Source organism: Gemmatimonas sp. (assembly GCF_046594945.1).
Taxonomy (GTDB): domain Bacteria; phylum Gemmatimonadota; class Gemmatimonadetes; order Gemmatimonadales; family Gemmatimonadaceae; genus Gemmatimonas.
Window position 1 is genome coordinate 1 of record NZ_JBKJRB010000055.1, and the last position, 57,671, is coordinate 57,671.

Sequence of the window (57,671 nt, forward strand, 5' to 3'; positions counted from 1 at the left end):
GGTCGCCGCACCCGATGGTCAGAGGGTAGGCCTGCTCTGCGAGGTGTAGCGCTCTCCTCAAAACGCCCGAGTCCACATGCCGAGTCGCCATCCTGTGCCAACGCTCGTGTTCGGCCCGATCGAAGACGTGCCGCTCTCTGCGCTCGTGCCGAGGGACTTTATTGGCAAGCGTCCGGGGGCCACCTTCGAGTGGTTTACCGACGAACGTGCGCTTCGCCAGCGCGTGTTCGACCGCGCTCGCCACGAGAAGCTGCGGATGGGGACGACATGCGTATTCACCTCCAAAAAAACTAGCCGAGACGCCCCATCGGCCAGAGCGCACACCGGTTGGAATGAGTAGTAACCAAACGCGTGGATCTATCCATCACGGGTAAGCAATGCGAAATCCGAAACCAAAACGTCGCCCGCGGTCCGACCAGCACGTCATCAAAAGGCAATAAAAAGGCCCGTCTGCAGTTCCATCAATCCGTGACCATCCGTGTCAATCCGCGGTAAAGGCTGTTCCCAATCCATCCGCTTACGCAAAAGGAGGACACCAAGCGCAACACCGCTCTGTGTCCTCCTTTTCTCCTCACCGCTGTGTGATCAGTTCAGCTGACCTCGATCAGCACCCACCCTACGGGTTCCGATCGATACACACACCCGCGCCCGCGTTCGGGTTGTTCGTCTCCGCCAACGGCAGCGGTAACGTCACATCGGTGCCATAGTTGCCACCCTTGGGCCACGCGCCCGTGGGGAACACCGTGGCCGCCGTGCGCGCATACTGACGAATCAGACGACGCATGTCACCCGTGCGCGTACCACGGCCGAACAGCGTGAACGCCCGCTCGCGGAACAGCTGGTCCACGCGCGTGGCCTCTGTACCCGCGTCCGCCAGCGGCGTCATCCCCGCAAACGTCGCGCGGAGCGTGTTCAGCGTGGTCAGCGAGCCCGCCGTGTTCCCAGCCCGCAACTGCGCTTCCGCTTCGATCAAGCGCGCTTCCTGGCCCGACACGATCGCCACCGACGTTTCACGCGCCGGCCACAACCGCTGCACGTAGTACGGCGTGCCCAGATCGTCGCGGCTCGTCTTCGTCACGCCGATCGCGCGGCAGTTCACATCGCCGCCCACGCACACCGGCACGCGCGGATCGTTGGCCAACGCGTAGTTGATCCCGTTCCCACCTTCGCTCGTGCTCACGCTATAGCGCCCAGCCAAGTTGTTGAAATTCCAGAACTGGTTGCTGGTGGTCGTGAGCGCGTGATACGTGAGATACTGGAAGGTCGTCGCCACGCCCGTCACTGCCGTGGCGGCATCCGCCGGACGATTGAGACCCAGCAGAATGCGTCCCTTGATCACCTGTAGCGCACTGCGCACGCGTACGTCGTCAACCGTGGTGCCCGTGACCAGCGCCAGTCCGGAGTCGGCGTGGGCCAATGCGCGCGTGAACGTCGCAGTGGTCGTCAACGGTGTGCCATACGACTCCGTGCCGTCAACGACCGTACTGAACACCACGCCGCTGCAGTAATGCTCCGCCGCCAAGTCCTCCACGTACGCCTGAACGAAGTACATCTCGCCCAACTGCCATCCCGGCGCCGTCGGGCTGAACTGCTTCAACAGTTCAATCGATTGCTCGGCCGACAGACGCGCGCGATGCAGCGCCCGGTTGGCATCGGTTAGGAAATTGTTCTGGGGCGTGATCACTCGCTGGTCGATTTCCTGACGGGCGATGAACGAGTCGCCGTTGTTCCATTCGTCGGAGAACAGGCCGCCAAGCAGCAGCAGACTCTCGCCGCCGGCGGTGGCCACGTTCAGGCGGGCAAGCGCACCAACGCGAGCGGCGTTTGCGCCCGCCGCACTGGATACGTTGGCCGGGTTGATAATGTCCGGATCCTCGATGGTGAGGAAGTCGGTAGGATTACAGCCGGTCGAAGCCAACGCACCAGCCGCCAGGATCGTCATGGCGAGTGCGCGGGCTCGTGAGTGCAAAGTGCTATGCATGCGGTGAGTGCTCCTCAAAAGCCGAAAGTGAAGCGGAACGCGAAGTAGGTCGGCGGGCCGAACGCCTGGAACTCCGACGGCGCATCAGTGGCGGTGCCGAACGCTTCAGGATCAACGCCCGTGTACTTGGTCCAGAGGATACCGAGGTTACGCACCGACGCCGTGGCGGAAAGGCTCCGTCCGCGAAGCAGACGGGTGGCGAAGCGCGTCGGTACCTGATAAGTCGCCGACAGCTCACGGAAGCGAATGTAGTCGCCCTTCTCGAAGTATCCGGCCACCGAGCGACTCGGGTGTTCACGCACCATCACCACTCTCGCCTGCTCTTCCAGCGACGCTGCCGTGTTCAGCAGCCCCGAGCAATTCAGACGGCTCGCGCAGCGGATACGCTCCGTGTTGTTGTAGATCGTGTGACCGCCCTTGTAGTCCAGCAACGCGGTCACGCGCAGCGCCTTGTTGAACAGGTCGATGCCGGTCGTGAAGCCCATTTCCGTTTTTGGCGTCGAGTAGCCGATGAACACCGATGTATCCGTCACGGTGATCTCGCTCAGCGCCTGACTGGCGTTGTACGTGATGATGCCGTCACCGTTCTTGTCCTCGAAGCCGGTCAGTTGACGCGACCACCAGCCGTACAGCGGATAGCCCGCACGCTGCTGCTGCGTAACGCCAATCGTGGGCTGACCGCCGAGGCTGATCAGCTCGTTGTCGTTGTACGCACCGTTCAGCGTCACATCGAGGCCAAACGCTTGTCTTTGAATCAGCTGCGCCGAGATCAACGCTTCGATGCCGCGGTTCCGCACGGACCCGAGGTTCTCCAGGCGCGCCGTGGCGCCGGTGCCCAGCGACGGCGGGAGCACTTTGCTCACCAGCGCGTCTTTCGAGAGCTTGTTGTAGTACGTGATCTCGGTGTTGATCCGCGCGTTCCAGTAGGTACCATCCAGACCGATTTCCGTTTCGGTCGAGCGCTCGGGCCGCAGATCTTTGTTGCCGAGCGTGGAGTACACCAGGGCGGGCACGTCGCCGCTCTCCTGACGACCGGCCGTGGCCGAGTAATACTGCACGGCGTCGATCGTCCCGGGCTGCACACCCGAGGCGCCGTACGCGCTACGCAGGCGCAGCTGATCGAGCCACTGCGGTTTCGGGAAGAACGACTCCTGCGACAGCACCCACGACGCCGCGATCTTCGGATAGAACACCGTTTTGAAGTTCGCGCCGAACGCGCTGTTGCGATCCGAGCGCAGCGCGGCCGTGAGGAACAGGCGGTCATTGAAGCCGACGTTCTGTTCCACGAACGCACCCAACGTGCGGCTCTCGCTGCTCGACTCGTCCGCCTGCGCGGTCGCGCCCGCCGTGACCGTGGTCGCACCCGGCGGAAGCACCAGGCCCGTCGCGCCGTTGCGGTCGAAGATGTTCTGGAACATCTGCACGCCAGCCGTCGTCTTCGACTCGATCGATTTCGACAATGCCTTGGTCGCGGTGGCGCCGACATCCACCGTATACGTGTAGAAGCTGGTACGGTTGTCGCGCTTGTAGCCCTGCCGGTCCGTGCCGATGTCCGGGCAGTTCTGGAAACGGCACAGCTGGGTGTCCACGCGATTCAGGTAGTCGAGACCAAAATTGCCGCGCACCGCGAGCCAATCCATCGGACGATAATTCGCCCCGATCGACGAGATCATGCGGTTGATGCTCTGGTTGTACTCCGACTGGAAAATGTCGCGCGGTGTGAACTGACGCCAGCCGTACAGTGTGTCGCCCGCCGCTGTCAGGTTGTACTTGAAACCGGGCCCGCCGTACACGTTGGCGGCAACACCAGCCGTGCCCGAATCGTCGCTTTGCGGCAGCCGCAGATCCTGATTGGTATAACCCGCGCTCACCGTGATGTCGGCCTTGGGCGACAACGCGATGTTGAGATTCGCGCGCGTCGTGATCTTGTTCAGATGGTTCGGGCTCAGCTGGATCGCGCTCAACGGCGTACCGGCGGCTGCCAGCTTGCGTGCGTCGAACTCGGGCAGCTTCGTCACGCCGTCTTCGTCTTCCCATTCACCGTGCAGGAAGTAGCGCACCGTCTCCGATCCGCCCTTCACCTGCAACCCGTGCTGCTGACGGTAACCCACGCCGTACGGCGTCGTTTCCGGATCGTCGTGCAAGTTGAAGCTGCTCACACTGTCGATGGCGCACGAACCAGCCGCCTTCTGCGTCAGGAAGCACTGCACGGCATTCGAGCGCGTCGAGGTCGTCGCCGCGGTCGCGCCGCTGCGCCAGGCACGGTACGCCGTCGGATACGCGTTGCGGTCAGTAAGCGCCGTCTGTTCGGTGTAATAGTTCCACTGCGGCTTGCCCGCCACGCCGCGCTTGGTCTTGATCACGATCACGCCGTTCGCTGCGTCGGTGCCGTACAACGTTGACGCTGACGGGCCACGCACCACTTCGATCGACTCGATCTCTTCTGGATTCAGATCGCCCACCCGACTCGGCGTCGTGCCGCCCACACTGAGTGTCGATGAGCCCGTTGAGCCGTCAATGCGAATGCCGTCGATCACGTAGATCGGGTTGTTGGACAACGCCACCGAACTGGTCCCTCGGATACGCACCTTCACGCCGGCACCGGTCTGCGTACCCGGAGTGACCAACACACCGGGCGCACGCGCCGTGAGCAAGTCGGCCATGTTCGACACACCGCGGGTCGCCACCACTTCGGCCGCGTTCACTTGGGCAATCGAGTTGCCCACTTCGATTCGGCGCTGATCGCCGGTCGCGGTCGTGACCACCGGGTTCAGCGTGGCCGGCACCGACTTGAGTTGCAGGTTCACCGTCGTCACCTGCGACGCCGTGACAGTGGTCGCCTGGCGGCCTTCCGAGTAGCCGAGACGCAGAACGCGCAGCGTGATCGCTCCCGCTGGCGCGAGGCGGATCGAATAGATGCCGTCCTGGTTGGTCTGTGCGCCGAGTGTGGTGCCGACCACTTGTATTTGGGCGGCGCCGATCGGCTGACCGGTCGACGCGTCCGTCACTCGGCCGGTCACGGTTCCCGTCGACGCTTGCTGCGCGAGCGCGACGGGGCCCACGAGGGCCGCGGCGACGAAGGCCAGCGCGCCGAGCAAACTTCGCTGACTCATGAAGTACTCCTTTGGAAAATCGCGGAAAGGCGTGGCGCCGCTTCGGTTGATCAAGCGCGCTGCGCGAAGGTATGTCCTCCGTCGGTCCTCGCAAGAGCCAGCGTGGCAGGTGATTCCTGCCGGATTCCCTGATTTCAAACGTTGCGCCGACATCGGTGACGCCGCACCATTGCCTGATGTTCTCACACGTTTTGCGCCGCGTGCGCCTCCTGCTTCCCGTGCTCATCGTTGCCACGGTGCTTGGGGCGTCTCGCCCGCCCGCTCCGACCAACAGCGAGCCAACCATCCGTCGTACCGCGTACGGTGTGCCCCACATCAGCGCCGACAACTTCAAGGGCATCGGCGTCGGGCTGGGCTATGCGCAAGCCGAAGACTATGGCATGCGCGTCATACTGAGTCTCATCCGTTCGAAAGGGTGGATGGGCCGTACGTTTGGACGGGATAGCCTGTCGTCCGATTTCTCCGCGGCCCTTGAACACACCCGCGTTGAACAGACGTATCACCTGCTCGATGCTGACACGCGCGACATGTACGATGGGTTCGCCGAGGGCGTGAATCGCTACATCCGCGCCAACGCGAACACGCTGCCGTCGTGGGCCAAGCCCGTGTTTCACGGACACGATGTGGCCGCTGGTGATATCGGGACCGCCAACATCGCCATCGCCGAGCGCTTGGTCACACGGTGGTTGCAGCGCAATGCCGGTGGCGCCGCGGGTACCGCCCCTCGCGATACCGGGAACCTCGACCCCGCCTCGGTGCTCGGCGCCGATGCCGATGTCGGCTCGAATGCGTGGGCGCTCGCTCCAAGCCGCACCAAGTCGGGCCGCACCATTCTGCTACGCAATCCGCACCTCGCCTGGACGGCCGGGTACTGGGAAGCGCACGTCACACTGCCGGGGAAGCTCGATTTCTACGGCGATTTCCGCATCGGTAGCGCCTTCTCGGTGATCGGTGGCTTCAACAAGGATCTTGGCTGGGCCACCACCAACAACGCCCCTGATCTCGACGAAGTCTACGAACTCGATCTCGACCCCACGAATTCTGAACGCTATCGGTTCGATGGTACAACCATCCCGATTCGCTACGAGTCCCTCACGCTGCCGTACCGCATCGGGACTACCGACGACTCGCTGGTGAGTGAAACACGGCGCGTCGCGTTTACGCCGCTCGGCCCCGTGGTACATCGTTCGGCCAGCAAACTGTACGTCGTGCGCGCCGGACCCGACGGCGAGTATCGCGCCGGGTCGCAGTTCCTCGCCATGATGCGCGCGCGCAGTCTCGCGGAGTGGAAGCGGGCTTTGGCTATCCGTGCGCGCGCCACCTCAAACCTCACCTACGCCGATCGCGCTGGAAACATCCTGACCATCTGGATGGGTACCGTGCCGCGCCTGCCCACGCGCTCCGGCGGCGACTCCATGCCGATTCCCGCGCGCGTATCAGCCGATGTGTGGACACGATTGATCGCCCTCGATTCGCTGCCGCAAACGCTCAACCCGCGCGGCGGATACGTCCACAACGAGAACGACGCGCCACACTTCGCCAATCTCAATGCGCTCCTCGATACCGCGCGCTATCCGGATAACGTAGAGCGCGGCGAGCTGCGGCTGCGCAGCCAGCATGCATTGCAGCTTATCGGCGGCAAGGACAAGCTGTCTCTCGAAGACGTGTTGGTCCGCAAGCACAGCATGCGCATGCTGCTCGCCGACCGCGTCAAGCCCGACCTGATATCTGCCCTGAAAACGTCCTCGCCGACGCCTGCTGTCGCGCGGGCGCTCGCCGTGCTCGAGGCCTGGGACAACACCGTGGCCCCCACCAGCCGCGGTGGTTTGCTGTTCGAGACGTGGTGGCGCCGTTACCAATCGCAGGCGCGCGACTCCGCCTACGCCGAGAGATGGTCATGGGCCAAGCTCACGACCACGCCGCGCGGCGTCGGGCAGCGCGAGAAGGCCATCGATGCGTTCACCTGGGCGGTCGACGACATGCAGCGGCGCTACAAAGCCGTCAACGTCGCGTGGGGCGATGTACACCGCGTACGTCGCGGACCAGTCAACGAACCAGTCGGCGGCTGCAGCGGAGCCCTCGGCTGCTTCCGTGTGCTCTCGTACGAGCAGCTCCCCGACGGGACACGCAGTGCCAACTCCGGCGATGGTTGGATTCTCGCGGTGGAGTTCGGGGCGCGGGCGCCCCGTGCCTATTCAGTGCTCGCGTACGGACAGAGCGCCGACTCCACGTCGCCGCACTACAGCGACCAAGCCGCCATGTTCGCCCGCGGTCAGCTCAAGTCCGTGTACTTCCTCGATGCGGACATCGCCGCGCACGCTATTCGCTCGTACCGCCCCGAACCTTGATGCGCCTTCGGCCGCCCACCCTTTCGTCCGTTCTCCCGCGCCGCCTTGGCCTTCGACGCCGAGCGCACACGCCCACCCGCAGCGCCTGCCGCCTGCATGAGCACGCGCGCCCCCACCACGACTCGCGTGAGCCCCGACACCCTCAGGTCGACATCGCGCCGTCTCCCGTGTACTCCGAGGCCGGCCGGCCCGACATGCACCTGCGCCAACTCAGCGTCCGTCGATCGTAGCGTGCCGTCGCGATCTTCGCGGACTTCGCGTGAACCGCGGTGCTAGCCGCTGCCACGGCACCATCGACGCGCCCGCCGGTTCTCCCGAAGCACCTCTTATCCTCCTTTGCTCCTATCCTCTGTGTGATCAGTTCTGCCTGATCCGTTCCGCCCGCGGCCAACTGAGCGGCGTATACTTCCGACATGCGGATATCGCCGCGCACTCTTTTCGCTCCTACCGGCCCGAACCCTGATGCCCTCAACACGATCCGTGCGGTTCGCGGCCCTCGCCGCCACGTTCATCCCCGGGCTCGCGCTCTCCGCGCAAGCCAAAGCGAAGACCCCTGCAACGACGCCTGTGCCCGCCGCGATGGCGGCGATCAAGCGCGCCGATCTCGAACGGGATCTCTACGCCATGGCCGGCGACGGCATGCGTGGTCGTGAAGCCGGCACGCCCGATGAAATGCGGGCGTCGATCTGGGTCGCCGAGCAGTTGCGCCGCATCGGGGCGAAGCCGATGGGGCTCGATGGTACCTACTTCCAGTGGTTCAACATGGTCCGCACACGCGTATCGACCGTGTCCACCACCGGCGCACTCGGCGACAAGTCGCTCGCGGTCTGGAAGGATTTCGTGCCCCTAGGCTCCGCCAACGCCGACGTGAATGCGCCAATTGTGTGGGTCGGTAACGGTGCCGACACCACCATCAACGTGACGGGCAGGATCGCCGCCATACAGATCACCACACCACCGGCCGCGTCGATCCGCACCACGACCAACTCGGTCGAAGTGCGCTACGCCAACGCGGCGATCGCGGCCGCCACGCAACGCGTGCAGCGTCGCGGTGCGGTGGCGATTATCGTCGTGGCCGATTCCATCACCGACGTCGCGTTCGACGGGCTCGGTGTGCTGCGCGAGCGTGGCTCCTACGACGTCGACGGCGGTGCGCCGCGTTTCGCCGGTCAGGCCACGCAGGCGGCACGACCGCAATCCGCCCGCAACGCGCCCACGCCCGCCTTCCTCGTGCGCGGCGCGATGGCCGCTGCACTCAAGACCGGCGGCTCGGCCGAGATGCACGTGCGCGTCGAACACTTCACGACGCCGTCCAGCAACATCATCGGCGTGGTGCGCGGCACCGATCCCAAGCTGCGCGACGAGTACGTACTGTATAGCTCGCACCAGGACCACGACGGCGTGCGCTATGTCATCGACGGTGACTCCGTGTGGGCTGGCGCCGACGACAATGGCACGGTCAGCGTCGCGTTGCTCGCGATCGCCCGCGCCTTCGTGAAGCAGCCAGGCAAGCGCTCCGTACTATTCGTGTATCACGGCGCCGAGGAACGGGGACTGCTCGGCTCCCGTTATCATGCCGCGCACCCGGTGGTACCGCTGCAAAACATTGTGGCCGTGCTCAACGGTGACATGATCGGTCGCAACAACCCCGATTCGGCCAGCTTGCTCGGCATCCAACCACCGCACCGCAATTCGGCCGAGTTGGTCGACATGGCCCTGCGCGCCAACACGCTCACTGGTGCCTTCAAGCTCGACTCGATCTGGGATCGGCCCACGCATCCGGAAGGCTGGTACTTCCGGAGTGACCACGTGCCGTACGCGCGCCTCAATGTGCCGGCCGTGATGTACTCCACGAACCTGCATCCCGATTACCACACACCGCGCGACAAGCCGTCGGCCATCGACTACCCCAAGCTCACCCGCATGACGCAATGGATGTACCTCACCGGATGGTACGTGGCCACCACCCCCAAGCGCCCCGCGATCGATCCCGGTTTCAAGCTCGAGCGGTAATGGCGACGTAATCGCGCCGTGATCGCGCCGTAATCGCGCGGTGATCGAGCGCACGTACGCGATGCGTCGGTTGGCGCGGGCGGGGTATCAGTTTGCGTTCTTACCCCGCGCGTTCCATTTTCATATTCACGTCACGGCATATGCCCGGCGACGTCACCTAACTAGGAGGATGTACCATGCAGGCATTCGTGCGCCGCATGCTGGGACCGGCGTTGGCCATTACCGCGCTGTCGTTGACGGCAACGGCAGCCAGCGCGATTACCGGACAGGCGAAACCGCAGCTTTCCATTGAAGCCGAACGGTCGCCGCAGGGTGCCCGCATCATTTTCAAGGGGAAGAACTGGCCGGCCGCTTCCCGCGTGAAGCTCACCGCCACGCGCGCGCCCGGCTCCAGCAAGGCGCAAGACTTCGGCCTGATCGATGCCGACAGCACCGGTGTCTTCGCCGTGCGGAGGGTCGTACAGTGCACCACCAGCAGCCAGGAAGATGGCTCGCTCGAGACGGTAACCTTTACCGCTGCCGATTCGGCGACTGGTGTGAAGGCCACTGCGACCACTCGCGGCGGCCCTTGGGTCTGTCAGTAAGTCGGATCGCTGTTCACGCTTCGGTCGCGGTGTTGCCCCACGGGCGGCACCGCGATCGTGTATTCGTACCCGATCCTACTTAATTGAGCCGCGCCATGTTCGTGATCTTCGTCTGTCCAATTTTCTCACCGGCCGCTACGCAGATGATCGAGGCCGCCCTCAACGTGCCGCATGTGCGTTTGGGGGTCATCGCCCAGCAGCCACTGGATGCACTGGCGCCGAACGTCGCCGCGCGAATCGCCGCGCACTGGCAGGTGGACGATGTCACGAACGCGACGTCGCTCGAACACGCTGTGCGCGCGCTCGGCGCCACCCACGGGGCGATCGCGCGTTGCTTCGGGGCCTACGAGCAACTCCAGCAGCCGCTGGCAATCGTGCGCGAACGCCTCGGTATTCCCGGCCTCAGTAGTGCCGCCGCCCACAACTTCCGCGACAAGGCACGCATGAAGGATGCGCTGCGGGCGGCGGGGGTTCCGGTGGCGCGGCATCGGCTGATCGCCTCGCGCGACGATGCGTTGACGTTCATCGCCGACGTCGGGTTTCCCATTGTGCTCAAGCCGCCCGCCGGTGCCGGCGCGATCGCGACCCAGCGCATTCGCGATGTGACGTCGCTCGACGCGATGCTTGCGAACTATCGGGCGACGCCAGCCAATCCGATGCTCGCCGAAGAGTTTCTGCGCGGCACCGAGTACTCGCTGGAAACGGTGTCGATCAACGGTGAGGCCATCTGGCATTCGCTCACGCGCTACGGTCCCACGCCGCTCGACGTCGTCGAAAACTCGTGGATTCAGTGGACTGTGCTGCTGCCGCGCGAGATCGACGCGCCGGAGTTCGACGACATCCGCCAAGTCGGCGCTCAGGCGTTGCGAGCTCTGGGGATGGGCACGGGCGTGTCGCACTGCGAGTGGTTCCGGCGTCACGATGGGAGCATCGCGATCAGTGAAATCGCAGCGCGACCACCTGGCGCCAACATCACTACGATGATTTCCCGCGCGCACGACATCGACTTCGTGTCGGCGTGGGTGCGCCTCATGATCAACGGCACGTTTCACCCGCCCGCACGGCGCTACGCCGTGGGCACCGCGTATCTTCGAGGCCAGGGCACGGGTCAGGTGCGTACCGTTGAAGGGCTCGAAGCCGTGCAGGAACAGTTCGGCACCCTGATTTGCGACTCCCGACTGCCGTACCCCGGTCAGCACCCCACGGGCAGCTACGAGGGCGAAGGCTATATCATCGTTCGTCACCCCGACACCACCGTGGTGCAGAACGCGTTGCAGCGTATCGTTTCCAGCGTTCGCGTCCGACTGGGCTGAGCCCCTCCACCTTCAGCTGAATCGACCTGTGTCCAAGACCGTGTTGATGTTGACCCCCGGATTCCCAGGTGAAATGCCGCTCTTTACACGTGGCCTGTCCGAGCAGGGTGCCACTGTGTTGGGTGTCTCGAATACACCGGTCCTGGACCTGCCCGAGATCGCCCGGCGCCATCTCGGCGACTACCTGCAGGCTACCGACCTGTTCACGAACCCCGGCGTCGCGATCGAGCAGATTCGCCGTTGGCTGGGTACCCGTACTGTCGATCGCGTCTGCTGCCTCTGGGAACCTGGAGTCGAGATCGCCGCCCAGATCCGAGAAGCCCTCGGGGTGCCGGGCCAGTCGTACCAGCAGGCCCTGCGATTCCGCAACAAGGACCTCATGAAGCAGGCGCTGGCCGAAGGTGGCGTGCGGGTTCCGCACCACGCGGTGGCGAGTACGCCCGCTGACGTGTGGGCGGCGGCGGAGCAGGTGGGCTATCCGCTCATCATCAAGCCCATCGCCGGAGCCGGCTCGATGGACACCTATCGCTGCGACGACGCCAATGACGTTGCTAAAGCGATCGCGCAGCTCGGCCACATTGCCGTGGTCGATGTCGAGGAGTTTATCGACGGCGAGGAGTACACCTACGACACCGTCTGCGCCGGCGGCGACATCAAGTACTTCCACATCGCGTACTATCGACCACGGCCGCTGATCGCCCGGACCAACGAGTGGATCTCGCCGCAGACGCTCACGTACAAAAACGTCGACGACCCGAAACTGTCGGGCGGGTGCGCCATGGGAGAGCAGGTGCTCAAGGTGCTCGGCTACGACACCGGTTTCACGCACATGGAGTGGTATCTCAAGTCCGACGGCGAAGCGGTGTTCGGAGAGGTCGCGGCCCGTCCGCCCGGCGCCCGCACGGTCGACCTGATGAACTACGGCGGCGACATGGATCTCTTCAACGGGTGGGCGGAAGCCGAATTGCACGGCACGTTCTCGCAGAAGATAGAGCGGAAGTACAACACCGCCTGCATCACGAAGCGGGCGCACGGCCAGGGCCGCATTCAGCGCGTCGAGGGGCTCGAACAGCTCCGGCAGCGCTTTGGTGATGCGATCTGTGTGGTGGACCTCCTTCCCATCGGAGCCCCGCGCCGTGATTGGAAGAGCACCCTGCTGTCCGATGGATACGTCACGCTTCGGCATCCCGACTGGGAGACCACCATGGCGATGGCCGACGCGGTCGGGACCGACCTCAACCTCTATGCCGGGTAGGGAATAAGTAGGTCGTGGTTGGGTCGATTGGCTTGGCCGCTGTAGCGCGCTCGCATCACTTATGGTGGGAGGCACGCAACGTCTAGCGGACCCATCTGTGACACTTCAGAGGGAAATCAGAGAGAAACAGCACCGATTTTTGATAGGAACGGTTCGGCACGTCACTTGCCCCCTTACCCGTATGCGAAGTCGCTGAATGGCGGCCGTCGCGACGACCCGAGCCGGAAGAGCCATGTCCCGTATTCTCGAAGAGCCGCCGATTGATCCGATCCGTGGCTACTTCTCGCAGCTGTGCGTGATGCTAACGGGAATCGCATCGGGCGTCGTCGAGCCGCCGGCCGGGGAGGCGCTGCAGTCGCCGACGTATCACATGGGACGCCGCGACGGCTTCCACGTGGTCGTCGCCCATTTGGCGTCCAGCCGCCACCTCCGTGATGCCGCCGACAAGTGCGTCGCCTTCGGCATGGGTGTCGAGGAGCGCGCCGACTCGCATCCGTATGGCCCCGACTGGTCGCACGGATTCGCCCAGGCCACCATGGAAGCCGCCGCCGACATCGCGATGTATGCCGCGACCTCCACCATACCGGCCGTCGACAAGTCGCGGCTGCGCGCCGCTCGTACCGCTGCCCGTCACTTGTCGCCCCTTTCGGGGCTCTGGACGCAGCGACCGGCCGCCGGTGCTCAGCCCCCGAGCAGTCACCACGAGTGGTAAGCGAAGACGGCGACGGAGTCTCGAACTCCGTCGCCGTGTTCGCCATTTCCGACCGATCGTCACGGCTGAGCCGCGCTATATTGCGGGCATGTCTCGAAAGCCTTCCATCGTCCTCGATGCCCGCGCGCTCGATCGCACGCTGCGTCGCATGGCCGACCAGATCGTCGAATTCAATGCCGGCACCGACAATCTCGTGCTCGTCGGAATCCAGCGCCGCGGGGTGCAGCTCGCGGAGCGTATCGTGCGCATCATCAAAGCGCAGGAAGGCGTGGATATCGCAAGCGGAGCGCTCGACATCACGCTCTATCGCGACGATTTGCAAACCGTGGGGCCGCGTCCCGTGGTCGGCACCACCCGGCTGCCGTGGACGCTCGACGACCAGAACGTCGTCATCGTCGATGACGTGCTGTACACCGGACGCACGGTCCGCGCCGCCCTCGACGAACTCGCCGATTTCGGACGCCCGGCGCGCATCGCCCTCGCCGTACTGATCGATCGCGGCGGTCGGGAACTGCCGATTCATGCCGATGTGATCGGACGAAAAGTCGAGGTGAATCCCGGGCAGCGCGTCGACGTGTTCATCGAAGAACTCGATGGTCGCGACGAAGTGCTTGTCGCCGACCGCGACAGCGAGACCTGACGCGATGGCCGGCCCCCTCGGTAAGGATCTTCTCGGACTGGCGCCGCTCTCGGCCGATCAGATCCGCCTTGTGCTCGACACCGCCGTTCCGTTCCGCGAAATCTCTGAGCGGGCGATCAAGAAGGTGCCGACACTGCGCGGCGCTACGATCGTCAACCTGTTCTTCGAAGCGTCCACCCGTACGCGCATTTCCTTCGAGTTCGCCGAGAAGCGACTCAGCGCCGATACGGTGAATGTCGCGTCCGCGGGATCAAGCGTCTCGAAGGGCGAAACCCTCGTCGACACGGCGCGCAATCTCGAAGCGATGAAGATTGACATGGTGGTCATTCGTCATGGCGCATCGGGAGCGGCGCAGTTCCTCGCCGAACGCATCGAGTCGAACGTGATCAACGCCGGCGACGGCACCAACGAGCATCCCACGCAGGGCCTGCTCGATATCCTGACGCTGCGCAATCATCTCGGTGATCTCACCGGACGTCGCATCTGCATTGTCGGTGACGTGCTCCACTCGCGCGTCGCCCGCTCCAACATCTGGGGCCTCACCAAGCTCGGCGCGGAAGTGGCCGTGTGCGGACCGCGCTCACTGCTCCCCAACGCCATCGGCGAGATGGGCGTGACGGTTTTCGATCGTATCGAAGAAGCGGTCGAATGGGCCGATGCCTTCAACGTCCTGCGACTGCAGCTCGAGCGCATGCAGGCTGGTTATATCCCGTCGTTGCGCGAATATAACCGCGTGTACGGCGTTACCCGCGCGCGGCTCGAGAAGGCACCGCGCGATATCCTCATCCTGCACCCTGGGCCGATGAATCGCGGCGTGGAAATCGACAGTGACGTGGCCGACGGGCCGCACTCAGTGATCCTCGATCAGGTCACCAATGGCGTGGCGGTCCGCATGGCCGTTCTGTATCTGCTCGCCGGCGGCAAGCCGGAACTCGCCGAAGCGGCGAAGAGGGGAGGCGCATGAGTCGGGACCTGCTGCTGCGCGGCGGACGCATTGTCGATCCGTCGCAGGGAATGGATGCCGTCGGTGACGTACTGCTTCGCGATGGTCGTGTGGAAGCGTGCGGAAGTGCCATCGGCACGCCCGATGGTGCCGACGTCATCGACGTGAGCGGGCTGGTCGTCACGCCCGGCATGATCGATGTGCACATCCATCTGCGTGAACCAGGTCGTGAAGACGTCGAGACCATCGCCACCGGCGCGCACAGCGCCGCGGCCGGTGGATTCACGGGCGTCTGCGCCATGCCGAATACCAAGCCCGTTACCGACAACCAGGCCGTCGTCGGATTCGTGAAACGCCAGGGAGAAGCCGCCGGCTTCGCGCGCGTGTACCCGTATGGCGCCATTTCGGTGGGGCAGAAGGGCGAGACGCTCGCTGAATTCGCCGAGATGGTCGGCGCCGGTGCCGTGGCGTTCAGTGATGACGGGAGGCCCGTGGAGAGCGCGCAGCTCATGCGCACCGCGCTCGAGTATGCGCGCGCGTTCAACGTGCCGATCGCCGAACACTGCGAGGATATGACACTCGCCCGCGGCGGCAGCATGAACGAAGGCATCATGAGCGCGAAGTTGGGTCTCAAGGGTATCCCGCCAGAAGCCGAAGAGATCTACGTCATTCGCGACATTCTCCTCGCCAAACGCACCGGTGGTCATATCCACCTCTGCCATCTCAGCACGAAGGGCTCGGTGGAGCTCGTACGCTGGGGCAAGGAACGCGGAATCAACGTCACGTCGGAAGTGTGCTCACACCACATCTCGCTCACTGAAGATGCGGTGGAAGGCTACAACACCAACGCGAAGATGAATCCGCCGCTGCGCACAGCGGCCGATGTCGAGGCACTGCAGCAAGGGCTCGCCGACGGGACCATCGATCTGCTGGTCACCGATCATGCGCCGCACCACTACGACGAAAAGGAACGCGAGTTCGCCGATGCGCCCAACGGCATCGTCGGACTGGAGACCGCCCTCGGCATCAACTGCACCTACCTGCTGCATCGCGGCATCATGACCATGTCGCAGATGGTCGACGCCATGAGCTGCAAGCCCGCCAAGGTTTTCCATCTGCCAGGCGGAACACTCGCGCGGGGCAGCCTCGGCGACGTCACCGTCTTCGATCCGAATCGCCTCTGGACCGTCGATCCGAAAACGTTCAAGTCGAAAGGACGGAACACGCCGTACGGCGGCCACCAGCTCACCGGACAGGCCCGACTCACGGTCGTCGACGGTCGCGTTGTCTATCGCGCCGACTGATCACACGGTGACCGACGCACTGCTCGACGCGCGTTTGCGGTTGGCCGCCGCTTGCCGACGATTGCATGCGCGCGGCCTGCTGGCCGGGGCGGAGGGAAACCTCTCGTGCCGGCTTCCCAACGGCGATCTGCTGGTAACCGCCAGCGGCGTCGACAAGGGCACCATCGACCACACGCATGTACTTCGGGTGCACGCCGACGGTTCGCTCTGTCACGAGGAACGAGGCGACGCGTTGCCGGGTGACCCCGAAGCACGTGACACGTCGCGCCGCCCGTCGTCGGAATTGGGGATGCATCTCGCCTGCTATGCGGCTCGCGCCGATGTGCAAGCGATTGTGCACGCCCATCCCCCGGCCGCGACCGGATTCGCCGTGGCGGGCATTCCCATCCCTGCCGACGTCTTACCAGAGTTGCCAGTGGTCGTGGGCCCGATTGCGCTGGTGCCCTACGGGCGCCCGGGCACATCGGCCCTGGCCGACGCCATGCGTCCGTTCCTCGCCGCACACGATGTATTCCTGCTGGCGAATCACGGGGTCACAACGGTCGGAAAATCGATCAAAGATGCGTTGCTGCGAATGGAAAGCGTGGAGCAGTCCGCGCGGATTCTTGCGGTAGCGCGCCTGTTGGGAGGCGCCCACTCACTCCCCCCATCGGAAGCGGTCGTGCTTGCGTCACTCCATCCCCGATACGAGGATGCAATACGGGCGAAGATGACCTGACGGAGAAGTGCGATCTGCGTCACACTTGGTCGTGATGCACCTCCGCCATATTCGTCTGCTTCGTACCTCAGGCCAATTCGTTAATTCAGCGCCCTCACATGACGGAGTTTCGCGCAGTGTCCATCGACGAAGTCCGGTCGCTCGTTGCCGAGCGGCAACGCTATGATGACTGGTTGACCGCGCTCGACGCGCGCCGCGCGGAAACGCCGAGTCGCGTGTTCGACCGCGTGCACGGTGATTACGTCGCACGACGCGATGCCGTGATGGCGCAGCTTCGAGAGCACGTCGGCGCGCTGTCGACGCACGGGACGGACCTCGACGGCCGGCTGAGCACACTCGAGGCCGAACTGGCCGCGCTCGAAGACGAACGCATCGAAGCGATGCTACGTACCGCCGTCGGCGAATACGACGACAATCGCTGGGAAGTCGTGCGACAGGATGTCGAAGCGAAGCTTGCCGCGCTCGGCGAGCAACGTGGCGGCCTGCTGGCCGAGGTCGACGAGATCCGCTCGCTCCTCGCCCGCGCGAGCAGCGAACCGCCGATGGAACTGGTCGACGTCACAACGGGCGACGAGGCCCAGGTGGACATCGCCGTCGGTGCCACTCCCCATAGCATGTCCGACGTGCGCCTGGTGACCGAAATGCCGGAACTGGTGCCGGAAACGAAGCCGGAGCCGGAAACGAAGCCGGAGCCGGAAACGAAGCCGGAGCCGGACAAGTCGGAGGAGTCGGCATCGTCCGACTTCGATGATGCGCTGGCAATGTTTAGCGAGAGCACGGGCGCGCCGGATCCAACCTTTACCCGGTCGCTCGAAGGCATCGACGTCGAACTCGAGGTGCACGGCGCGTCGTCGATATCTGCGCCGTCGGCACCGCAGGCCAACACCGCGACGGCCACGCCGGCGTCGTCGACGCCGTTGGCGGTGCCGGTTGAGGCCGCTGATACTTTCGACGATCTCGCCTTCCTGCGATCGGTAATCGATCCCACGCCGGTCAGTTCGTCGCCGGCGGTACCGTCGGTCCCGAATGCTGCCCCGAGCAATGAACCGTTCAAAACATTGCGCTGCACCGAATGCAGCACGATGAACTTGCCTACCGAGTGGTACTGCGAACGATGCGGCGGAGAACTCGCTGCGTTCTGATCTGTACGGAGGCGGGTGAAGGTGGGTGACAACGACGAAGGGCCGGACTCAGCGAGTCCGGCCCTTCGTCGTCCAGCGAAACTTATGCAGCCTTGTTGGCGGCTTTCGCCAGCTTGCTCTTTTGACGAGCAGCGGCGTTGCGATGGATGAGTCCCTTGCGCGCCGCACGATCAAGCAGCGAAACGGCAGACAGGCGATCATCGGCACCAGCGGCGACGAGCTTCGCCCGCTTGACGGCGGTACGCAGCGCCGAACGCTGCGCACGATTGCGCACCGCAGCCGCACGCGACTTCCGCAGGTCTTTCTTCGCGGACTTGATATTCGGCACGGAAAACTCCCCAGCAGGTAGAAATTCGGTAAGTACGAAAACAACAGTCACATGAGGCGGCGCCCCAGACCACTGCGGACAGACCGGAAAACATATCCAGGAACCTCCCGCCGGTCAAGAACCTCGCCGATCTCCGGCCACACGCCTCGCTTTGACACCCGAGCGGCGCTCGGCTACCTTCCGGTTCGTACTTGCTTGCATTCGCGTCCTCGACACGTCTCCTGCCCCCCCGCGGGACGTTTTCCTGACGCCTCTCCCCAATCGCCGCTGCGGTGGATACTACACAGCAACTTGTCCTCATCGCACCCGTGCTGCTGTTCTCGATGGTCGCCCACGAGTACGCGCACGGCTATGCGGCGTTCAAGCAAGGGGACATGACGGCGTATCAGCTCGGGCGCCTCACGTGGAACCCTCTCAAGCATATCGATCCGTTCATGACCATCATTCTCCCGGTCATGCTCGCGCTCATCGGTGCGCCCATTTTCGGCGGAGCCAAGCCCGTCCCCGTCAATCCGAGCAACTATCGGCAGTATCGCCGAGGCGACATCATCGTCTCGCTGGCCGGGGTCGTAACCAATGTGCTGATCGCCCTCTTGATTGTGCCGCTCATCATCGGCGTAGGGCTGCTCGGGCAGTATGTTCCGGGACTTGTTCGTCCCCTCGGCGTGCTGCAACAGATGCTCGCCGCCGGTATTTTCATCAATCTGATTCTCGCGGCGTTCAATCTGATCCCGATTCCGCCGCTCGACGGATCGCACGTCTTCAAGTACCTGTTGCCCCCGAAATGGTCGCTGCAGTATCAGCGCCTCGGAGGCGTCGGTTTGTTGTTGCTCTTCGCCGTGCTCTCGTTTGCTCGGCCGCTGGTGAATATCTGGTTGGCGCCCGCGTACATGCTGCGGGCGCTGGCCGAGCAGTTCTACTTCCCGTACATGCTGCCCAACCCCTTCGCGTGAAGGCCGCGTGATCGCTCCGAATTTCCGCCGCGCCGAGAATCTGGCGCCGTCCTTTGTCGTCGAGCTGAGCCACTTCACTGGCCCGCTCGATCTGCTGCTGTCGCTCATCCGCGACGAGCAACTCGACATTTACGACATCCCGATCGCCCGCATTGCCGAGCAATTCCTGGCGCGCATCAGCACGCTCGGACTCGACGAAGCGGCCGACTATCTCGAAATGGCGGCGCGACTCCTGCGCATCAAAGCGCAAATGCTGCTGCCGCGGGCGGATGGTGAGGAAGCGTGGGAAGATCCCCGCGCCGAACTCGTGCGCCGACTGCTCGAGTATCAGCAGATGCGCGAAGTCGTCGATCTGCTCGAACGTCGCGGCGAAGAGCGTCGGCATCAGTTTCCGCGACGTTGGGTGCCGCCGGTGGCCGATATCACACCGATCAACGCCCCCCTGTCACTCGCGCTCGGGGAGTTGCTGGCGGCTGTCGACCGGGTGCTTCGCACCACCAAGGAGCCGGTGCTGCACGAGATCATCCCGCGTGCCCTCGATGTTGCCGGTGCCATGATGACCGTGCGCGCCGTGCTCGCCATGCGTCGTTCCGCCCGCTGGTTCGATATGGTTGGTCGTGACGCCGAGCCATGGCAGATTCTGTCCGTGCTGCTCGCGTTGCTTGAAATGGCGAAGATCGGTGAACTGCGGATCGCGCAGCATCACGCCTTCGCCTCTGTGGAGATCCGTCGTGACGCCGTTAGCGAAGCTGCTTGAAGCCGCCCTGTTCGCCGCCCCGCGCCCCATTGCCATGGAAGCGCTCGCGGCGTTGGACGTTGAGTCGAGTCCGGCCGCCGTCGCGGCGGCGCTCGACGAACTGCGCGAACACTATGACATCGATGGACATGGCGTCGAGCTGGTCGAGCAGGGAGGCGGCTGGCAGATTCTAACGCGCGCCGAGTTCGCCGAAGCCATCGAGCGCGCGCAGGTCGTCGTGCGGCCGCAGCGACTGTCGGCGGCCGCCCTCGAAACGTTGGCCATCATTGCCTATCGCCAGCCGATCGGCCGTGCCGAAATTGAAGAAATCCGTGGCGTCGCCGTGGGTTCCGTGCTGAAGTCGCTCCACGAGCGCGGGCTCATCGACATTGTCGGACGCAGCGAGGGCATCGGCCGTCCGCTGCTGTACGGAACCACCTCTCAGTTCCTCGAGCAGTTTGCGTTGCGACACCTGGAAGAACTCCCGCGCGCCGATGAATTGGCGATCGCTTTGCGTGGCGCCGGCAACACAGCCGTCGTGCCGGAGTGACTAAGCCCCCGAAAAAGACCGCGGCCGAGAAGAAGGGCGAATACCGGCGCGGCACGCAGAAGAAGACGCCCAAGGGGCCGTCGGCTCGCGGTGCCGCTGCCCGCGCCGCCAACGAGCAGCGTGGCGTCCCGTCGGTCGCCAAACCCAAGCCGCCGCGCGAGCGCAGCGCGCGTGATGCGGTCTCGCGTGAAAAGCCCGTAGCCGCGACACCAGACGCACGGGCGGCGCGCGCGGACACGTCGGACCGTACTGAGCGCCCCAAGCGGAACCGAACCGAGACGGGCTCCTCCAAGCGGCGCCTCAAGCCACAGCGGTCCGCCGACGCTCTGCCGTCCAAGGCGGGCGGCACCGTCAAGGCCGAACGCGAAGGCCCTATGCGCGTGCAGCGAGCCCTCGCCCGCGCCGGGGTGGTGTCGCGTCGCGGCGCCGATCAGGCCGTCGCCGATGGCCGCGTACAGGTCAATGGCGCCGTCGCGACCATCGGGCAAGTCGTCGACCCGTTTCGTGATCAGATCATGCTCGACGGCACGCCGGTGATCACGCGCGTCACGTCGCACACGTGGATCGTGGTTCACAAGCCGGCCGCCGTTATGACCACCCGCAAAGATCCCGAGGGACGGACCACGGTGTTCGATCTCGTGGACGATGTCCCGGGACTCGTGTACGTCGGACGCCTTGACTTCATGACCGAAGGGGTGCTCTTGCTCACCACCGACGGTCGCGCCGCCCATGCGCTCACCCACCCCAGCAACGAGGTGGAGCGCACGTATGTCGCCACTGTGCGCGGTGATGCCGTCACCGCAGCCAAGGTCGCCCGCCGTGGTGTCCAGCTCGAGGACGGTCTGGTCATTCCCCGGGAAGTGGTCGCCAGTCCGCTCGGCGGACGTCGCTGGGCCCTCGAAATCACCATCGCCGAAGGCAAGACACACGAAGTGCGTCGCCTCTGCGATGCGCTCGAACTTGAAGTGGAGCGTCTCGTGCGGACGCGGTTTGGCCCGGTACGCCTCGGCGATCTCCCGCCGGGCGGGGCCCGAGCCCTCAACAGCACCGAGCGCGAAGTACTCGAAGCCCTCATGGTCGGCGGCCGCTAAGGCGGTCGTGACGCGCTACTTGGACCCATGAGTCCGATGTGGGAACCCGATAGGGAGCAGACCGGACGCTGTCGGGTATGCTCGACGGAACGAGCCACCAAAAAGAGGAGCAGCAGATCGTGACCACGAGCGTTGCCGCGTCGCAGGACGCGGCCTTGGTGCAGGGTGTCCTTCACGAAGTCGCCAAGCGAATCGTCGGACAGGAGTACATGGTGGAGCGCCTGCTTATCGCGCTCCTCACCGGCGGTCACGTGCTCCTCGAGGGCGTTCCGGGGCTCGCGAAAACGCTCACTGTCCGTACGCTCGCCGAAACGGTGCGCACCAGCTTCCAGCGTATTCAGTTTACGCCCGATCTGCTGCCCGCCGACGTCGTTGGCACGCAGATTTTCGACCAGCCCACCGGCGAATTCCGCGTCAAGCACGGGCCCATCTTCGCCAACATCATCCTCGCCGACGAAATCAATCGTGCGCCAGCCAAGGTGCAGGCCGCCCTGCTGGAGGCGATGCAGGAAAAGCAGGTCACGATCGGTGGAACCACCTATCGCCTGGCCGAGCCGTTCCTCGTCCTCGCCACGCAAAATCCGATCGAACAGGAAGGCACCTACCCGCTGCCGGAAGCGCAGGTCGACCGCTTCATGATGAAGCTGCGCGTCGGCTATCCCACGCGCGCCGAAGAGAAGGAGATCCTTCGTCGGATGGCGGGCGGTGAAAGCATCGTGGTCAATGCGATTGCGTCGCCGGAAGAGTTGCTCGATGCCCGTCGTCGTATTTCCGAACTGTACATGGACGAGCGCATCGTGGATTATATCGTCGATCTGGTACACGCCACGCGCTCGCCGGCCGATGTCGGCGCGGCCGATCTTCGCCCGCTCATCGAGTTCGGTGCGTCACCGCGCGCCACGATCTCGCTCGCGCAGGCGTCCCGCGCTCACGCCTTCCTTCGGGGCCGCGCGTTCGTCACGCCAGACGACGTCAAAAGCATCGCGCCTGACGTGCTCCGTCATCGCGTCCTGACGTCGTTTGAAGCCGATGCCGAAGGCGTCACCAGCGACACCATCGTTTCGCGTCTGCTCGCCGTCGTCGAAGCGCCCTGATCGCCGTGGCGAAGTCCGACGCGTCTCCGCACTCCGGCACCTCGACCACCGTGTCACCGCTTTCGGTGGCACCGGCCGAAGTGCTCCGGCAGGTTCGTCGCATCGAAGTGCGCACGCGGCGGTTGGTCGACTCGCGTTTCGCCGGGGAGTACCGCTCGCTGTTCAAAGGGCAGGGCATGGAGTTCTCCGAGGTCCGCGAGTACCAGCCTGGCGACGAGGTCCGCTCCATCGACTGGAACGTGTCGGCCCGCATGGGACGCCCCTTCGTCAAGCGCTACGTCGAAGAGCGCGAGCTCACCATCATGCTCGTGGTCGACCTGTCGGGATCGTCGCGCTTCGGCACGCGCGCGCACTTCAAGCACGAACTCGCCATCGAGATGGCCGGTGTGCTCGCACTCGCGGCCACGCGCAACAACGATCGGGTTGGATTACTGATGTTCTCCGATCGCGTCGAGCACGCGCTACCGGCTCGCAAAGGACGCAAGCACGCCTTGCGATTGATTCGCGATCTCCTGACCACCAACCCGGTGGGTCGCGGGACCTCGGTGGCGGTCGCGGTGGATCGCCTGATGCGTCTCCTGCCGCATCGCTCGGTGGTTTTTTTCGCGTCTGACTTTCTCGCCGACGATCTTGAAAAACCGCTGGCGCGACTCGCGCAACGTCACGACGTGATCGCCGTCACGCTCGAAGATCCGTCGGAGCGCGTGCTCCCCGACATCGGCCCCGCGCGCTTGGCCGATCCCGAATCGGGTCAGGTCATCGAAATCGACACGTCGCATCCGTCGGTGCGCGCGGCCTTCGCCAAGCAGGTCACCGCCGATGATGCGCTGCGTCGCAAGCTGTTTGGCCGGTTGGGTCTCGACGAGATCGTGGTGCACACGGAGCACGGCTACGTGGATGCGCTGCTGTCCTTCTTTCGCGCACGGACCCGACGTCCGCACGGTGCGGTGCGTACCGGACCGCGCGGCGCGATGGGCGATGCCGCCGGAACCGCGGCACCGGTGCGCGCACCGAGTGCGCCGGTGTCCGTGGCCGATCAGCGGAGCCGTTGATGTCACACCGCTTTGCAGGGCGCGGGGAGGAATGGTGTCACCTGGTGCGGATCGGCACGCTCAGCGCGTTGCTCCTCGCGTCGCGTCCGGTGAGCGCGATGGCGCAGGCCGCGTCGCCGACGACGCCGCCGGTGTCCCCCGGTGTGCTGACGCCGCCCACGGGCTCGCGCGTCAAGGCCGGCTTTCTGGTGCGCCCCGATACCGTCGAAGTGGGCGATCCGTTCACCTTGATCGTGACGGTCGTCGTCCCCGACGGCGCGCGCGTTGAATGGCCGACGATCGACGATACGACGGCGATGGTCGTGAGTCGCCAGCCCACCAAAGTCACCCAGGAATCGATGCGGGCGGGTGGTCGCACCGAACGCGCCGAATATGCGTTGGCCGCCTGGAACGTCGGCCCGCTCCCGATCGGCCTCAACGAAGCGATTGTCCGTTACGGATCGATCACGCTCAAGGTGCCGCTCAATGCCAGCGTGTTCGTGAAGTCGGTACTGCCCGGCGACTCCTCCATGCACAAACCCAAACCGCCGCGCGATCTTTTCCCGCGCCTGGTGCCCTGGTGGCAGCGCTGGTGGCCCGTGCTATTGGTGCTGGCCGCGCTTGCGCTGCTCTGGTGGCTCCTCAAGCGCCGCCGGAAGCGCGGGAACGCGACCGCGTACGTTGCACTCGATCCCTACGCGCGCGCCGTGCACGACTTCGACCGGTTAGACCGACTCGCGCTAGCCGATGCTGGTGAGCGCGGACGCTACGTCGCGCTGGCCATCGATGTGGTTCGCACGTATCTCGCCCTGCGTAATCCGTTGGCCGCGCTGTCGCTCACCAGCTCCGAGCTGATCGGCGCCATCGCCGATGACGAACGCGTGCCGCGCGATCGACTCATCTCGTTGATGGCCGACGGCGACGGCATCAAGTTCGCCCGTCGCCTCGTGTCCGGCACCCGCGCCCGCGAGCTGGCCGCCGATGCCCGCGCCGTCGTCGATCACATTGAAGCCGCCGAACGCGCCCGCCGTACGGCGGAGGAGGCAGCGCGCGCCGCCGCCGCGAAAGCCGATCGTGACGCCACGCAGAAAGACGAGGACGACGCACGTCGCAAGTCGCGTCGCCCCAAGGCCGGGGCCACATGAACCGTGCACTCGAGTGGTTCCGCGAGGTCATCAGCGAGTTCAGCGGCGCGCTGAGCCTCGACGCGTGGTCGTTCTTCGGGATCAATTTCGCCCACCCTTCGCTCCTGCTGCTGCTGGTACTGCTGCCGCTCTGGTCGTGGTGGCGCCGCCGCGCCGCGCCGCAGCGGGCGATCCCGTTCTCTCGCGCCTCCGTGCTCGTACTCGGCCCCCAACCGGCCCTCTCCTGGGTGCGCTGGTTGCCGTGGCTGCGGGCGCTTGCATTGGCTGGCTTCATCGTGGCCGCCGCCCAGCCGCGCTCGGGCGCGCGCGCCGAGCGCGTCTCCAGTGAAGGCATCGATATCGCCCTCGTGGTCGATATCTCGAGCTCCATGCTCGCCGAAGACTTTCAGCCGCAGAACCGCATTGAAGTGGCGAAAGAGAAAGTGAAGCGGTTCGTCGTTGGTCGGAAATCGGATCGCGTCGGACTCGTGGCGTTCTCCGGCGAGGCGCTCACGCAGGTGCCGCTTACCACCGACTACCCGGTCGTGCTCACCGCCATTGATAATCTGCAGGTGGGGCAACTCGAAGACGGTACCGCCATCGGCACCGCCATCGCCACGGCGGCCAATCGCCTGCGCACCGCGCCCGGTCGTTCACGAGTGATGGTGTTGCTCACCGACGGCGAGAACAACCGCGGCGCGATCGATCCGCGCACCGCGGCGCAGGCCGCCGGCGCCTTCGGCATTCGCATCTACTCGATCGGCGTCGGGAGCGATGGGATGGCCGCCGTGCCCGTTGGACGCGGCCTCTTCGGCCTGCGTTACGAGAATCGACCCGTGAAGATCGACGAAGCGCTGTTGGCCGAGATCGCGAACAACACGGGTGGTCGCTATTTCCGAGCCAAGGACGCGCAGGCGCTGCAAAGCATCTACGAACAGATCGACGCGCTCGAGCGCTCGATTGTCGAGTCTCGCGCGTATATCCGGTACACCGAACGATTCCGCTGGCCGCTGCTGTTCGGCGTTGCGGCCCTGCTCGGTGAACTCGCCTTACGCGCGCGGCGCGGCGTGCTGCCATGAACCTCGGCGCGCTCCCGCCGCTCGTCTTCGACGTGCCCTGGCTGCTACTCGCCGCGGTGCTGTTGCCGCTGGCCGTGTGGTGGATGCGGTCGGCGCGGAGGCGTCAGCGCCGCCTCCGGCTCGCCCGCTACGCTGAGTCGTCGGCACTACGTCGTCTGGTCATGATCTCCGACCCCGACGAACGGGGACGCACCGTCCGCCTCATGCTGGTCGCCGTCCTCGCGGGCCTTGCGCTATCGGGGCCGCGGTGGGGACTCGCGCGCGGGCCGGTCAGCGCGCGCGGCATCGACATGGCGATCGCCATCGACGCGTCGCTGTCCATGATGGCGCCCGATGAGCGTCCGTCCCGATTGGAGCGGGTAAAGCAGGAAGTCCGTCGGTTGCGTGCGATGTCGCAGGCCGATCGCGTGGCGTTGATCGCCTTCGCCGGACGGAGCTACATCCTGACGCCGCTCACCAGTGACGATGGCGCCATTGAGCTCTTCCTCGACAATCTCGACCCGTCGGTGGTGGGGCAGGCGGGCAGCTCGATCGCCCGCGCGATCCGTCAAGGCACCGAACTGCTGTTGGCCAGCGACGGCAGTGCCGATCGCGCGCTCGTGCTCATGACTGATGGTGAAGCGTTCGAGCCGGCCGAAGATGTGCAAGCCGCTGCCACCGAGGCGGGCGTGAAAGGCGTCAGTCTCGTGACCGTTGGCTTCGGGACCACACAAGGCAGCACGATTCCGGTACAGGATGGCTCCGTCACACGCGAGAAGCGCGATGACGAAGGCAAGGTGGTTATCACCCGCTACTCGCCTGAGCTGTTAGCGGCCGCGGCCAAAGCCGCCGGTGGCACGTTCATTCCCGCCGAAGCCTCCGACAAGGCCACACGCGTGCGAGGCGCCTTGCGCTCCTTGCGCACGGCCAAGCGCCAGTTGGATTCGCGCGAGGATCATGTGCCGCGCTTTTTGTGGCTGTTGCTTCCCGCGCTGGCCCTGCTCGCCTACGACACGTGGTTGCTCACTCGCCGACGTTCGGCGAATGAACCGTCGGACGCGACCTTGATCCCGGCGATGCCGCCGGCTTCGCTCGTGCTGCTTCTCGTTGCGCTCCCGGTCGCGCTGGTCTCGTGTCAGCAGCCACCCGACCCGGCCGCCCTATTCGCGGACGGCAACGTGGCGGCGGCCATCGCCGGATACCGAGCCCAGATGGCCAACGGCGATACCACGGTGCGTACGCGCTACAACCTCGGCACGGCGTTGATCGGCGCGGATTCGCTCACGGCCGCCGCCGAACTGCTCGAGATGGTACGACGTGAAAGCGATGGCGAAACACGCCTGCGAGCCCGTTTTAACGCCGGCTACGCGTCGCTCGTGATTGGTCGAACGCCGCAGAATCCAGACGCCGAAGCGGCGTTCGCCGCCGCGCGCGCGGCGTATCGTGCGTTCCTCACCGATCGCCCCATCGACGCCGATGCGAAGTGGAACTACGAGCTCGCGCTCCGCCAGCCGCCGCCTCCGCAGGGCGGCGGCGGTGGGGGCGGCGGCGGCGGCGGCTCACAGAACGACCAGCAGGATGAGCAGCCGCAGAATCAGGGCGGTCTCGATCAGAAGCAGGCCGAGGCACTGCTGAACAGTGCCGCGCGCGAAGAGCGCGATGTGCAGGGTCGTAAGCAGCGCCAGGGTCGCACACCGCCGGGAGGAAAGGACTGGTGAGTCGACGTCTGTTCTTGCGCGGGTTGGCCACGCTCGCACTCGTGAGCGGCGTCGCCGCTCACACGACGGCGGCTGCCCTGCGTTCGCAGCCGTCACCGACGGCCATTCTCGATCGACTGCGGGCCAACGGCAATCGGCCGATCGACTTCCACGCCGCCACGTTTCCCGACACGGTGTACGTCGGACAGCAGGTCACCTATCAGGTGGCGGTGCTGCTCAGCGAGTCGGCGCGTTCGCGACTTCGTCGCAACCCGGAGTTCCTGCCTCCCGAGTTGCGCGGCTTGCTGGCCTACGAGCTTGGGACACCGCGTCGCGTGGCACCGCAGAGCTACGGCGGCGGTGTGTTCGAAGCGCACGTCTTCCAGCGCGCCCTCTTCGCCGTGGCAGCGGGCACGCAGATGGTGCCGGCACCACAACTCAGCTACACCCTCCCGCAATCGTCCGGCTACTTCAGCCGTGAAGAACGGTTCGTCGTTCGGGCCGAAAGTGCGCAGCTGGTCGTGAAGGCACTGCCCGACGAAGGACGGCCGCAAGACTATACGGGTGCCGTCGGCGTATTTCGTGCGTCGGTGCGACTCGATTCCTCGATGGCCCGCGTCGGCGATCCGTTGGTCCTTACCATGCGCGTGGACGGTACGGGCAATGTGAAGCTGTTGCCGCGTCCCGTGCTGGAGATCGCGTGGGCGTCCACGGTGCCGGGGACCGAGCGCGTGAGCGTGGATACCAGCGGCGCCTTCGTTCGCGGCTACAAGGAATTCGATTGGATTCTTACGCCCACACAGGCGGGGACAGTCGAACTACCGTCGCTGCGCTACAGCTACTTCGATCCGTACCGCGGTGAGTATGCGTACGCCGAATCGGCACTGCGCGCATTGTCGGTAAACGACGGGTCCCTCGCCATTGCGGCCGAGGGCGACAACGTGTCAGTGGGGCCGCTCCGTGCGTGGCGCGGTGCGTCGACGTCCTCGCTGGCCGAACGGCTCGTGGCGTGGCGACTGTCACTGCTCGTGGTGCTCCTGCTGGCCCCGTTGCCGTGGCTCGTGATGACCATCGCATCGCGGGTTGAAAATGCTCGCCGATCCCGGGTCGACGCGAGCGAGCGTGTCACGCGAGCGGCTGTGCCGAGGACGGCGACCGATGACGCTGGAGATCATGCCCGCTACACGCGACGCACGCTGCTCGACGCGCTCGCGCAGCGGTTGAAAGTGTCGCCGCAAGAACTCGTTTCGCGACGTGACGTCGGACGTACCGTGCGCCGCCGCGGCGTCACACGCGACACGACCACGACGCTGCTGGCGTTGCTCGACGAACTCGCGGTGCAGGGATTCAGCGACGTGCCATCGCCGGCGGCCCGCCGCGACGAGCTGTCCACCCGCACCGAACGCGTGCTCGCGCGCATCGACGCCGAAGCGGTAACCCACGCGCGCACGATCCGGGCGGCGCGGCATGCGCAGGCGCGCTTCGCGCTGTTCGTGGCGCTTGGGGCGGCAGCGTTCACCGCGCGACCGCTCCGCGCCGCCGCCTTGCCGCCCACCTCGGTGCAAGCCGTGCCGGCACCGACGGTGCCGTCGGCCGTCAAGACATCGGCTCCCCCATCATCGGCAACCGATCGCGGTTCGCTCGAAGCGACCGTATCGCGCGCCACGGCACTCTACGCGCAGCGTCAGTATTCGCGCGCGGCTGAACAGTTCGCCCTCGCGGTCGATAGGCGCCCGGCCGACGCCGATCTGCTGGCCAACTGGGGCGCTGCCGCTTGGGCCGCCGGCGATACCGTGTCCGCGGTCATCGCCTGGCAGCGCGCGGCGCGACTCGAACCCGTCGCCGTCGATCTACAGGAACGGCTCACGTCGCTCCCGGCCGGTGCGCGCGGCGGCGTCGCCGAAGTACCGATGATTCCCGTGCCGGCCCTCGCCGTGGTGGCGGTCTCCGCGTGGCTCTTGGGCTGGCTGCTGCTGGCGCTGCTCCGCGTGCCGCGTCGCCGGGGCCGCGACTCCGCCTGGATGGCATTCGCCTCCACGGCCGCTGTCTTCGCGCTGCTGCTCGCCCTGGGAACCGGGGCGGCAGCGTGGTGGGGCTTCCGCGAGCTCGACGCCAACGGTGTGCTGGTGGTGCGACGACCGGAAACCATGCGCACGGCGCCGGGCACAGAGGCGAATGCGATGGGGGGCGTCGCCACGGGAGACGTCATCCGGGTCGACGAGGCCCGCGAGGGATGGCTCCGCGTGTTGCATGCCGACGGACGCCGCGGATGGCTGCCGGCCGGACGTACCGTTCCGCTCGTATCGCCGGCCGTCGCTCGGTAGGTTGTCGTATGTCGCGAATCGCCATTCTCTCCAGTGCTGTCGCCGACCAAATCGCGGCCGGGGAAGTCGTCGAACGACCGGCGTCGGTCGTCAAGGAACTGGTCGAGAATTCGCTCGATGCCGGCGCGACCACCGTCGACGTCACCATCGAAGAGGGTGGCCGAACGCTCATCCGCATCGCCGATGATGGGAGTGGGATGGATCGCGATGACGCAGTGCTCTGTCTCTCGAGACATGCGACATCGAAGATCACCACTGCCGAACAGCTGGTGGGCGTGCGCAGCTACGGTTTCCGCGGTGAGGCGCTGCCCGCCATCGCGTCGGTCTCCGAGGTGATGATCGAGACCGCGACGGAAGACGGAGCCGGCACGCAGGTGCGCGCGGCCGCCGGGGCCGTGCTCGACGCCCGAGAAGCGACCCGTCGCCGCGGCACCACGGTGTCGGTACAGCGACTGTTTTACAACACTCCGGCGCGTCAGAAATTTCTGCGCAGTGCGCGGTCGGAGTGGCGCGGCATCATGGAAACGATGCACGCGATCGGCGCCTTGCGTCGCGACGTGCATTTCACGGTGCGCCACGACGGGAAGGTCGCACTCGATCTGCCGGCGGCGCTCACGCTCCGCGCCCGACTCGCCGAGCTGTGGGGACAGCACGACGTGCAGCGGTTCGTCGACATCGACGACGTGCAGGGGCCAATCCACATCACCGGCATGATCGAACGTCCGGCGGATGTTGGTACGGCCACCCGCCGCGTGCTGCTCATCATCAACGGACGCGTCGTGCGCGATCACGGCATCGTGCGCGCCGCCGAAGCGGCCTATCGGTCCACGTTGCCCTCCGGTGTGCGCCCGTCACTCGTGCTGTCGCTGCACGTGCCTGGCGGTGATGTCGACGTGAATGTGCACCCGGCAAAATCCGAAGTGCGTCTGCGCGATCGATGGCCGACCGAGCGGGCCGTCGAGAACGCGGTTCGCCGCGCGCTTGGTCTGTTTGACGCCAGTGCTGGCATCGGGTGGCGCACGTGGACCCCTGCGGCGACGCCGTCCTGGCGCGACGACGTCCACGCAATGGACCCATCGGCGCTGCGCGCGACGCCAGTCGCCGAAGGTCTCTTCGCGACGTCGACCGTCGACACGGTCGTGCTCGCGACCGAACACGACGTCGTCGGTACCACGGCGCCGAGTGCTCGCATCGACGCAGCGCGGCACGTGGAGGATGCGCCCATATCCGTGCCGCCACTGCTGCAGCTGCGGCGCATGTATCTCATGTTCGAGCACGACGACGGCGTGATCCTGATCGATCAGCACTCCGCGCACGAACGCGTACTCTACGAAGACTTTCTCGGGGTGCTCGAGCGCGGCGAGGCTCCGTCGCAGCGCCTGCTCTTTCCGATGACGCTGCACCTCGGTCCCGACGAAGCCGAGGCGTTCGAGGCCAATCGCGCGTCGTTCGAGAAGCTTGGATTCGAGATGGACGGATTCGGAGGGCACTCGCTGCTCGTGAACGCCGTGCCCATGCCGCATCCGCGCTTCGACGCGGAACGGTGCCTGCGCGAAACACTCGCCGCGCTCACCGGTGATCGGGCCGCAGGTGACGCCAAACGTCACGAGCGGCTCGCCGCCACCTTCGCCTGCAAAGCCGCCATCAAGGCCGGTGACGTCATGTCGCCCGGGGAGATGCGCGCGCTCTACATCGCCCTGGCCAGCACCAAGTTGCCGGCTCACGACGTGCACGGTCGCTCCACGATTGTTCGCTTGTCGTGGGACGAGCTCGACCGGCGCTTCGGGCGAAAGTGACCGCCGCGCAAATCGACGACGCCCCCTCACGGTTGTCAACATCGCATCGCATCATCGTTGGCCCGACGGCCGCCGGAAAGTCGGCGCTGGCGATGCACCTCGCGCGCGCTCGCGGCCTCGCCATCGTCAGTGCCGATTCACGACAGGTTTATCAAGGGTTCGACATCGGTACCGCGAAGCCCTCGCGCACCGATCGTCTGGCGGTGCCACACTACGGCCTCGACGTCGTGCCACCCACCACGCGCTACTCGGCGCACACCTGGGCCGCCGATGCCGCACGATGGTCGCGCTACGCCGCGAACGCGGGAACGCCGCCCGTGATCGTCGGCGGGACCGGACTGTACGTGAAGGCGCTGGTGTCGCCGCTGGATGCCGTACCGACCCTCGATCCCGACCGTCGCGACGCGCTGGCGGCGTGGCTGGCCGCGTGTTCGCTCGATCACCTGACGCGCTGGTGCCGTCGGCTCGATCCGACTCGCGCGCACCTGGGTCGCACACAGCTGCTGCGGGCGGTCGAAACCGCGCTGCTGTCCGGCACCCGCCTCAGCGACGCGCTCCGGCCCGTCAGCCGACCCGAGACCGCAGCCGAGGCCGCATCCGATACCTCGCCCTCGGCTTCGGCGCGGTACCTTGTGGTTGATCCCGGGCCGGTCCTGGCCGCGCGGATCGCCCACCGCGTCCACCAGATGATTGCCGATGGATTCGTCCAGGAAGTTGAACGATTGAGGCAGACGATCGCTCCCGACGCGCCGGCGTGGACCGCCAGCGGCTATCGCGTTGTGCGCGATGCGCTCGATGCCGGCAGCAGCGCCCGCGCGCTCGATGCCGCGATCGAGCGGGTGATCATCGAAACGCGACAGTATGCGAAGCGACAGCGGACCTGGTTCCGGCATCAGCTGCCGGCCGAACAGGTCACGCACGTCGACCCAGAGGCGCCCGATGCGCTCGATCAGGCGCTTGCCTGGTGGGATCACGAGAAATCCGTCGCGAGCCACGCGATGCAGACGAGGACCGCATGAAGATCGGCATCACCTGCTACCCGACGTACGGTGGCTCCGGCGCGGTCGCGACGGAACTGGGCATCGCACTCGCCGCGCGCGGCCACGAAGTGCATTTCATCACCTATGCGCAACCGTTTCGCCTGCCGAGCTTCCTGCCGCGGGTCTGGTTCCATGAGGTGGATGTCGGACGCTATCCACTCTTCGAGTATCCGCCGTACGATTTGGCGCTCGCCGTGCGCATGCACGAAGTGGTTCGCGATCACCAGCTCGACATCCTGCATTGCCACTACGCCATCCCGCATGCAACCAGCGCCTGGATTGCGCGCGAGATGCTGCGAGAGGGCAACGCTGATGTGCGCGTCGTGACCACGCTTCATGGCACCGACATCACCATCGTCGGTCAGGAGCGCTCGTTTTACACGATCACGCGATTCTCCATCGAGAAGTCCGACAGCGTGACCGCGGTGTCCGACTACCTGCGCGATGAAACTTATCGCGCCTTCGGATGCGTGGGTTGCGATGTGCAGGTCATTCCGAATTTCATCAATCCGGCGCTGTACGACCGCAGTCGTCACCATTTCCCAATCCCCGCTGAAGTCACGACCGGGAGAAAGGTCCTGATGCACATTTCGAACTTCCGACCGGTCAAGCGCGTGCGCGATGTCGTGCGCGTGTTCGCGGGCGTCAACCAGGAAGTGCCGGCCGTGTTGGTGATGGTCGGCGACGGACCGGAGCGCGTCGAGGCGGAAGCCGAAGCACGTGAGCTCGGCGTCGCCGAACACGTGATGTTCCTCGGCAAAATCGACGCCATCGCGCCGCTCTTGGCGGGAGCCGATCTCTTCTTGCTGACCAGCGACAAGGAGTCGTTCGGCCTCAGTGCCCTCGAAGCGTTGGCCTCGGGTGTGCCGGTCATCGGTGCGCGCGCCGGCGGGCTCCCCGAAGTGGTAATCGACGGCGAAACCGGGTATCTGTGCGAGGTAGGGGATGTGGACGCCATGGCGGCGGCCGGTGTCCAGCTGCTCAAGGATCCCGCAAAGTGGCAGCAGATGAGTACCGCCGCCGCTACCGACGCGCGGAAGCGCTTCTCGGAAGCGGCCGTGGTCGCGCAGTACGAAGCGCTCTACGAGCGTACCATCGCATCGCCGGTCGTCGGACGATGAGTGCATTTCCCCGCGGATGGATGACAGCGTGACGATTTTTCAGGCGGTAGTGCTCGGCCTCGTGCAGGGACTCGCTGAGCTATTGCCGATTTCGAGTTCGGCGCATTTGGCGCTCACGCCGTACTTCTTCGGTTGGACGGACCCGGGTCTCGCCTTTGACGTTGCGCTGCACCTCGGCACGCTCATCGCGCTGATCTGGTACTTCCGCGCCGAGTGGATTGATATGACGAAGAGCGCATGGCGCATTGCGTCCACTCGGCGCATCGAAACGGTGCACGATAAGCGACTCGTGTATCTCGTCGTCGCCACCATCCCCGCCGGCGTTGGTGGACTGCTGCTCAATGATCTTGCCGAAACCACCTTTCGCTCACCGATGATCATCGCCTCGGCGCTCGTCGTCATGGGCGTGCTGCTCTGGGCCGTCGACCGCTGGAGTGCGCGCGCACGTATGATCGAGGAGGTTACGATGCGCGACGCCATCATCGTGGGCTGCGCCCAGGTACTGGCGCTGATCCCCGGCGTCTCGCGCTCGGGCTCGACGATCACGGCCGGGCGTTTTCTCAAGCTCGATCGCCCCAGCGCCGCGCGCTTCAGCTTTCTCATGAGCATGCCGATCACCCTGGCGGCCGTCATCCTGAAAGTGCCGGAAGCGGTGCGCTCCGAAGGCATCTCGGCGCCGCTCGTCGCGGGAGTCATCGCCGCCGCCATCAGCAGTTGGTTGGCAATCACGGTGCTGCTGCGCTACGTCAGCAAGCATAGCTTCGGGGTGTTCGCCGTATATCGCGTGATTCTGGCCGCGGTTGTCTTCGCCACCATCGCCACCCGCCGCTGATGACCGTCCCGCCGCCAACGCTCGCCGACGAATGTGGGCTCGCGCGGCTCGAACACCATGCGCTCGTTGAATCCACCATGGACGAGGCGCATCGTCTCGCGCAGGCGGGTGCCGTGGCGGGCACCCTTGTTCTCGCTGACGCGCAGGTTGGGGGTCGCGGGCGCGGCGGTCGGAGCTGGGCGTCGGAAATGGGCGCGGGTATCTGGATGTCGCTCATCGAGCGCCCTCGTGATCAGCGCGCGCTCGATGTGCTCGCGCTGCGAATCGGCCTCGGGCTGTCCGACGCACTCCAGCCGTTTTGCGACAGTCGGATCACCCTCAAGTGGCCGAACGATCTATTTGTCGGATCGGGGAAGTTGGCCGGCATCCTGATCGAAGCCCGTTGGCGCGAATCGCTCCCAGAATGGGTGGCCATCGGCGTCGGCGTGAATCGTCGCGTGCCGACGTCGGTCCCCAACGCCGCGGCGGTTCGTGCTGACGTCCCACGCGACGATCTCCTGCGCGCCATGCTGCCGGCCATGCGTCGGGCGGCGTCACAGGCTGGTAGTCTTACGCCTGGTGAATGCGCGGCGTGGGCCGAGCGCGATCTGGCCTACGGTCGCGAGATCACCGAACCACGCCGCGGCCGCGCCATGGGGATCGATGCCACCGGCGCCTTGTTGATCGCCGAGCCGCGCGGCGCGCTGTACGCGGCCCGTAGCGGATCGCTCGTGTTCGTCGGAGACGAGCCGTGAGAGGCCCATGGAGAGGTCCGCTATGTTGATCGTATTCGATGTCGGCAACACCGAGACCACGATCGGGTTATTCGACGGCGACACGCTGCGCGCCGACTGGCGGATCATGACCGCGGTGCCGCGCACTTCCGATGAATTCGGTGTCGTGCTGCGCAGTCTCCTCAGCGCGTCCAAGGTGGAACTTGCCGCCGTTACCGCGGCGGCGATCGGTTCCGTCGTTCCGCCCATCACGGATCCGCTCACGAGGGCGTGCGAGCGATACTTCGGCGTCACGCCGATTCTCGTCGACGCGAAGGCCGCGCTACCGATCACCGTCCAAGTCGATGAGCCGCTCAGCGTCGGCGCCGATCGGCTCATCAACACGCTCGCCGCTAGTCAGTTGTATCAACGCGACACGATCTGCGTCGATCTCGGTACCGCGACCACCTTCGATTGCATCACGGCCGACGGCGTCTTTCTCGGCGGTGTCATCATGCCCGGCGTGCGAACATCGGCCGAAACACTCACGCGTCGGACGTCGATGTTGCCCGCCACCGAGCTGATTCCTCCCAAGCGAGTGATTGGCACGCGCACCGAGGAGTGCATTCGCGCCGGGGTGCTCTTCGGCGCCGCTGACGCGATCGACGGCATTGTCCGCCGGATCAAGGCGGAATGGCCCGGACGTGAGGTGCCACTCGTGGTGGCCACGGGCGGGCTGGCCGAGACCCTACAGCCCTGGTGCACGGAATTCGATCTCATCGAACCCACGCTGACGCTGCAGGGATTGCGCCTCGCCCACGCGCTGCTGGTGCAGCGGTAAGCATCATTCTGCTTGCTTCGGGTGCTGCCTACACGGCAGACCCCGTCATTCCGGTGCTGCCATTTTGTTCGATTCAATGTCGTTACGGCAGTCGTGGGTGCCACGTAAATGCTTTTATTGCTTACGTTTACGGATCTCCTGTCGCCGTCAGGCCCGCTTGACGCACGTCCTCGGGGCGCTTACGTTTGTGTCGTTAGCACTCGACTCGGTTGAGTGCTAACGTCGAGCATTTTCATAGTTCGATCCCTGACACATACGCAGGAGACACAGTTATGGCCACTCAGAGTGCCGCCAAAGTAGCGCCGCTCGCTGATCGCGTCGTCGTGAAGCCGAGCGAAGAAGCGGAACAGATGCGCGGTGGGCTGTACATCCCGGATACCGCCAAGGAAAAGCCGCAGCAAGGTTCTGTCGTGGCTGTTGGCCCGGGCCGTTACGAGAAGGAGACCCGCGTTCCGATGGACGTGAAGGTCGGCGACAAGATCCTGTACGGTAAGTACAGCGGTACGGAAGTGACGATCGACGGTGAGCAGCTGCTCATCCTCCGCGAGTCGGATGTGCTCGCGGTGATCAGCTAATCGTCTTCGAACCACTCAACGGTAAATAGCAACCATGGCTCCCAAGGAACTGCATTTCAACGTGGACGCGCGCGCTGCTCTCAAGCGTGGCGTCGATCAGCTCGCCGAGGCCGTGAAGGTCACGCTCGGACCCAAGGGTCGCAACGTCGTCATCGACAAGAAGTTCGGCGCCCCCACCGTGACCAAGGACGGTGTCACGGTCGCGAAGGAAATCGAACTGTCTGATCCGATCGAAAACATGGGCGCGCAGATGGTGAAGGAAGTCGCGACCAAGACGTCGGATCTCGCTGGTGACGGCACGACGACCGCTACGGTGCTCGCCCAGGCGATCTTCCGTGAAGGCCTCAAGAACGTGACCGCCGGCTCCAATCCGATGGCGCTCAAGCGCGGCATCGAGAAGGCCGTTGCGGCCATCGTCGAAGAGCTCAAGCGCATCTCCGTGCCCACCACGGGCCGGAAGGAAATCGCGCAGGTCGGTACCATCTCGGCGAACAACGACCCCGAGATCGGGAACCTCATCGCGGAAGCGATGGAAAAGGTCGGCAAGGACGGCGTGATCACCGTCGAAGAGGCCAAGGGCCTCGAGACGACGCTCGAGACGGTTGACGGTATGCAGTTCGACCGTGGCTATCTCTCGCCGTACTTCGTCACGGATCCGGAAAAGATGGAGGCGGTCCTCGAGAACGCCATGATCCTGATTCATGACAAGAAGATCTCCGCCATGAAGGATCTCCTCCCGGTGCTCGAGAAGGTTGCCCAGCTCGGCAAGCCTCTCCTCATCATCGCGGAAGACATCGAAGGCGAAGCCCTCGCCACGCTCGTGGTGAACAAGCTCCGCGGCACGCTGCGCGTCGTTGCCGTCAAGGCACCGGGCTTCGGCGATCGTCGCAAGGCGATGTTGCAGGACATCGCGACGCTGACCAAGGGTCAGGTCGTGTCCGATGAAGTTGGCTTCAAGCTCGAAAACGCGGTGATAACGGACCTCGGCTCGGCCAAGCGTATCGTGATCGACAAGGACAACACGACGATCATCGACGGCGCCGGTGAAGCGAAGGACATCGAAGGCCGCGTGAAGGAAATCCGTGGTGCCATCGAGAAGAGCACGTCGGATTACGATCGGGAGAAGCTCCAGGAGCGTCTCGCGAAGCTCGCCGGTGGCGTGGCCATCATCAATGTCGGCGCTGCGACCGAAGCGGAAATGAAGGAGAAGAAGGCCCGTGTCGAAGACGCGCTGCACGCCACGCGTGCCGCGGTCGAAGAGGGCATCGTCCCGGGCGGCGGCGTCGCGCTGATCCGCGCGCAGCACGTGCTCAAGGACGTGAAGGTCGCCGAGCGCGACGAGCAGGTCGGCGTTGACATCGTGCGTCGCGCGATTGAAGAGCCGCTCCGCATAATCGTGCAGAACGCGGGTGGTGAAGGCTCGATCGTCGTCGAGAAGATCCGGACGGCGAAGGAAACCAGCTTCGGCTACAATGCGCTGACCGATGTGTACGAAGACCTCGTGCAGGCCGGCGTCATCGACCCGACGAAGGTGACCCGCACCGCGTTGCAGAACGCGGCGTCGATCGCCGGTTTGTTGCTCACGACGGAAGCCCTCATCGTCGAGAAGAAGGACAACTCGGCGCCTGCCGGCGGCGGCCATGGTGGCGGCGGCGGCGGCATGGGCGGCATGTACTAAGCCGTCGGACCGAACGCAGGAAACAGAACGGGCGCCCATTCGGGCGCCCGTTCTGCATCGCCATCATCGGGTGGCGGCTAAAAACCCAGCGATAGCTGCGACGCGCGCACCAGCCACGACGCTTCGCCGGTGGAAGTCATCGGCGGCATCGGGACCTGCTGCCCGGCGGCGGAGAGTGCGGCGCGTGACCACCCGGCCTGGCGCAAGGCCACACGCGTTCGCTCCACGGCCAGTGCGGGCAGGTTGTTCGTCTCGCTGAGATGGGTGAGCAACACGCCACGCAGCCCACGGTGCGCACAGCCACTCACGAATGCGGCCGCCGCTCCGTTCGACAGGTGACCGAGGCCGCCGCTGATCCGCTGTTTCAGTGACCACGGATACGGGCCACGAGCCAGCATCTGTTCGTCGTGATTCGACTCGACCACGACGAGATCGAGCCGCTCGAATGCCACCGGCAGCGCGTCGGGCACCCGACCCACGTCCATTGCGATTCCCACGCGCGCGCCACTCCGCACATCGGTCAACACCAGCGCACGGCAATCGCGCGCATCGTGCGGCACCTTGGTGGTCTCCACAAGAAAACCATCCACGGTCGTGACGCCGTCGTCGACGAACGCCCGCGCATCTCTCGGCCGCGCGTCCTTTCCCGTTGCGGTTCCGCTACCGAGCGCGTCGAGTGTGCCCGCCGAGCCGTACAGGCGCCATCCCCAACGCGCACGCGCGGCCGCCGCTCCGCTCGCATGATCCGTATGCTCGTGCGTGAGCAGGAGCGCCCCGATCTCTTCGGGGCGACGTCCGGCCGCGTGCAGTCGCCGCACGAGCGACCGCGGGCCGAAGCCCGCGTCCACCAGCACGGCGCCATCCGTGCCGTCGATCAGAATGGCGTTGCCGCGGCTCCCGCTGCCGAGAACCGTTACGCGTAGCATGCCTGGGCGCCGCCTGCGCCTGCACCGAATGTGCCCACGGCCGCGATCGTCAGAGTCGCGGCCACCGGCGGTCGGCAGTGGTCATCGCGTGCACTATCGCCCACCATGCGCGGCCACCTTCCGTGAACGCCACCTGGCGACGCGCCATCATGCGCTCGGCGGTCTGCACAAACTTTATGGCATCGAACGGCTCGTACGGCGCGCCGGCTCCCCACGAGAATGGTGCGACGCACTTGGGCGGCATCGTATCGAACACGTTGGCACCGGCGCCTAGCACGCAACCCGTCGTCAGGCGCAGTCCGATTCCGGTCTTCACGTGGTCACCGAACATCGTACCGAGAAACTGCAGGCCGCTATCCCGAATGCCGTCGAGGGTCCACAGCGCGACGGTGCCATAGCTGTTCTTGAGATTGCTCGTGATCGTCCCGGCACCGAGGTTCACCCATCGGCCCAGCACCGAGTGCCCCACGAACCCGTCATGTCCCTTGTTGGCGTGGCCAATAAAAATCGTGGACGACAGTTCACCGTGCACGCGACAGGCATCACCGATCGACGAACCGGCGATCCGATCGGCTGTGACGATAGTGTCGCGGCCGATGTAGCACGGGCCCACGACCCGCGTCAACGCCTGCACGTGGCACCCACGTCGCAGCAGCACCGGCCCTCCGCTCGTGTCGAACACGGTCATCGGTTCGATGGCCGCACCGGCTTCCACGTACACCGGATGGCCGCCGAGCACAGTGGCCAACGTCGACACCGCCGTGCTCCCACCGGCGTGCAGCGTCGTAGTCTGCAGCGTCGCGGCGAGTGCGGGAATGTCGCGTTGCAGCAGCGGCTGCAGCGTCCCGATGAGATCCCAGAGCTCATCGAGCCACACGCCATCGAGTGCGAGCGCGTCCGCTTCGTCACCGGTACCGTCGGGCAACGCGCGGTCGTGCACCAAGACATACGAGCCGTCGTCCAACGCCGAGAGTGTGTGCTCGTCGCGCATGTCGACGTCGACGCGACGCGCGGCAACGCGGCCACCAATCGTGATCACCAGCGCGGATTGCAACACCGCCGAGGCGGGACCATCGAGAAACGGGAGGGCCCGCGCATTCACGATCCACGTGCCTGCCGCCAGCGTCTGCCCGTTCGCGAACGGTGGTGCATCGAACTCCGCGAACCCCTGCAGATGCGCTGCGGAAATGAATCCCGCGCTCCCGACGCCGAGCGCCGACTCCCACCGCTCGCGCACGAGCAGCGCACCCGCCCTCAGCTCGCCGAGCGGTCGGCTGGTGGCGAATGGTTCGAAGCGCCGTGCGATGGCGTCGTCGTACAAGGCGATCACGTCCCGCGCACCGCGGGCGGAAGCGCGTCGAGCAATGTCTTGAGGTCGGCGGCCTTCTCGCGCGTCGTCACCATCACCAGCCCCTCGCGGGCGACCACCACGAGGTCGTCTACGCCATAGAGCACCACTTGGGTGCCCTCGGCATGCACCACGTTCCCCGATGCCTGGAGCGCGAACGTGGGGCCCATCATCGCGTTGTCCTGCGCATCGCGTGTGCGCACCCGGTGCAGGGCGGCCCAGGTCCCCACGTCATCCCAGCCGAACTGTCCGGCCAGCACCAGCACTCGCGCGCTGCGCTCTAGCACCCCCACATCGATCGCAACCGACTTCACCTGAGCAAAAAAAGCCTCGAGACTATCGCCCGCCGCTGTGAGCGCTGGCTGCACTTCCGGCGTGTGCGTGCGGATCTCGTCGAGCAGATCACCCACGCACCATGCGAAAATCCCCGAGTTCCAGAGAAACCCGTCTGCCACCATCTGCGCCGCCCGCTCGCGGTCGGGCTTTTCCACAAAGCGCGCCACGCGCTGTACGCCCTCGCGCATCGTCGCACCCGGCTGGATATAGCCGAAGCCCGGGTCCGGGCGTGATGGGACAATCCCCACCGTCACCAGCGCCCGTTCCTCGACCGCAATCTTCGCTGCCTCGGCCAGCGTAGCTCGGTACGCGTCGACATCGCCGATTGCCCAGTCAGCGTGCACGCAAATCATCACGGCGTCGCCGCCCGCGCGTTCGGCGATGACCTTCGCCGCCCAGGCCAGCGCGGCACACGTACCGGCCGGCCGCGGCTCGGCAATCACATTCTCTGGTGGCAGATCAGGCTCGAGCGCCCGCACGGCCTCGCGAAGCGAGGCATTCGTGAGCACCAACGTCTGCGTTAACGGCGCGAGCGGCCCCATGCGGTCGAGCGTATCACGAAGCATGGGTGCCTCGCTGATCAGCGGAAGCAACTGCTTCGGACGGTCGGGGGTCGACAGCGGCCAGAAGCGGGAGCCCACGCCGCCGGCGAGGATGACATTCCAGACGTTCATAGCACCTCCGGCGCCGGGGAAGACTCCGCCGGCGCTGGTTCGGTCAACGTCGTTCCGGTATAGGCGCGGACCCGCTCCAGCAGGCGACGCGGACTGAACGGCTTTGTCATGATTTCGGAAACGCCAAGGGATTCGACCTCGCGCAATTGCGCATCTTGTCCTGCTGCCGTGAGGACGATACAGGGCAGGTGACGCCACCGGGTGTCGCCGCGAAGGATCCGCAGAATCTCGGTGCCCGTGATGCCGGGCAGCATCAGATCGAGCACCACCAGTGCAACCGCCGGCGTGGACTCGAGGTGCGAGAGCGCTTCGGCGCCATGTTCCGCCAGCAGCACGGTGAAGCCGGCTTGCTCGAGTCGGGTCCGGATAATGCGCCCGATGTGCGGCTCGTCATCCACTACCAGCACCGCCACCCCGGCGGCTGGGTCGACAGGCATCGGAACCGTCGGCCGCGCGCTCAGACGAGCGAGGCGATCTGCGCCCGAAAGCGGCGGAGATCGTACAGCAGCGCCGAGAGATTGGCGTCAGGGCGAAGCAGCACGAGGAGGAAAGCCTCGGGGGACACCGACGTCACGACCACGGTGCCGATGCTGTACTCGAGCACCATCAACCCGAAGTCGCCACGTCCGGCCGCAACGCCCATCTCAGCGGCCGCGAGGGCCATCGGAGGCACGTAGGCGGCCAACCCGTCGGGGTCGAGCGCCGCATCGGTGGCCCCGTCGATCAGGAGACCGTCGCGTCCGAGGACGATGGCGGCATCGACACCGTCGCGGCGGCGCAATGCACTGACGAGATCGCGAATGGTCGGCATGGCGGAACGCTGGTCGCGGAGCGGGGTGAAGTCAAGCGAGGATGCTCACGTGATTCCACTGGTGATTGCGGCACCAAGCGCTTGCCCGGACACGAGTTGAGCGGTAACCTCCACATCCGTACTGCTATCGCTTCCGACCATGGGAGTCACCCTGCTCGCTCGTTTCCTCGGCGCGCCTCGAGTCGCTCGGCGCGCCATGTCGTTTCCGGCCCTGATCGTCACGGCCGTTGCCCTCGCCGCCTGCGGCGACTCGAACAGTCTGCTCACGGCAGCATCGTCCGAGAACACGGCGCGTAATTACAGCGTGTACGCGCTCTCGGGCACGTCGTCGGCGCTTCCCGCGGCGTATCAGTTCACGTCGGAGCGCCTCGCCCGTCCGCAACTGCTGACCAATGGCGGCGTCAACTTTGACGTGGCGTTCGACCTCACCAGCGACAACAAGGTCAAGCTGCTGCCGGTCCGCTCGGTCGTGCCGCTCCCGCCGGCCGGAGTCTCCAGCGTAGGTATGCTCAAGTCCACAAGCAGCTACAGTGCCCTCGAGCGTGCTCCCGATCGCGGTTATACGATTGATTCCACGCTTGTCGTTGGGATCGGGGAAACGGTCGTGCTGCAACTGCCCGGTTCCGGCTGCATTTACGGCGAGCCGTACTACGCCAAGCTCGTCGTCGATAGCATCATCGCCGCCGAGCGGCGCATCGTGGTCGGCTCGCTCGTGAACCGCAATTGCGGGTTCCGCGCGCTGACGGTTGGTATCCCGAAGAACTGATTTTCGTATGCATGACATTCGGTTGTTGCGCGACCAGCTCGAACACCTGCGCGACGGCATGCGCCGTCGCGGCAAGCTCGCCGAACTCGGCCCCATGCTCGACCGCGCCGAGTTGCTCGAACGCGAGCGTCGAGCGGCAATCACGGAGCTCGAGGCCCGACAGGCGCGGCGAAACAAGGTGACGGCGGAGGTCGGTCAGCGTCGCAAGGCCGGTGAAGACGCGACTGAACTCATGGCCGAGGGACGGGCCCTTGGCGAACAGATCGCCACGCTCGAGCAGCGTCGCGCGGAAACCGAGGCGGCAGTGCAGGTCATGCTTTATGAGCTGCCCAACATCACGCTCCCCGACGTGCCCGAGGGTGACGAAAGCGCGAACACCGTCGTGCGCTCGTGGGGAACGCCGCGCACGCCCACCGCGTCCATCGTGCCGCACTGGGAGAAAGGCGAAGCGTTCGGCATGATCGACCTCGCCCGAGGGGCGAAGATCAGCGGTTCGGGCTTCATCGTGTATCGCGGGCGTGGTGCGCGTCTGGTTCGCGCGTTGATGAACATGATGCTCGATATTCACACCGAGGAACACGGCTATGAAGAGACGTGGGTACCCCTCGTGGTGAATCGTGCATCGATGACCGGCACCGGCAACTTTCCGAAGTTCGAAGAAGACGCGTATGCGGTTACCGAGGACGAACTGTTTCTCATTCCCACGGCGGAAGTCCCGGTCACCAATCTGTATCGCGACGAAATTCTCGACGCGAGCGAATTGCCAAAACGCTTCTGTGCCTTCAGCGCCTGCTTCCGTCGGGAAGCGGGAGCCGCCGGGAAGGACACGCGTGGCCTCCTGCGTGTGCACGAGTTCGATAAAGTCGAGCTGGTGCGCTACGCGAACCCCGAGACGTCGCTCGATGAGCTCGAGCTGCTGACCAGTCAGGCCGAGACGATCCTCAAGCGACTCGAACTTCCGTATCGCGTTGTGCTGTTGGCCGCCGGCGACACGGGCTTCTCGAGTGCGAAGACATACGACCTCGAAGTGTTCGCGCCGGGCGTCGGTAAGTGGCTCGAAGTCTCGAGCTGCAGCCTCTTCACCGACTTCCAGGCGCGTCGCGCGAACATCCGCTATCGTCCTGGGCCAGGCGAGAAGCCAAAGCTGGTGCACACGCTCAACGGATCGGCGCTCGCGTTCTCGCGCGTCATTGCGAGCATTCTCGAACATCACCAGCAGCCCGACGGCTCGGTCCGGATTCCCGAGGCGCTCCAGCCGTACCTCGGTCGCGCTGAACTGCGTTAGGCGTCGCTCACGATGCGCCGTCGCCGTTGGCCCGTAGTCGTCATGGTGCTCGGCGTACTTGGGCTGCTCACATGGTACGTGGTGTATACGCAGCATGTGGTGCGCCAGCTGCGAATGGCGGCGGCGGGGCAGGGTCAGATGTACTCGCGGATCTTTCGGGCGCTGCAGGATACCAGCGCCACGCAAGATCCCACCGTGACGTTGCTGGAGCTCTCCCAACAGATCCGTGAGTCGGGGCTGCCCCTCGTGCTTACCGATCCCGACGGCCGGGTTTCGGCCGTCGCCAATCTGCCGTTCGATGAACCGCTCGACGGGGAGCGCACGAAGTCGTTCGTGAACGATCTCGATGAGCAGAACGCGCCGATCCTGCAGCCCGGTGTCGGCGGCGTGCACTACGGCGACAGCCCGATCGTACGCGGCCTGCAGGTCATCCCCGTCCTGCAGGCCATCGGCATCAGCCTGCTGGTCGCATTCGGCATCTATGCGCTGATCGAGCGCGGGCGGGCCGATCGGGAGAAGGTGTGGGCCGGTATGGCGCGCGAGGCCGCACATCAACTCGGAACCCCGCTGTCGGCCATGGCCGGATGGCTCGAGCTGCTGCGTGACATGGTCAGTACCCCCACTGCGACGCGCGCCGTCGAATCCATGGAGCAGGATCTGCAGCGGCTGGAGCGGGTGTCCCATCGATTTGAACGGATCGGCCGTCCGCCGCGTGACGAACAGGTGGACTGCGCGGCGCTCGTCGATCGGCTCGCCTCGTACTTTGCGGCGCGCGCGCCGACGCTCGCTCGCACGGTGCGCATTCGCAGCGAGCACCCCGACGGTCCGCTCATGACCCGCGGCGACAAGGTGTTGCTCGAGTGGGTCATGGAAGTGCTGATCAAGAACGCCATCGATGCGCTCGCCGGGCGCGACGGAGAGGTCATGGTGTCGGCGGTTCCGTTGCCGGAGGGCGGCGTGCGCATTCGCGTGCAGGACGACGGCCCCGGCATTCCCCGCACGTTGCGCAAGCGCATTTTCGACGCCGGCTTCACCACGAAGGATCGTGGGTGGGGTATCGGACTCTCGCTCGCGCGGCGCATCGTACAGGAAAATCACGAGGGCAAGCTGATACTCGCCGACACCGACCGCGGAGCGGCGTTCGACGTTATCTTGAACGGATGACGACGACGGGTTGGTCCGGTTCCCTTTTTGACGCGGTGCCTGCGGCACCGGCGCTCGATCTCGAAGCGCTGACGCAAAGCCTCAATCCCGGCCAGCGCGAGGCCGTATTTCATGACGATGGTCCGGCGCTGGTGCTCGCGGGCGCGGGGTCGGGCAAGACCCGTGTGCTCACCACTCGCATCGCTCGACTCATCGGCGATCGTGGCGTCGCCCCGCACGAGATCCTGGCGGTCACGTTCACGAACAAGGCAGCCGGCGAGATGCGGGCCCGAATTGCCAAGTTCCTCGGACACGAACCGAAGGGCATGTGGTGCGGCACCTTCCACGCCCTCGGCGCACGCATGCTGCGCGGTGTCGCTCCAATCGTGGGGCGAGAGCAGAACTTCACGATCTACGACGAAGACGACACCATCGGCGCCGTGAAGCGGGTCATGGAGCGTCGAAAGCTCAGCCCCGCGCAGTTCGCGCCGAAGGCGATCCTGAGTGCGATCTCGAGTGCCAAGAACGCGCTCGTCTCGCCCAGCGAGTATGCGCGCACGGCGCGCGATACCTTCACCACGGCCGTCGCCGGCGTGTACACCGATCTCGAGCACGCGCTGCACCAGGCCAACGCCGTCACGTTCGACGACTTGCTGGTGCTGCCCGTCCGCGCGCTCGAGCAGGACGACGCGCTGCGGGCGCACTATCAGCGTCGCTTCAAATATGTGCTCGTCGACGAGTATCAGGACACCAACGCCGCGCAGTTCCGCTTCGTGCAGCTCATGGGCGGCGGCTGTCGCAACGTGATGGTCGTCGGCGACGACGACCAATCCATCTACGGGTGGCGCGGCGCCGATATCCGCAATATCCTCGACTTCGAGCGTGCCTTTCCCGGCGCCCGCGTCGTGCGCCTCGAAGAGAACTATCGCTCCACGCCGAACATTCTCGCGCTCGCCAATGCCGTAATCGCCGAGAACACCGAGCGGCGCGGCAAGACGCTGCGCGCCACGCGACCGGCCGGGGAAACCGTCACGCTCGTCGAAACGCTCGATGAGCGCGACGAAGCCGACTTCATCGCCGATACGATCACCGCGCGCATGGCGCGCTCCGACCTGTCCCGGCGCGACTGCGCAGTGCTCTATCGCACCAACGCCCAGAGCCGCGCCATCGAAGACTCGTTCCGTCGACGCAATATTCCGTATCGTCTCGTCGGCGCGGTGCGCTTCTACGATCGTCGTGAGATCCGCGATATCATGGCGTATCTCAAGCTGGTAGCGAATCCCGCCGACGACGAGGCGTTCCGCCGGGCCGTGAACGTGCCCAAGCGGGGACTTGGCGACGCCACCATTGCGCTGCTGGTCGAGCGCGCGCAGCGCGATGGCGTGCCGCTGCTCACGATCGCGTCGCGCACCGACGTGATGGCGGAATTACGACCCGCCGCCCGATCGGCCCTCACGGATTTCGTGTCGCTCGTACAGCGACTGCGCGCCGCTGCCATCGACTCGGCCGTCGACGAACTGCTGCGTGATCTGGCCGCGTCGATCAAGTATGCCGACCACCTGCGCGCCGAAGGGCCCGAGGGATTGGAGCGCATTGAAAACGTGCGCGAGCTCATCGCCGGTGCCGCTGAAGTCGTGGCCGACGAAGGTGGTGAAGTCGGACTCACGCCGCTCGATCACTTCTTGCAGTCGTCCACGCTCGTCGCCGGAATCGACAAGCTCGATCCGAATGCCGACGCCGTGACCTGCATGACGATGCACAACGCGAAGGGACTCGAGTTTCCGCTCGTGTTCGTGTCCGGCCTCGAAGACGGTCTCTTCCCGCTGGCGCGCGCGGCTGAGGACTCGAGTCAGCTCGAAGAGGAGCGCCGGTTGTTCTACGTGGGCATCACCCGCGCCGAGACAAAGCTGTACCTCACGTGCGCCGAGCAGCGACGGCGCAATGGCGAGATGATGTTCTCCATGCCGTCGCGCTTTCTCAAGCAGGTCACCATCTCGCTGGCTGAACGGCAGAAGACCGCGCGCGCCAAGTCTGAAGGTCGGGGCGGCTTTGCCTCGATTGGTGGTGGGCAGTCCGGACGCGACAGTGACGAGGCGTGGGGACGCAGCAGCTACAGCGCGAGTGGCGGCGGCGGGGCAAAGCGATCCGTTGGTCAATACGGCAGCGCGTCGTACGGCGCGGGTCGTTCCGCATTCGACAAGACTGCCGGGTCGTTCTCCACGCCCGCACGACGTGATCGCCCCACCGAGCCGGAAGACGAGTCGCAGGATGCGCCGATGTTCGCTATCGGCGAAAAGGTGCGTCACGCCAAGTTCGGTTCGGGCACGATCGCCGAACTCACCGGCAGTGGGCGTGACTTGAAGGTGCGTATCGATTTCGAAGACGACGACATCGGTCGCAAAACCCTGGTGCTGGCGCAGGCCAAACTCGAACGCGGGTGGGAGTAGGTGTCGGTCTCCAACGATGATGTGCTCCATGTGGCGCAGCTCGCGCGCCTCGCGATCGACGACGCACGGCTTCCGGGTCTCGTCGCTGAACTGAACGGCATCCTGCGACACATCGATGCACTGCAGCAGGCCACGCTTCCCTCCGATCTCGGTGAGCGCGCTGTGGCGGGAATGCCGCTTCGCGCCGACGACGTACCTCCTGTTGCCCTACAACGCACGCGTGAAGCGTTCGCGCCGGCCACCCGCGACGGATTCTTTCTGGTGCCTCGTCTGGCCACGCACGGCGATGCCGGCGCGTCCGCCTCGGAGAGCAACACATGAGCGTGGACTCCCTGAAGACGCACACAGTCGAAGCGGCCTGGACGCAGTACGACGCCGTTGACGCCGGTCCCAGCGGTCTGAACGCGTTCCTTTCCGTCGATCGCGACGGATCGCTGGCCGCCGCCAAGTCGATGGCAAACAGCCGGAGTGCCGCCGATCTCGCCGGGGTGCCGGTCGCCATTAAGGACAACCTCGCCACGCTCACACTGCCGACCACCTGCGGATCGCGCATTCTCGAGGGGTACGTCAGCCCGTATGAAGCGACCGCCGTGCGGAAGCTGCGTGACGCCGGGGCCATCGTGATCGGCAAGACGAACATGGATGAATTCGCCATGGGGTCGTCCACGGAAAACAGTGCCTACGGCCCCACGTTGAATCCGGTCGATCGCTCGCGGGTGCCGGGTGGCTCCTCGGGAGGCTCCGCGGCGGCCGTCGCGGCCGGCGTCGTCCGCCTCGCCCTCGGCTCCGAGACCGGCGGCTCCGTGCGCCAGCCGGCCGCCTTCTGTGGCATCGTCGGCGTCAAGCCCACCTACGGGCGCGTCAGCCGTTTCGGTTTGGTTGCCTATGCGTCGTCGCTCGATCACGTCGGCGTCTTCGCGCGCAATGTCTACGATGCCGCGCTCGGCGTGGAAATCATCGCCGGTCAGGACCCCTACGATGCCACCTGCGCCGCGCGTCCGGTGCCTGCACTGCGGGAGTCTGCATGGCTCGTCGATAGCGCGCAGCCGCTCGCCGGTCTCGTGGTGGGTCGCCCGGTCGAGTATTTCACCGACGCCCTCGATCCCCGTATTCGCGCCCACTGCGAAGCCACGCTCGAACGCCTGCGCGCGCTCGGCGCCGAGGTTCGGGATGTTTCACTGCCGCACACGGCGCTCGCCATCCCGGTGTACTACGTGCTCGCGCCGGCAGAGGCCTCCAGTAACCTCGCGCGCTACGACGGCGTGCGATACGGATCACGTGCAGATGCTGATGGACTGCGCGAGATGTACGAGCGTACGCGCTCGGGCGGATTCGGCGCCGAAGTGACGCGTCGTATTCTGCTTGGCACCTACGTGCTCAGTGCGGGCTATTACGACGCGTATTATCGACGCGCGCAGGCCGTCCGCACGCGTATCACACTGGACTTCGACCGCGTCTTCGCCTCGGGCGTGCAGGTGCTGTTCACGCCGACCGCACCTACGCCGGCGTTCCGCATTGGTGAAGTCTCGGATCCGTATGACATGTATCTCAGCGACATCTACACGGTGACGGCCAACCTTGCCGGCATCCCCGCCATGTCACAGCCGATCGGGCGTGTCGACGGACTCCCGGTTGGCGGACAGTTCATGGCGGCCCGCTTCGATGAAGCCACCATGTTCAGGGCGGCGGCGGCCCTCGAGCATGCCATGGAAATGGAGGGCGGAGCATGAGCTCGACGCCTGCGGCCACCGGTGCGATCATTGATTGGGAGCTCGTCATCGGGCTGGAAGTACACTGCCAGCTGAAAACGCGCAGCAAGATCTTTTGCGGTTGCGCGACCTCGTTCGGCGAAGCACCCAACACCAACACCTGTCCGGTGTGCCTCGGATTGCCGGGGGCCCTGCCGGTGTTGAACGCGCACGCCGTCGAACTCGCCACGCGCGCCGCACTGGCGCTGGGCTGCACCGTGCACGGCACGTCGGTGTTTGCGCGCAAGAACTATTTCTATCCTGACCTGCCGAAAGGCTATCAGATCTCGCAGTTCGATCAGCCGATCGCGACCGGGGGGACGATTGTCGTCGATGACACGGTCAGGCCGCCGCGCGCCATCCGTGTGCATCGGGTGCACATGGAGGAGGATGCGGGGAAATCGGTGCACGATCGCTTCCGCGACGCCACCGCGATTGATCTGAACCGGGCCGGTACGCCGCTCATCGAGATCGTGTCGGAGCCCGAGATTCACTCCGCGGCCGATGCCGTGAGCTACCTCCGCCGCCTCAAGCAGATCCTCGAGTATACCGAGGTCTCCGACGCGAACATGGAAGAGGGCTCGCTGCGTGTCGACGTGAATATTTCCATCCGTCCGCGCGGCGTCGAAACGCTCGGCACGAAAACTGAGGTCAAGAACCTCAACTCATTCTCGTCAGCCGAGCGCGCCGTCGAGATCGAGTTCGCAAGGCAACGCGCGTTGCTGGAGAGTGGCGGTCGTGTCGAGCAGCAGACGCTGCTCTACGACGAGAAGCGCAATGAAGTGCGCTCCGCGCGCAGCAAGGAGGGTAGCCACGACTACCGCTACTTTCCCGAGCCGGATCTTCCGCCGCTCTGTCTCACCGATGCGTTCGTGCAGCAGCAGCGCGACGTACTTCCTGAACTGCCGGCCGCGAAGCGCGACCGATTCGCCGCGCACTTCGGACTTGGCGCCGCGGATATCGATCAACTCATCGTGAATCGCGCCTTGGCTGATCGCTTCGAAGCGGTCGCCGCGTCATCGGGTGACGCGCGCCGTGCGGCCAATTGGATGCTTGGCCCCGTGCTCGCCGCCGTGAATGCCTCAGGGGGCGCTCTGGTCGACCACGCGGTCGATCCCGCGCGTCTCGGCGCGCTCATTAAACTCGAGGCGCAGGGCGATATCTCCAACACGGCCGCCCGTCAGCTCTTCACGCTCATGGAACGCGATCCTGCCGAGCCGCTGGCGCTCGCGACACGCGAGCGCTTGCTCAAAGTTACCGACGACTCCGCGCTGGTTGCCTGGATCGACGAGGTCTTCACTGAGTCGCCCACCGAGGCCGCGCGTTTCATGGCTGGCGAGCGAAAGCTACAAGGCGTTTTGGTCGGCCAAGTGATGAAGAAGTCGAAGGGCTCCGCCGACCCGAAAAAAGTCAATCAGTTACTGGCCGCTCGCGCGGAGTAAAGAGCGGCGTCGGGAGCGACGCGGCATGCCGGAGTTCTGTCACCGGCATGCCGAACATCCGGTCGGCTTCCAGCGCCGCTCGCACATCACCGCCCTCACGCTTCGCCTGACGACGGACCTTCTTTGCATCGCGCAGCGGACTGTCGCCCGATGGGTCGAAGCGAAACGCATCGCTGGTGTCCCAGCGATTGAACAGATCCACGATATAGTCGAACGAGCGCGCCATGTACCGACTGACTTCCGCATCGCTCAAATCCCATCGGCTCTTCTCCGAAACGAGCTGGAAGATGCGCTGCCATGAGTCGGTGTCGGTCACGTACACCATGCCGCGGAAGATGCGACGATTCGTCGGTGTGCCGAATAGCGTGGGACTTAAAATGCGATCGAGATGCTGATCGGCCGGCGAATGATCGACCGTCAGTAACTCGCGTGCGCGCCGCGGCCAGGGATCGCCCAGATGCGTGTCGATCCGACTCTCCCAATAGCTGTGGCCGATTGCGGTGGTGCTCGAGGTCACGGCCAGCTGTCGCGGTACGAAGAAGTTGTGCGCCACGACATCGGCCGCCAGATGTGCGAGATATCCGAGGGCAAACGCCCGCAACGACGGCGGTTCTGCTTCATCGTGGATCTCGAGGCCGACACGCCACGAATGACAGTGACGCCCGACCTCTGCGTATTTCTTGGCGATGCTCGTATCCGCCGCGATCGAGCCGTACAGGAAGTCCGTGGGATAGGCAGCCAGCAATTCCGCGATCGTGGACGGTACGAGCGAGAGGTTGCGGAGCAGCGCGTCACCCAGGAATACGTGAGTGCCGGGCGTCCACGCCCAAGCGTCCGTGGGGAAGCAGACCAGCGCCACCAACACGGCGAGACTCCCGGCTATCCACGCGCCATGGCGTCGCAGCACCGAGCACTCAGTCGTCGTCGTCGTCGTCGTCAGCATCCAGAGGGACAGAAGTACGACGCGGCCGCGGGTGGCTTAGTCCCGCCGTCAGTTCACCAGCGCCCACGCGAACACCACGAATCGCCGAGACGGCCGAGAGCGCAGTGTCTTCCAGTTCATCCTGCAGCACATCCAACACCGCATTGACATCGTCCACGCGCCGAGCCGTCGTTTCCGCCGCATCGAGCAGCTGCTCGCTGAAGGCCTCGGCGGCATTCGTCACGCGTTCCACATCGGTCCGGAGCATCGCCACCACTTCCCGCGCATCGCCAACGATGGCCGTCGCGTTCGCCAGCAACGGCTTCGTCTCTGTGGTGAGCCGATCGACCGTTTCGTTGAATTTCCGCACCCCGGCGCGCATCGAGACGATCAGCAGAATCGTGGCGATCAGCACGCCGATCCCAAGCAGAAGCACGACGAGCTGAAGGACACCGCTCGTCCACTCCAGCATGCCTCGCTCGGGGATCGTACGGGCGATGATGGTGTCCGGAAACGTTGCGGCCTGCAGGAGCCGCGCAGACAACGCACTGACAAAGGTCATAAGGGTGATCTAAGGGTTTCCGGCAGAGTCGGGAAGGGGTCGGAGCGCTCGATCGAAGGATCGGCGACCAGTCTAAGAACTTCAGGACGTGCGTGACGCTTTCGCGGCTGCTATCCTTCCGATCGCCCGATCGCTCCGTTCAATCGCCGCGTTCAACCCCGAGTGCATGTCCGCCGTCCAGTTCATTGTCGAAGGAGGTCAGCGTGTCAGTGGCTCGATCCGACCAGCAGGCAATAAGAATGCCGCGCTGCCGATCGTTGCCGCCACGCTGCTCACCGATCAGCCAGTACAGCTGCATAATGTGCCTCGCATTCGGGATATCGAGACGCTCGTCGAACTCGTCCGCAGCACGGGCGCGCAATGTGAGTGGAACGGCCCGAACTCGCTGCGTGTCCACGCGAAGTCGGTGCAAGCGGCCAATCTCGATCCGCCGATGTGCGCACGGATTCGCGCGTCAATCCTGCTCGCTGCGCCGCTGCTCGCGCGTTGCGGCACCGTCACGCTGTCGCCACCGGGCGGCGACGTCATCGGCCGCCGACGGCTCGACACTCACTTCCACGTACTGCAGGCGCTCGGGGCCGAGTACGAACTGGGTGAGCGGTTTCGCTTCACCGCCAAGGCTTTGATTGGTGCCGACGTGTTCCTCGACGAGCCCAGCGTCACGGCCACCGAGAATGCGCTGATGGCCGCGGTCGCCGCCACCGGACGCACAGTGCTGCGCAATGCGGCGAGTGAACCGCACGTGCAGGATCTCGCGCGCTTCCTCGTGGCGCTCGGCGCGCGCATCGACGGCATCGGATCGAACGTCTATACCATCGAAGGCGGCATGCCGCTCGGCGGTGCGACCCACGAGATCGGTCCCGATCACATCGAGGTGGGCTCATTCATCGGACTTGCCGCGGTGACCCGCTCGGAGATTCGTATTCAACGCGCCGGCGTCGAACATCTGCGCAGCACGCTCATGGGGTTCGAGCGTCTGGGCATCTCCTGCATCATCGATGGCGACGACCTGATTGTACCCGCCGAGCAGTCGCGCGTGATTCAGACCGACCTTGGGGGGCACGTACCGAAGCTCGAGGATCAGCCGTGGCCCGCGTTCCCCGCCGACGTCATGTCGATTGCCATCGTCACCGCGACGCAGTGCGAAGGGATGATCCTGATGCATGAGAAGATGTTTGAATCGCGTCTGTATTTTACGGATAAGCTGGTGAGCATGGGCGCCCGCATCGTGCTCTGCGATCCGCATCGCGCGATCGTGTCCGGTCCCACCAAACTGCGCGGCAGTACGGTGGAATCGCCCGACATCCGCGCCGGCATGGCGATGCTGCTGGCCGCCCTCTGTGCGGACGGAACAAGCGTCATCAACAACGCCCAGCAGATCGAACGTGGCTATGAGCGGATCGAAGAACGGCTCGGTGCCCTCGGCGCCAAGATTCGGCGCGTCGAACTGAGCGCTCGCTGATCAAGGGACATTCATGAGTCTGAGGCCGCTTCTTTCGGCGGAGTCGGTGCCGGGTATGCCCGACGGCGTGTTGGCGTGGACCACGACCCGCGCCGACGGCTCGTTCGGCATGGGATCGCACGAACCTGTTGGCCCGGTAATGGATCGATGGGCAGGGCTACAGGACGAACTTGGGGCGCTCCGGATCGCGCGTCTCGCGACGGCGCATCAGATCCACGGGGCGATTGTGGAGCGGCACGGTGGCGGCTGGCGCGGGTGGCTGCGTCTGCGCGGCGTCGATGGACACGTCACGACCACGCCCGGCACGGCACTGGCCGTCACCATCGCCGATTGCACCCCGGTCTTCATCGCACACCCCGGGGGAGCGGTCGCGGCGCTGCACGCCGGGTGGCGCGGAACGGCGGCGCGTATCCTTGATGTCGGGCTCGACGAGCTCGAGGCACTGGGATTTCCCGCTCCCGAGTGTGTGGTGCATCTGGGACCGTCCATTTGCGGCCCGTGCTATGAAGTCGGAGCTGAGGTCCTGAGCGCGGTGCACGGTGTGCCGACCGAGGCGAAGGGTCCGCTCGATGTGCGCGACGTACTGCGCGAACAGGCCTGGCGCCGCGGAGTTACCCAAGTTTCAACCAGCGTGGCCTGTACGCGATGTCATTCCGACCGGTTCTTCAGCCATCGCGGCGGGGATCAGGGTCGGCAACTCGGCGTCATTGCGCTCCAGTCATCTTGACCTTGTAGGGAGTGGGGCGTAGCTTACCGGTCTACGTAGTAACTCCTTCGTGAATTTCGCCCGCCCAGTGCGGGTGGGTGAAGTGTGGGGAAGGTCCCCACACTTTTTTGTTCTTCGGTGTTTGGTTTTTTTCTGGTTCTTACTGGAGATGTGCAGGTGGGCGAGATCGTCGAACCCATTGTCGCACAAGAGCTTGACACGCTTGGTTTCGATTTGGTGGAGATCCGACGCGGGGGCTCACGCTCTCGTCCGGTACTCGAGATTCGAATCGATCGGCGCGACGGCACGAAGGTGACGATCGAAGACTGTGCCCGGGCATCCCGCGCGGTGGAAGCGCGTTTGGAAGCTCAAGCATTGGTCGGAGAGCAGTATGTATTGGAAGTTTCTTCGCCGGGCGCAGACCGGCCGTTGAAAACCGCGGCAGATTGGCGCCGATTCGTCGGACGCCGGGCAACGGTAACGAGCGGCGCGCTGGCGGGGGGTAAACAGGAAGTCGAGATCCTTGCGCTGGATGGCGAGGAAGGCGCCGAAGTCGCGCTGGTGCGTGATCCGAAGGGGAGGGAGTTCCAACTCCCACTCGTCGAGGTCACCCAAGCGCGATTGGCGTTTCACTGGAAACGATAGGGGAGACGGATGGCCGGATCAGCGGAAATTCTCGCAGCGTTCCGTGAACTGTCGAATCTGAAGCAGATCACGCGCGAGGAGCTGCACGGGCTTCTCCAGGACGGCATTCATGCCGCCCTGGCTAAGAAGCACGGGGCCACCGTGCAGGCAGAAGTCGAGATCAACGAGGAGAAGGGCGCTATCCGCATCGTGCTGCTCAAGACGGTGGTGGAAGACGTGACCGATGCCGCTCGTGAAGTCCCGCTTGAAGAGGCGCGATTCATGGACCCGGAGTTCCAGATCGGGGACGTGATGGAAACCGAGGTCGATTTCAATGAATTCGGCCGCACCGCCGTTCAGGCCGCCAAACAGCGGATCGTCCAGCGCGTGCGCGAAGGTGAGCGCACACGCATCCGGGACGAATTCGCCGGCCGGGTCGGAGACCTCCTCTCGGGTGAAGTGCAGCAGATCGAGCGCGGTAAGCTTGTCGTCATGCTCAACAAGTTCCGTGAAGCGGAAGCAATCATTCCGTATCGCGAGCAGAACCATCGCGAGCACTACCATCAGGGTGAGCCGGTCCGTGCGGTCCTCAAGCGTGTCGAGGACACGCCGAAGGGCCCGCGTCTGATTCTGAGCCGATCCGATGCGCTGTTCGTACAGGCGTTGTTCAAACTCGAGGTACCCGAGATTCAGCAGGGTATCGTTGAGATTAAAGCCGCCGCCCGTGAAGTCGGCAGCCGGACCAAGATTGCCGTTACGTCCCGTGACGACGCCGTCGATCCAGTCGGCGCCTGCGTTGGGCTCAAGGGATCGCGCGTGCAAGCAGTTGTGAACGAACTCGGTGGCGAGCGTATCGACATCGTGCCTTGGTCGCCCGATCCGGAGCGTTTTGCCAAACTGGCGCTCGCTCCGGCCCGCGTCGCGCGCGTGTTCAGTGATGCCGTGTCGCGGACGATTCAAGCCGTCGTTGACGAAGACCAACTCTCGCTCGCCATCGGCCGCAATGGTCAGAACGTGCGCCTGGCGTCCGAGCTGACTGGATGGAAGATCGATTTGTACTCGAGCCGTGAGTGGATGGAGAAGGGCGGAGAAGCGCCGCTCTTCGCGCCGTTGCCCGAGGAGGAAGAAGCCGATGTCCTGCTGAACGAGATCGAAGGGCTCGAAATCGGAACGGTCGCCGTGTTGGCGGAAGCCGGTCTCACCACCCTGAACGACATTCTCGATCTCGATCGTGACGACCTCCTGCGTTTGCCCGGTATCGCTCCTGAAGAGGCCGATCGGATCATGGCCATCATCGACGAGCTCACTACAGAAGAGGAAGGCGACGCGGGGAGTGCGAGCGAGTGACCGACGAACCCCGCGTCGCGCCGACGCTCGATGATGCGGTGCGCCGAAAGGTGCTCGGGTTGATCGGACTGGGAGCGCGCGGTCGGCTCATCGTGGTGGGCGCCGAACGCGTCGCCATCGAAGCTGGGAAGGGCAAAGTGGTGCTGGCCGTGGTCGCAAGTGATGTCTCGCGCCACTCGCTGGAGAAGGTCGTGCCGGTCCTTCGGGCCCGTCGCATCGAAACGTTGGAGTGGCCGAGTGCGGCCGAGCTGGGCGGTGCTGTCGGGCGGGATACGACAGCGGCGATCGGGATTGTAGATCAAGCGCTGGCGCGCGGTATCCGTAGCGCCGTGGCCGGGGCAACCCCGGCAGGCGACGCGACGCGCGTTTCGCGTTAGGAGGACGGGTTGAGCAAGCTTCGTGTGCATGACATGGCGGGTGAGTTCGGTATCTCGGCTGACGAGGTGATCGCGCTCCTGCGCCAGATGGACGTTCCGGTTCGCAGCCATTTGTCGC

52 protein-coding genes (1 of these 52 running past the window's edge) are annotated in these 57,671 nt (G+C 65.2%); 42 read left to right on the top strand and 10 right to left on the bottom strand.

The genetic code is table 11. The features are described 5' to 3' along the window. Nucleotides 1-616 precede the first annotated feature (616 nt). Both ACLL97_RS05985 and ACLL97_RS05990 read right to left on the bottom strand, forming a co-directional pair. The gene (locus ACLL97_RS05985) at nt 617-1,981 is read right to left on the bottom strand and encodes a RagB/SusD family nutrient uptake outer membrane protein (protein WP_411279573.1); all 1,365 of its coding nucleotides are present in this window, start codon (nt 1,979-1,981) and stop codon (nt 617-619) included. A 14-nt stretch (nt 1,982-1,995) separates the two neighbouring features. Continuing rightward, nucleotides 1,996-5,094 carry a SusC/RagA family TonB-linked outer membrane protein gene (locus ACLL97_RS05990; RefSeq protein ID WP_411279574.1) on the bottom strand — a complete coding sequence of 1,033 codons (3,099 nt, stop codon included), beginning with the start codon at nt 5,092-5,094 and terminating at the stop codon, nt 1,996-1,998. 176 nt (nt 5,095-5,270) lie between these two features. Between ACLL97_RS05990 and ACLL97_RS05995 the strand changes: the two genes are divergently transcribed. The 11 genes from ACLL97_RS05995 to ACLL97_RS06045 all read left to right on the top strand — a co-directional run bounded on the left by ACLL97_RS05995 (nt 5,271) and on the right by ACLL97_RS06045 (nt 18,066). Continuing rightward, a complete protein-coding gene (locus ACLL97_RS05995; protein WP_411279575.1) occupies nt 5,271-7,442 on the top strand; it encodes a penicillin acylase family protein in 2,172 nt (723 codons plus the stop codon). A 462-nt stretch (nt 7,443-7,904) separates the two neighbouring features. After that, nucleotides 7,905-9,455, top strand: coding sequence for a M28 family peptidase (locus tag ACLL97_RS06000; protein WP_411279576.1), 1,551 nt, complete (start codon nt 7,905-7,907; stop codon nt 9,453-9,455). Nucleotides 9,456-9,631: 176 nt separating this feature from the next. Continuing rightward, nucleotides 9,632-10,039 carry a hypothetical protein gene (locus ACLL97_RS06005; protein ID WP_411279577.1) on the top strand — a complete coding sequence of 136 codons (408 nt, stop codon included), beginning with the start codon at nt 9,632-9,634 and terminating at the stop codon, nt 10,037-10,039. A 95-nt stretch (nt 10,040-10,134) separates the two neighbouring features. Then, entirely contained in the window at nt 10,135-11,352 is a 1,218-nt protein-coding gene (locus ACLL97_RS06010; RefSeq protein WP_411279578.1) for an acetyl-CoA carboxylase biotin carboxylase subunit family protein, read from the top strand. Between the two features lie 28 nt (nt 11,353-11,380). Continuing rightward, nucleotides 11,381-12,607 carry an acetyl-CoA carboxylase biotin carboxylase subunit family protein gene (locus tag ACLL97_RS06015; RefSeq protein ID WP_411279579.1) on the top strand — a complete coding sequence of 409 codons (1,227 nt, stop codon included), beginning with the start codon at nt 11,381-11,383 and terminating at the stop codon, nt 12,605-12,607. Between the two features lie 232 nt (nt 12,608-12,839). Then, nucleotides 12,840-13,319 (top strand): hypothetical protein, encoded by a 480-nt coding sequence (locus ACLL97_RS06020; protein ID WP_411279580.1) that lies wholly within the window; start codon nt 12,840-12,842, stop codon nt 13,317-13,319. A gap of 88 nt (nt 13,320-13,407) precedes the next feature. Next, nucleotides 13,408-13,959, top strand: a complete 552-nt coding sequence (gene pyrR, locus ACLL97_RS06025; RefSeq protein ID WP_411279581.1) for a bifunctional pyr operon transcriptional regulator/uracil phosphoribosyltransferase PyrR — start codon at nt 13,408-13,410, stop codon at nt 13,957-13,959. A 4-nt stretch (nt 13,960-13,963) separates the two neighbouring features. Beyond that, nucleotides 13,964-14,923: an aspartate carbamoyltransferase catalytic subunit gene (locus ACLL97_RS06030; protein ID WP_411279582.1), complete on the top strand. Its 960-nt coding sequence runs from the start codon at nt 13,964-13,966 to the stop codon at nt 14,921-14,923. Further along, entirely contained in the window at nt 14,920-16,206 is a 1,287-nt protein-coding gene (locus tag ACLL97_RS06035) for a dihydroorotase (RefSeq protein WP_411279583.1), read from the top strand. The genes ACLL97_RS06030 and ACLL97_RS06035 overlap by 4 nt, the downstream gene beginning before the upstream one ends. A 7-nt stretch (nt 16,207-16,213) precedes the next feature. After that, a complete protein-coding gene (locus ACLL97_RS06040; RefSeq protein ID WP_411279584.1) occupies nt 16,214-16,924 on the top strand; it encodes a class II aldolase/adducin family protein in 711 nt (236 codons plus the stop codon). A 98-nt stretch (nt 16,925-17,022) separates the two neighbouring features. Next, nucleotides 17,023-18,066, top strand: coding sequence for a hypothetical protein (locus tag ACLL97_RS06045; RefSeq protein ID WP_411279585.1), 1,044 nt, complete (start codon nt 17,023-17,025; stop codon nt 18,064-18,066). Between the two features lie 82 nt (nt 18,067-18,148). Here the strand turns inward: ACLL97_RS06045 and rpsT are convergent, their stop codons facing one another. Continuing rightward, the gene (gene rpsT / locus ACLL97_RS06050) at nt 18,149-18,394 is read right to left on the bottom strand and encodes a 30S ribosomal protein S20 (RefSeq protein ID WP_411279586.1); all 246 of its coding nucleotides are present in this window, start codon (nt 18,392-18,394) and stop codon (nt 18,149-18,151) included. A gap of 272 nt (nt 18,395-18,666) precedes the next feature. Here rpsT and ACLL97_RS06055 point away from each other — a divergent pair, with 272 nt between their 5' ends. From ACLL97_RS06055 to groL, 18 genes are all read left to right on the top strand, one after another. Next, a complete protein-coding gene (locus ACLL97_RS06055) occupies nt 18,667-19,347 on the top strand; it encodes a site-2 protease family protein (protein WP_411279587.1) in 681 nt (226 codons plus the stop codon). Between the two features lie 7 nt (nt 19,348-19,354). Continuing rightward, nucleotides 19,355-20,104 carry a segregation and condensation protein A gene (locus ACLL97_RS06060; protein WP_411279588.1) on the top strand — a complete coding sequence of 250 codons (750 nt, stop codon included), beginning with the start codon at nt 19,355-19,357 and terminating at the stop codon, nt 20,102-20,104. Further along, nucleotides 20,079-20,633, top strand: coding sequence for an SMC-Scp complex subunit ScpB (scpB, locus tag ACLL97_RS06065; RefSeq protein ID WP_411279589.1), 555 nt, complete (start codon nt 20,079-20,081; stop codon nt 20,631-20,633). Before ACLL97_RS06060 ends, scpB begins: the two co-directional genes overlap by 26 nt. After that, the gene (locus ACLL97_RS06070) at nt 20,630-21,724 is read left to right on the top strand and encodes a pseudouridine synthase (protein WP_411279590.1); all 1,095 of its coding nucleotides are present in this window, start codon (nt 20,630-20,632) and stop codon (nt 21,722-21,724) included. Before scpB ends, ACLL97_RS06070 begins: the two co-directional genes overlap by 4 nt. A 77-nt stretch (nt 21,725-21,801) precedes the next feature. Further along, complete coding sequence (locus ACLL97_RS06075) at nt 21,802-22,818, top strand: AAA family ATPase (protein ID WP_411279591.1); 1,017 nt, start codon at nt 21,802-21,804, stop codon at nt 22,816-22,818. A gap of 5 nt (nt 22,819-22,823) precedes the next feature. After that, on the top strand, nt 22,824-23,870 hold the full coding sequence (locus tag ACLL97_RS06080) for a DUF58 domain-containing protein (protein ID WP_411279592.1): 1,047 nt from the start codon (nt 22,824-22,826) through the stop codon (nt 23,868-23,870). Beyond that, the gene (locus ACLL97_RS06085) at nt 23,870-24,994 is read left to right on the top strand and encodes a hypothetical protein (RefSeq protein WP_411279593.1); all 1,125 of its coding nucleotides are present in this window, start codon (nt 23,870-23,872) and stop codon (nt 24,992-24,994) included. Before ACLL97_RS06080 ends, ACLL97_RS06085 begins: the two co-directional genes overlap by 1 nt. Beyond that, nucleotides 24,991-26,052: a VWA domain-containing protein gene (locus ACLL97_RS06090; protein ID WP_411279594.1), complete on the top strand. Its 1,062-nt coding sequence runs from the start codon at nt 24,991-24,993 to the stop codon at nt 26,050-26,052. The genes ACLL97_RS06085 and ACLL97_RS06090 overlap by 4 nt, the downstream gene beginning before the upstream one ends. Then, nucleotides 26,049-27,749: a vWA domain-containing protein gene (locus ACLL97_RS06095; RefSeq protein ID WP_411279595.1), complete on the top strand. Its 1,701-nt coding sequence runs from the start codon at nt 26,049-26,051 to the stop codon at nt 27,747-27,749. The genes ACLL97_RS06090 and ACLL97_RS06095 overlap by 4 nt, the downstream gene beginning before the upstream one ends. Next, on the top strand, nt 27,746-30,052 hold the full coding sequence (locus ACLL97_RS06100) for an SH3 domain-containing protein (RefSeq protein WP_411279596.1): 2,307 nt from the start codon (nt 27,746-27,748) through the stop codon (nt 30,050-30,052). Before ACLL97_RS06095 ends, ACLL97_RS06100 begins: the two co-directional genes overlap by 4 nt. Nucleotides 30,053-30,060: 8 nt before the next feature. Next, entirely contained in the window at nt 30,061-31,848 is a 1,788-nt protein-coding gene (mutL, locus tag ACLL97_RS06105) for a DNA mismatch repair endonuclease MutL (protein WP_411279597.1), read from the top strand. Then, a complete protein-coding gene (gene miaA / locus ACLL97_RS06110) occupies nt 31,845-32,867 on the top strand; it encodes a tRNA (adenosine(37)-N6)-dimethylallyltransferase MiaA (protein ID WP_411279598.1) in 1,023 nt (340 codons plus the stop codon). Before mutL ends, miaA begins: the two co-directional genes overlap by 4 nt. Continuing rightward, nucleotides 32,864-34,009: an N-acetyl-alpha-D-glucosaminyl L-malate synthase BshA gene (gene bshA, locus ACLL97_RS06115; protein ID WP_411279599.1), complete on the top strand. Its 1,146-nt coding sequence runs from the start codon at nt 32,864-32,866 to the stop codon at nt 34,007-34,009. Before miaA ends, bshA begins: the two co-directional genes overlap by 4 nt. A gap of 28 nt (nt 34,010-34,037) precedes the next feature. Further along, a complete protein-coding gene (uppP, locus tag ACLL97_RS06120) occupies nt 34,038-34,841 on the top strand; it encodes an undecaprenyl-diphosphatase UppP (RefSeq protein ID WP_411279600.1) in 804 nt (267 codons plus the stop codon). Further along, nucleotides 34,841-35,575 (top strand): biotin--[acetyl-CoA-carboxylase] ligase, encoded by a 735-nt coding sequence (locus ACLL97_RS06125; protein ID WP_411279601.1) that lies wholly within the window; start codon nt 34,841-34,843, stop codon nt 35,573-35,575. Before uppP ends, ACLL97_RS06125 begins: the two co-directional genes overlap by 1 nt. Before the next feature lie 22 nt (nt 35,576-35,597). Next, nucleotides 35,598-36,374 carry a type III pantothenate kinase gene (locus tag ACLL97_RS06130; RefSeq protein WP_411279602.1) on the top strand — a complete coding sequence of 259 codons (777 nt, stop codon included), beginning with the start codon at nt 35,598-35,600 and terminating at the stop codon, nt 36,372-36,374. Between the two features lie 272 nt (nt 36,375-36,646). Continuing rightward, nucleotides 36,647-36,949, top strand: coding sequence for a co-chaperone GroES (gene groES / locus ACLL97_RS06135; RefSeq protein ID WP_309669946.1), 303 nt, complete (start codon nt 36,647-36,649; stop codon nt 36,947-36,949). Nucleotides 36,950-36,983: 34 nt separating this feature from the next. Next, on the top strand, nt 36,984-38,627 hold the full coding sequence (gene groL / locus ACLL97_RS06140; RefSeq protein WP_411279603.1) for a chaperonin GroEL: 1,644 nt from the start codon (nt 36,984-36,986) through the stop codon (nt 38,625-38,627). A gap of 77 nt (nt 38,628-38,704) precedes the next feature. Here groL and ACLL97_RS06145 read toward each other — a convergent pair whose 3' ends face one another. From ACLL97_RS06145 to ACLL97_RS06165, 5 genes are read right to left on the bottom strand one after another with little or no spacing between them, the layout of a single operon-like run. Beyond that, on the bottom strand, nt 38,705-39,553 hold the full coding sequence (locus tag ACLL97_RS06145; RefSeq protein ID WP_411279604.1) for an MBL fold metallo-hydrolase: 849 nt from the start codon (nt 39,551-39,553) through the stop codon (nt 38,705-38,707). Between the two features lie 49 nt (nt 39,554-39,602). After that, nucleotides 39,603-40,883 (bottom strand): putative sugar nucleotidyl transferase, encoded by a 1,281-nt coding sequence (locus ACLL97_RS06150; protein WP_411279605.1) that lies wholly within the window; start codon nt 40,881-40,883, stop codon nt 39,603-39,605. Then, nucleotides 40,880-41,911 (bottom strand): mannose-1-phosphate guanylyltransferase, encoded by a 1,032-nt coding sequence (locus ACLL97_RS06155; protein WP_411279606.1) that lies wholly within the window; start codon nt 41,909-41,911, stop codon nt 40,880-40,882. Before ACLL97_RS06155 ends, ACLL97_RS06150 begins: the two co-directional genes overlap by 4 nt. Next, on the bottom strand, nt 41,908-42,348 hold the full coding sequence (locus tag ACLL97_RS06160; protein ID WP_411279607.1) for a response regulator: 441 nt from the start codon (nt 42,346-42,348) through the stop codon (nt 41,908-41,910). The genes ACLL97_RS06155 and ACLL97_RS06160 overlap by 4 nt, the downstream gene beginning before the upstream one ends. 20 nt (nt 42,349-42,368) lie before the next feature. Further along, nucleotides 42,369-42,722 (bottom strand): roadblock/LC7 domain-containing protein, encoded by a 354-nt coding sequence (locus tag ACLL97_RS06165; RefSeq protein ID WP_411279608.1) that lies wholly within the window; start codon nt 42,720-42,722, stop codon nt 42,369-42,371. A 139-nt stretch (nt 42,723-42,861) separates the two neighbouring features. On the opposite strand from ACLL97_RS06165, the gene ACLL97_RS06170 reads away from it, so the two are divergent. The 7 genes from ACLL97_RS06170 to gatB are packed head-to-tail and all read left to right on the top strand — an operon-like array spanning nt 42,862 to nt 51,553. Continuing rightward, nucleotides 42,862-43,488, top strand: coding sequence for a hypothetical protein (locus ACLL97_RS06170; protein WP_411279609.1), 627 nt, complete (start codon nt 42,862-42,864; stop codon nt 43,486-43,488). 7 nt (nt 43,489-43,495) lie between these two features. Beyond that, nucleotides 43,496-44,773 carry a serine--tRNA ligase gene (serS, locus tag ACLL97_RS06175; RefSeq protein WP_411279610.1) on the top strand — a complete coding sequence of 426 codons (1,278 nt, stop codon included), beginning with the start codon at nt 43,496-43,498 and terminating at the stop codon, nt 44,771-44,773. A 12-nt stretch (nt 44,774-44,785) separates the two neighbouring features. Further along, nucleotides 44,786-45,937 carry a sensor histidine kinase gene (locus ACLL97_RS06180; protein ID WP_411279611.1) on the top strand — a complete coding sequence of 384 codons (1,152 nt, stop codon included), beginning with the start codon at nt 44,786-44,788 and terminating at the stop codon, nt 45,935-45,937. Beyond that, complete coding sequence (locus tag ACLL97_RS06185) at nt 45,934-48,363, top strand: ATP-dependent helicase (RefSeq protein ID WP_411279612.1); 2,430 nt, start codon at nt 45,934-45,936, stop codon at nt 48,361-48,363. The genes ACLL97_RS06180 and ACLL97_RS06185 overlap by 4 nt, the downstream gene beginning before the upstream one ends. Beyond that, complete coding sequence (locus ACLL97_RS06190; protein ID WP_411279613.1) at nt 48,364-48,684, top strand: Asp-tRNA(Asn)/Glu-tRNA(Gln) amidotransferase subunit GatC; 321 nt, start codon at nt 48,364-48,366, stop codon at nt 48,682-48,684. It abuts the gene before it with no gap. After that, nucleotides 48,681-50,093: an Asp-tRNA(Asn)/Glu-tRNA(Gln) amidotransferase subunit GatA gene (gatA, locus tag ACLL97_RS06195; RefSeq protein WP_411279614.1), complete on the top strand. Its 1,413-nt coding sequence runs from the start codon at nt 48,681-48,683 to the stop codon at nt 50,091-50,093. The genes ACLL97_RS06190 and gatA overlap by 4 nt, the downstream gene beginning before the upstream one ends. Next, entirely contained in the window at nt 50,090-51,553 is a 1,464-nt protein-coding gene (gatB, locus tag ACLL97_RS06200; protein WP_411279615.1) for an Asp-tRNA(Asn)/Glu-tRNA(Gln) amidotransferase subunit GatB, read from the top strand. Before gatA ends, gatB begins: the two co-directional genes overlap by 4 nt. Here gatB and ACLL97_RS06205 read toward each other — a convergent pair. Then, complete coding sequence (locus ACLL97_RS06205) at nt 51,522-52,460, bottom strand: zinc dependent phospholipase C family protein (protein WP_411279616.1); 939 nt, start codon at nt 52,458-52,460, stop codon at nt 51,522-51,524. The two genes, gatB and ACLL97_RS06205, sit on opposite strands and share 32 nt — an antisense overlap. A gap of 7 nt (nt 52,461-52,467) precedes the next feature. After that, nucleotides 52,468-53,037: a hypothetical protein gene (locus ACLL97_RS06210; protein ID WP_411279617.1), complete on the bottom strand. Its 570-nt coding sequence runs from the start codon at nt 53,035-53,037 to the stop codon at nt 52,468-52,470. A gap of 166 nt (nt 53,038-53,203) precedes the next feature. Here ACLL97_RS06210 and murA point away from each other — a divergent pair, with 166 nt between their 5' ends. The 6 genes from murA to infB form a co-directional block, all read left to right on the top strand. Continuing rightward, entirely contained in the window at nt 53,204-54,499 is a 1,296-nt protein-coding gene (gene murA / locus ACLL97_RS06215) for a UDP-N-acetylglucosamine 1-carboxyvinyltransferase (RefSeq protein ID WP_411279628.1), read from the top strand. A gap of 13 nt (nt 54,500-54,512) precedes the next feature. Next, a complete protein-coding gene (locus ACLL97_RS06220; RefSeq protein ID WP_411279618.1) occupies nt 54,513-55,226 on the top strand; it encodes a polyphenol oxidase family protein in 714 nt (237 codons plus the stop codon). Between the two features lie 117 nt (nt 55,227-55,343). Continuing rightward, on the top strand, nt 55,344-55,850 hold the full coding sequence (gene rimP, locus ACLL97_RS06225; RefSeq protein ID WP_411279619.1) for a ribosome maturation factor RimP: 507 nt from the start codon (nt 55,344-55,346) through the stop codon (nt 55,848-55,850). 9 nt (nt 55,851-55,859) lie between these two features. Continuing rightward, the gene (nusA, locus tag ACLL97_RS06230; protein ID WP_411279620.1) at nt 55,860-57,176 is read left to right on the top strand and encodes a transcription termination factor NusA; all 1,317 of its coding nucleotides are present in this window, start codon (nt 55,860-55,862) and stop codon (nt 57,174-57,176) included. Continuing rightward, nucleotides 57,173-57,553 (top strand): L7Ae/L30e/S12e/Gadd45 family ribosomal protein, encoded by a 381-nt coding sequence (locus ACLL97_RS06235; RefSeq protein ID WP_411279621.1) that lies wholly within the window; start codon nt 57,173-57,175, stop codon nt 57,551-57,553. The genes nusA and ACLL97_RS06235 overlap by 4 nt, the downstream gene beginning before the upstream one ends. Before the next feature lie 9 nt (nt 57,554-57,562). After that, on the top strand, nt 57,563-57,671 hold the beginning of the coding sequence (gene infB / locus ACLL97_RS06240) for a translation initiation factor IF-2 (RefSeq protein ID WP_411279622.1). Its footprint extends 2,879 nt past the window's final position; only the first 109 of its 2,988 coding nucleotides appear in the window; it begins with the start codon at nt 57,563-57,565; its stop codon lies off the right edge, out of view.

Excerpts from the sequence above, each read along its gene's own strand:
- ACLL97_RS05985 (WP_411279573.1), bottom strand. The coding sequence starts at position 1,981 with ATGCATAGCACTTTGCACTCACGAGCCCGCGCACTCGCCATGACGATC.
- ACLL97_RS05990 (WP_411279574.1), bottom strand. The coding sequence starts at position 5,094 with ATGAGTCAGCGAAGTTTGCTCGGCGCGCTGGCCTTCGTCGCCGCGGCC.
- ACLL97_RS05995 (WP_411279575.1), top strand. The coding sequence starts at position 5,271 with ATGTTCTCACACGTTTTGCGCCGCGTGCGCCTCCTGCTTCCCGTGCTC.
- ACLL97_RS06000 (WP_411279576.1), top strand. The coding sequence starts at position 7,905 with ATGCCCTCAACACGATCCGTGCGGTTCGCGGCCCTCGCCGCCACGTTC.
- ACLL97_RS06005 (WP_411279577.1), top strand. The coding sequence starts at position 9,632 with ATGCAGGCATTCGTGCGCCGCATGCTGGGACCGGCGTTGGCCATTACC.
- ACLL97_RS06010 (WP_411279578.1), top strand. The coding sequence starts at position 10,135 with ATGTTCGTGATCTTCGTCTGTCCAATTTTCTCACCGGCCGCTACGCAG.
- ACLL97_RS06020 (WP_411279580.1), top strand. The coding sequence starts at position 12,840 with ATGTCCCGTATTCTCGAAGAGCCGCCGATTGATCCGATCCGTGGCTAC.
- pyrR (WP_411279581.1), top strand. The coding sequence starts at position 13,408 with ATGTCTCGAAAGCCTTCCATCGTCCTCGATGCCCGCGCGCTCGATCGC.
- ACLL97_RS06030 (WP_411279582.1), top strand. The coding sequence starts at position 13,964 with ATGGCCGGCCCCCTCGGTAAGGATCTTCTCGGACTGGCGCCGCTCTCG.
- ACLL97_RS06035 (WP_411279583.1), top strand. The coding sequence starts at position 14,920 with ATGAGTCGGGACCTGCTGCTGCGCGGCGGACGCATTGTCGATCCGTCG.
- ACLL97_RS06045 (WP_411279585.1), top strand. The coding sequence starts at position 17,023 with ATGACGGAGTTTCGCGCAGTGTCCATCGACGAAGTCCGGTCGCTCGTT.
- ACLL97_RS06075 (WP_411279591.1), top strand. The coding sequence starts at position 21,802 with ATGCTCGACGGAACGAGCCACCAAAAAGAGGAGCAGCAGATCGTGACC.
- ACLL97_RS06085 (WP_411279593.1), top strand. The coding sequence starts at position 23,870 with ATGTCACACCGCTTTGCAGGGCGCGGGGAGGAATGGTGTCACCTGGTG.
- ACLL97_RS06090 (WP_411279594.1), top strand. The coding sequence starts at position 24,991 with ATGAACCGTGCACTCGAGTGGTTCCGCGAGGTCATCAGCGAGTTCAGC.
- ACLL97_RS06095 (WP_411279595.1), top strand. The coding sequence starts at position 26,049 with ATGAACCTCGGCGCGCTCCCGCCGCTCGTCTTCGACGTGCCCTGGCTG.
- mutL (WP_411279597.1), top strand. The coding sequence starts at position 30,061 with ATGTCGCGAATCGCCATTCTCTCCAGTGCTGTCGCCGACCAAATCGCG.
- bshA (WP_411279599.1), top strand. The coding sequence starts at position 32,864 with ATGAAGATCGGCATCACCTGCTACCCGACGTACGGTGGCTCCGGCGCG.
- ACLL97_RS06125 (WP_411279601.1), top strand. The coding sequence starts at position 34,841 with ATGACCGTCCCGCCGCCAACGCTCGCCGACGAATGTGGGCTCGCGCGG.
- ACLL97_RS06130 (WP_411279602.1), top strand. The coding sequence starts at position 35,598 with ATGTTGATCGTATTCGATGTCGGCAACACCGAGACCACGATCGGGTTA.
- groES (WP_309669946.1), top strand. The coding sequence starts at position 36,647 with ATGGCCACTCAGAGTGCCGCCAAAGTAGCGCCGCTCGCTGATCGCGTC.
- groL (WP_411279603.1), top strand. The coding sequence starts at position 36,984 with ATGGCTCCCAAGGAACTGCATTTCAACGTGGACGCGCGCGCTGCTCTC.
- ACLL97_RS06145 (WP_411279604.1), bottom strand. The coding sequence starts at position 39,553 with ATGCTACGCGTAACGGTTCTCGGCAGCGGGAGCCGCGGCAACGCCATT.
- ACLL97_RS06155 (WP_411279606.1), bottom strand. The coding sequence starts at position 41,911 with ATGAACGTCTGGAATGTCATCCTCGCCGGCGGCGTGGGCTCCCGCTTC.
- ACLL97_RS06160 (WP_411279607.1), bottom strand. The coding sequence starts at position 42,348 with ATGCCTGTCGACCCAGCCGCCGGGGTGGCGGTGCTGGTAGTGGATGAC.
- ACLL97_RS06165 (WP_411279608.1), bottom strand. The coding sequence starts at position 42,722 with ATGCCGACCATTCGCGATCTCGTCAGTGCATTGCGCCGCCGCGACGGT.
- ACLL97_RS06170 (WP_411279609.1), top strand. The coding sequence starts at position 42,862 with ATGGGAGTCACCCTGCTCGCTCGTTTCCTCGGCGCGCCTCGAGTCGCT.
- serS (WP_411279610.1), top strand. The coding sequence starts at position 43,496 with ATGCATGACATTCGGTTGTTGCGCGACCAGCTCGAACACCTGCGCGAC.
- ACLL97_RS06180 (WP_411279611.1), top strand. The coding sequence starts at position 44,786 with ATGCGCCGTCGCCGTTGGCCCGTAGTCGTCATGGTGCTCGGCGTACTT.
- ACLL97_RS06185 (WP_411279612.1), top strand. The coding sequence starts at position 45,934 with ATGACGACGACGGGTTGGTCCGGTTCCCTTTTTGACGCGGTGCCTGCG.
- gatA (WP_411279614.1), top strand. The coding sequence starts at position 48,681 with ATGAGCGTGGACTCCCTGAAGACGCACACAGTCGAAGCGGCCTGGACG.
- gatB (WP_411279615.1), top strand. The coding sequence starts at position 50,090 with ATGAGCTCGACGCCTGCGGCCACCGGTGCGATCATTGATTGGGAGCTC.
- ACLL97_RS06210 (WP_411279617.1), bottom strand. The coding sequence starts at position 53,037 with ATGACCTTTGTCAGTGCGTTGTCTGCGCGGCTCCTGCAGGCCGCAACG.
- murA (WP_411279628.1), top strand. The coding sequence starts at position 53,204 with ATGTCCGCCGTCCAGTTCATTGTCGAAGGAGGTCAGCGTGTCAGTGGC.
- ACLL97_RS06220 (WP_411279618.1), top strand. The coding sequence starts at position 54,513 with ATGAGTCTGAGGCCGCTTCTTTCGGCGGAGTCGGTGCCGGGTATGCCC.
- nusA (WP_411279620.1), top strand. The coding sequence starts at position 55,860 with ATGGCCGGATCAGCGGAAATTCTCGCAGCGTTCCGTGAACTGTCGAAT.